At 69.0% G+C, this 50,810-nt stretch carries 49 protein-coding genes; 19 read left to right on the top strand and 30 right to left on the bottom strand.

Translation table 11 applies throughout. The features are described 5' to 3' along the window. Nucleotides 1–22: 22 nt before the first annotated feature. Genes ABD52_RS09645 through ABD52_RS09620 form a run of 6 tightly spaced genes read right to left on the bottom strand, consistent with a single transcriptional unit; the run spans nt 23 to nt 6,606 of the window. Nucleotides 23–901 carry a branched-chain amino acid ABC transporter permease gene (locus tag ABD52_RS09645; RefSeq protein ID WP_047891589.1) on the bottom strand — a complete coding sequence of 293 codons (879 nt, stop codon included), beginning with the start codon at nt 899–901 and terminating at the stop codon, nt 23–25. Nucleotides 902–931: 30 nt separating this feature from the next. Beyond that, nucleotides 932–1,747 (bottom strand): trans-aconitate 2-methyltransferase, encoded by an 816-nt coding sequence (locus ABD52_RS09640; RefSeq protein WP_047891588.1) that lies wholly within the window; start codon nt 1,745–1,747, stop codon nt 932–934. 20 nt (nt 1,748–1,767) lie between these two features. Next, nucleotides 1,768–3,099 (bottom strand): ABC transporter substrate-binding protein, encoded by a 1,332-nt coding sequence (locus ABD52_RS09635; RefSeq protein ID WP_047891587.1) that lies wholly within the window; start codon nt 3,097–3,099, stop codon nt 1,768–1,770. Beyond that, nucleotides 3,096–3,737 (bottom strand): hypothetical protein, encoded by a 642-nt coding sequence (locus ABD52_RS09630; RefSeq protein WP_235437429.1) that lies wholly within the window; start codon nt 3,735–3,737, stop codon nt 3,096–3,098. The genes ABD52_RS09635 and ABD52_RS09630 overlap by 4 nt, the downstream gene beginning before the upstream one ends. A gap of 5 nt (nt 3,738–3,742) precedes the next feature. Beyond that, nucleotides 3,743–4,153, bottom strand: a complete 411-nt coding sequence (locus tag ABD52_RS09625; protein ID WP_047891586.1) for a roadblock/LC7 domain-containing protein — start codon at nt 4,151–4,153, stop codon at nt 3,743–3,745. Next, nucleotides 4,150–6,606, bottom strand: coding sequence for a nitrate- and nitrite sensing domain-containing protein (locus ABD52_RS09620; RefSeq protein ID WP_235437428.1), 2,457 nt, complete (start codon nt 6,604–6,606; stop codon nt 4,150–4,152). The genes ABD52_RS09625 and ABD52_RS09620 overlap by 4 nt, the downstream gene beginning before the upstream one ends. A gap of 581 nt (nt 6,607–7,187) precedes the next feature. Here ABD52_RS09620 and ABD52_RS09615 point away from each other — a divergent pair. The 4 genes from ABD52_RS09615 to ABD52_RS09605 all read left to right on the top strand — a co-directional run bounded on the left by ABD52_RS09615 (nt 7,188) and on the right by ABD52_RS09605 (nt 10,683). Further along, nucleotides 7,188–8,069 carry a helix-turn-helix transcriptional regulator gene (locus tag ABD52_RS09615; RefSeq protein WP_047891584.1) on the top strand — a complete coding sequence of 294 codons (882 nt, stop codon included), beginning with the start codon at nt 7,188–7,190 and terminating at the stop codon, nt 8,067–8,069. Further along, nucleotides 8,066–8,266, top strand: coding sequence for a DUF397 domain-containing protein (locus ABD52_RS38200; RefSeq protein ID WP_082171258.1), 201 nt, complete (start codon nt 8,066–8,068; stop codon nt 8,264–8,266). Before ABD52_RS09615 ends, ABD52_RS38200 begins: the two co-directional genes overlap by 4 nt. Before the next feature lie 282 nt (nt 8,267–8,548). Further along, nucleotides 8,549–9,811, top strand: a complete 1,263-nt coding sequence (locus ABD52_RS09610; protein ID WP_053065348.1) for a hypothetical protein — start codon at nt 8,549–8,551, stop codon at nt 9,809–9,811. Then, the gene (locus ABD52_RS09605) at nt 9,808–10,683 is read left to right on the top strand and encodes an aminoglycoside phosphotransferase family protein (RefSeq protein WP_047891583.1); all 876 of its coding nucleotides are present in this window, start codon (nt 9,808–9,810) and stop codon (nt 10,681–10,683) included. The genes ABD52_RS09610 and ABD52_RS09605 overlap by 4 nt, the downstream gene beginning before the upstream one ends. A 153-nt stretch (nt 10,684–10,836) precedes the next feature. Here ABD52_RS09605 and ABD52_RS09600 read toward each other — a convergent pair whose 3' ends face one another. Further along, nucleotides 10,837–11,223 carry a hypothetical protein gene (locus tag ABD52_RS09600; protein ID WP_047891582.1) on the bottom strand — a complete coding sequence of 129 codons (387 nt, stop codon included), beginning with the start codon at nt 11,221–11,223 and terminating at the stop codon, nt 10,837–10,839. 302 nt (nt 11,224–11,525) lie between these two features. Here ABD52_RS09600 and ABD52_RS09595 point away from each other — a divergent pair, with 302 nt between their 5' ends. Beyond that, nucleotides 11,526–12,659: a DMT family transporter gene (locus ABD52_RS09595; RefSeq protein ID WP_047891581.1), complete on the top strand. Its 1,134-nt coding sequence runs from the start codon at nt 11,526–11,528 to the stop codon at nt 12,657–12,659. On the opposite strand, the gene ABD52_RS09590 is transcribed toward ABD52_RS09595, so the two are convergent. The 8 genes from ABD52_RS09590 to ABD52_RS09555 all read right to left on the bottom strand — a co-directional run bounded on the left by ABD52_RS09590 (nt 12,643) and on the right by ABD52_RS09555 (nt 20,513). Next, nucleotides 12,643–13,374: a hypothetical protein gene (locus ABD52_RS09590; protein WP_053065347.1), complete on the bottom strand. Its 732-nt coding sequence runs from the start codon at nt 13,372–13,374 to the stop codon at nt 12,643–12,645. The two genes, ABD52_RS09595 and ABD52_RS09590, sit on opposite strands and share 17 nt — an antisense overlap. Before the next feature lie 209 nt (nt 13,375–13,583). Continuing rightward, complete coding sequence (locus ABD52_RS09585) at nt 13,584–14,657, bottom strand: oxidoreductase (RefSeq protein WP_255352841.1); 1,074 nt, start codon at nt 14,655–14,657, stop codon at nt 13,584–13,586. A 161-nt stretch (nt 14,658–14,818) separates the two neighbouring features. Then, nucleotides 14,819–15,454: a hypothetical protein gene (locus ABD52_RS09580; RefSeq protein WP_152748225.1), complete on the bottom strand. Its 636-nt coding sequence runs from the start codon at nt 15,452–15,454 to the stop codon at nt 14,819–14,821. Further along, complete coding sequence (locus ABD52_RS09575) at nt 15,451–16,854, bottom strand: MFS transporter (protein ID WP_152748224.1); 1,404 nt, start codon at nt 16,852–16,854, stop codon at nt 15,451–15,453. The genes ABD52_RS09580 and ABD52_RS09575 overlap by 4 nt, the downstream gene beginning before the upstream one ends. Beyond that, on the bottom strand, nt 16,841–18,091 hold the full coding sequence (locus ABD52_RS09570; RefSeq protein WP_047891578.1) for a tryptophan 2,3-dioxygenase family protein: 1,251 nt from the start codon (nt 18,089–18,091) through the stop codon (nt 16,841–16,843). The genes ABD52_RS09575 and ABD52_RS09570 overlap by 14 nt, the downstream gene beginning before the upstream one ends. Beyond that, entirely contained in the window at nt 18,088–19,137 is a 1,050-nt protein-coding gene (locus ABD52_RS09565) for an aminotransferase class V-fold PLP-dependent enzyme (RefSeq protein ID WP_047891577.1), read from the bottom strand. The genes ABD52_RS09570 and ABD52_RS09565 overlap by 4 nt, the downstream gene beginning before the upstream one ends. A 125-nt stretch (nt 19,138–19,262) precedes the next feature. Beyond that, a complete protein-coding gene (locus ABD52_RS09560) occupies nt 19,263–20,024 on the bottom strand; it encodes a tryptophan 2,3-dioxygenase family protein (RefSeq protein WP_235437427.1) in 762 nt (253 codons plus the stop codon). An 87-nt stretch (nt 20,025–20,111) separates the two neighbouring features. Continuing rightward, the gene (locus ABD52_RS09555; RefSeq protein WP_152748223.1) at nt 20,112–20,513 is read right to left on the bottom strand and encodes a hypothetical protein; all 402 of its coding nucleotides are present in this window, start codon (nt 20,511–20,513) and stop codon (nt 20,112–20,114) included. A 410-nt stretch (nt 20,514–20,923) separates the two neighbouring features. Here ABD52_RS09555 and ABD52_RS09550 point away from each other — a divergent pair, with 410 nt between their 5' ends. Both ABD52_RS09550 and ABD52_RS09545 read left to right on the top strand, forming a co-directional pair. Then, nucleotides 20,924–21,427, top strand: coding sequence for a GNAT family N-acetyltransferase (locus tag ABD52_RS09550; RefSeq protein ID WP_235437426.1), 504 nt, complete (start codon nt 20,924–20,926; stop codon nt 21,425–21,427). Between the two features lie 88 nt (nt 21,428–21,515). Beyond that, complete coding sequence (locus tag ABD52_RS09545; RefSeq protein ID WP_082171255.1) at nt 21,516–22,748, top strand: nitric oxide synthase oxygenase; 1,233 nt, start codon at nt 21,516–21,518, stop codon at nt 22,746–22,748. Here ABD52_RS09545 and ABD52_RS09540 read toward each other — a convergent pair. Further along, nucleotides 22,687–23,931, bottom strand: coding sequence for an IS256 family transposase (locus ABD52_RS09540; RefSeq protein WP_047891573.1), 1,245 nt, complete (start codon nt 23,929–23,931; stop codon nt 22,687–22,689). The two genes, ABD52_RS09545 and ABD52_RS09540, sit on opposite strands and share 62 nt — an antisense overlap. A gap of 332 nt (nt 23,932–24,263) precedes the next feature. On the opposite strand from ABD52_RS09540, the gene ABD52_RS09535 reads away from it, so the two are divergent. Next, a complete protein-coding gene (locus tag ABD52_RS09535) occupies nt 24,264–25,184 on the top strand; it encodes a phosphoadenosine phosphosulfate reductase family protein (RefSeq protein ID WP_082171254.1) in 921 nt (306 codons plus the stop codon). A gap of 69 nt (nt 25,185–25,253) precedes the next feature. Here ABD52_RS09535 and ABD52_RS09530 read toward each other — a convergent pair whose 3' ends face one another. The 11 genes from ABD52_RS09530 to ABD52_RS09480 all read right to left on the bottom strand — a co-directional run bounded on the left by ABD52_RS09530 (nt 25,254) and on the right by ABD52_RS09480 (nt 37,140). Then, the gene (locus ABD52_RS09530; RefSeq protein ID WP_235437425.1) at nt 25,254–26,375 is read right to left on the bottom strand and encodes an IS630 family transposase; all 1,122 of its coding nucleotides are present in this window, start codon (nt 26,373–26,375) and stop codon (nt 25,254–25,256) included. 85 nt (nt 26,376–26,460) lie between these two features. Beyond that, nucleotides 26,461–27,090: a hypothetical protein gene (locus ABD52_RS09525; RefSeq protein WP_047891570.1), complete on the bottom strand. Its 630-nt coding sequence runs from the start codon at nt 27,088–27,090 to the stop codon at nt 26,461–26,463. Further along, the gene (locus tag ABD52_RS09520) at nt 27,087–27,722 is read right to left on the bottom strand and encodes a hypothetical protein (protein WP_053065342.1); all 636 of its coding nucleotides are present in this window, start codon (nt 27,720–27,722) and stop codon (nt 27,087–27,089) included. The genes ABD52_RS09525 and ABD52_RS09520 overlap by 4 nt, the downstream gene beginning before the upstream one ends. After that, nucleotides 27,719–29,413, bottom strand: a complete 1,695-nt coding sequence (locus tag ABD52_RS09515; RefSeq protein ID WP_047891569.1) for a type IV secretory system conjugative DNA transfer family protein — start codon at nt 29,411–29,413, stop codon at nt 27,719–27,721. The genes ABD52_RS09520 and ABD52_RS09515 overlap by 4 nt, the downstream gene beginning before the upstream one ends. 50 nt (nt 29,414–29,463) lie before the next feature. Further along, a complete protein-coding gene (locus ABD52_RS09510; protein WP_235437424.1) occupies nt 29,464–30,732 on the bottom strand; it encodes an ATP-binding protein in 1,269 nt (422 codons plus the stop codon). 302 nt (nt 30,733–31,034) lie between these two features. Next, on the bottom strand, nt 31,035–32,573 hold the full coding sequence (locus ABD52_RS09505; protein WP_047891568.1) for an SCO6880 family protein: 1,539 nt from the start codon (nt 32,571–32,573) through the stop codon (nt 31,035–31,037). Between the two features lie 3 nt (nt 32,574–32,576). Continuing rightward, the gene (locus ABD52_RS39750; protein ID WP_161801617.1) at nt 32,577–34,358 is read right to left on the bottom strand and encodes a hypothetical protein; all 1,782 of its coding nucleotides are present in this window, start codon (nt 34,356–34,358) and stop codon (nt 32,577–32,579) included. Then, nucleotides 34,345–35,094: a hypothetical protein gene (locus ABD52_RS09495; RefSeq protein WP_053065340.1), complete on the bottom strand. Its 750-nt coding sequence runs from the start codon at nt 35,092–35,094 to the stop codon at nt 34,345–34,347. Before ABD52_RS09495 ends, ABD52_RS39750 begins: the two co-directional genes overlap by 14 nt. A gap of 10 nt (nt 35,095–35,104) precedes the next feature. Continuing rightward, entirely contained in the window at nt 35,105–35,704 is a 600-nt protein-coding gene (locus ABD52_RS09490) for a hypothetical protein (protein WP_152748222.1), read from the bottom strand. A gap of 146 nt (nt 35,705–35,850) precedes the next feature. After that, complete coding sequence (locus ABD52_RS09485; protein ID WP_235437423.1) at nt 35,851–36,207, bottom strand: hypothetical protein; 357 nt, start codon at nt 36,205–36,207, stop codon at nt 35,851–35,853. Between the two features lie 3 nt (nt 36,208–36,210). Next, nucleotides 36,211–37,140: a hypothetical protein gene (locus ABD52_RS09480; RefSeq protein WP_235437422.1), complete on the bottom strand. Its 930-nt coding sequence runs from the start codon at nt 37,138–37,140 to the stop codon at nt 36,211–36,213. Nucleotides 37,141–37,562: 422 nt separating this feature from the next. Here ABD52_RS09480 and ABD52_RS09475 point away from each other — a divergent pair, with 422 nt between their 5' ends. The 5 genes from ABD52_RS09475 to ABD52_RS39000 all read left to right on the top strand — a co-directional run bounded on the left by ABD52_RS09475 (nt 37,563) and on the right by ABD52_RS39000 (nt 43,370). Next, nucleotides 37,563–38,552: a hypothetical protein gene (locus ABD52_RS09475; RefSeq protein ID WP_235437421.1), complete on the top strand. Its 990-nt coding sequence runs from the start codon at nt 37,563–37,565 to the stop codon at nt 38,550–38,552. Nucleotides 38,553–38,674: 122 nt separating this feature from the next. Continuing rightward, nucleotides 38,675–38,962, top strand: a complete 288-nt coding sequence (locus ABD52_RS09470) for a hypothetical protein (protein WP_047891565.1) — start codon at nt 38,675–38,677, stop codon at nt 38,960–38,962. Nucleotides 38,963–39,431: 469 nt separating this feature from the next. Next, nucleotides 39,432–41,228 carry a hypothetical protein gene (locus ABD52_RS09465; RefSeq protein ID WP_152748221.1) on the top strand — a complete coding sequence of 599 codons (1,797 nt, stop codon included), beginning with the start codon at nt 39,432–39,434 and terminating at the stop codon, nt 41,226–41,228. Nucleotides 41,229–41,481: 253 nt separating this feature from the next. Continuing rightward, entirely contained in the window at nt 41,482–42,864 is a 1,383-nt protein-coding gene (locus ABD52_RS09460) for a hypothetical protein (protein WP_047891564.1), read from the top strand. 119 nt (nt 42,865–42,983) lie between these two features. After that, complete coding sequence (locus tag ABD52_RS39000) at nt 42,984–43,370, top strand: hypothetical protein (RefSeq protein ID WP_152748220.1); 387 nt, start codon at nt 42,984–42,986, stop codon at nt 43,368–43,370. A gap of 94 nt (nt 43,371–43,464) precedes the next feature. Here the strand turns inward: ABD52_RS39000 and ABD52_RS09450 are convergent, their stop codons facing one another. Both ABD52_RS09450 and ABD52_RS37420 read right to left on the bottom strand, forming a co-directional pair. Then, complete coding sequence (locus ABD52_RS09450) at nt 43,465–44,709, bottom strand: MAB_1171c family putative transporter (protein WP_047891562.1); 1,245 nt, start codon at nt 44,707–44,709, stop codon at nt 43,465–43,467. Nucleotides 44,710–44,722: 13 nt separating this feature from the next. Continuing rightward, the gene (locus tag ABD52_RS37420; protein WP_161801616.1) at nt 44,723–45,154 is read right to left on the bottom strand and encodes an ImmA/IrrE family metallo-endopeptidase; all 432 of its coding nucleotides are present in this window, start codon (nt 45,152–45,154) and stop codon (nt 44,723–44,725) included. Nucleotides 45,155–45,609: 455 nt separating this feature from the next. Here ABD52_RS37420 and ABD52_RS09440 point away from each other — a divergent pair, with 455 nt between their 5' ends. Then, nucleotides 45,610–46,221 (top strand): phosphoesterase PA-phosphatase, encoded by a 612-nt coding sequence (locus ABD52_RS09440; protein ID WP_047891561.1) that lies wholly within the window; start codon nt 45,610–45,612, stop codon nt 46,219–46,221. Nucleotides 46,222–46,225: 4 nt separating this feature from the next. Here ABD52_RS09440 and ABD52_RS09435 read toward each other — a convergent pair whose 3' ends face one another. Beyond that, the gene (locus tag ABD52_RS09435) at nt 46,226–46,654 is read right to left on the bottom strand and encodes a helix-turn-helix domain-containing protein (protein ID WP_047891591.1); all 429 of its coding nucleotides are present in this window, start codon (nt 46,652–46,654) and stop codon (nt 46,226–46,228) included. Nucleotides 46,655–47,115: 461 nt separating this feature from the next. Between ABD52_RS09435 and ABD52_RS09430 the strand changes: the two genes are divergently transcribed. The 5 genes from ABD52_RS09430 to ABD52_RS09405 form a co-directional block, all read left to right on the top strand. Beyond that, nucleotides 47,116–47,604: a hypothetical protein gene (locus ABD52_RS09430; protein WP_047891560.1), complete on the top strand. Its 489-nt coding sequence runs from the start codon at nt 47,116–47,118 to the stop codon at nt 47,602–47,604. Between the two features lie 416 nt (nt 47,605–48,020). Next, nucleotides 48,021–48,689 carry a PP2C family protein-serine/threonine phosphatase gene (locus tag ABD52_RS09420; RefSeq protein ID WP_082171253.1) on the top strand — a complete coding sequence of 223 codons (669 nt, stop codon included), beginning with the start codon at nt 48,021–48,023 and terminating at the stop codon, nt 48,687–48,689. Nucleotides 48,690–49,221: 532 nt separating this feature from the next. Then, nucleotides 49,222–49,686 carry a hypothetical protein gene (locus tag ABD52_RS09415; protein ID WP_147427345.1) on the top strand — a complete coding sequence of 155 codons (465 nt, stop codon included), beginning with the start codon at nt 49,222–49,224 and terminating at the stop codon, nt 49,684–49,686. 389 nt (nt 49,687–50,075) lie between these two features. Further along, entirely contained in the window at nt 50,076–50,360 is a 285-nt protein-coding gene (locus ABD52_RS09410; RefSeq protein WP_047891557.1) for a hypothetical protein, read from the top strand. Next, the coding region (locus ABD52_RS09405) for a recombinase family protein (RefSeq protein WP_047891556.1) at nt 50,357–50,810 on the top strand (454 nt) is incomplete at its 3' end. The genes ABD52_RS09410 and ABD52_RS09405, both read left to right, overlap by 4 nt.

Here is a 50,810-nt window from a genome sequence, read left to right as displayed (position 1 = left end):
GGGGTGGGGGTGAGAGTGGTGGTCATGCGGGCCGTCCCGGCAGTTCGGTGCGCTGGCGGATGGTCAGCGCGGCGAGCATCGCGGCGGCGAGCAGGAATGCGGCAGCGCCGGGAGCGAGGGCGACGCCGAGGGTGAGGATCTGCCCGACGCCGAGCGCGGCGAGCAGCGCGCCGCGAATGCTGCCGAGGCCACCGACGACGCAGACGATCAGCGAATAGACCAGGATGGTGGTGTCCACTCCCGGAGCGGGGCCGATGACCGGTGCGCCGAGCGCCCCGCCGGTCACGGCGAGGACTGCCCCACCGACCAACACCCCGGTCCGGACGATGCCGGTGCGCAGGCCGGTGGCGGCGGCCATGCCCGGGTCGGCGACCACCGCGCGCACCACCGCCCCGATGCGCGACCGCTCGACGAGCCAGAACAGGGCCACGACCAGCGCGAGGCCGACAGCGATGAACAGCAGCCGGTAGATCGGGTACTGGTAGTCGCCCAGGCTGACCGACCCGGCGACCGCCCGGGGCGGGTCAACCGAGCGCGGCTCCGCACCGATGATCGTGCTGAACTGGTCGGCGGCGATGTAGGCGATGCCGAGGGTGGCCAGCACCTGATCCAGCGGACGGCTGGTCAGCGGGCGCACCGCGGCGGCCAGACCCGCTCCCCCGAGCCCGCCGACCACCACTGCGGCGGCCAAGGCGAGGGCGAGGCCGGCCCAGCCGCCGTCGGCGAAGTGCCAGGCGAGGTAGGCGCCGGCGAGGTAGAGGGTGCCGTGGGCCATCGAGAACACCCCGGCCACGCCGACGATCAACGTCAGCCCGGCGGCGATGGTGAACAGCAGCAGCCCGTACGCGACACCGTCCAGCGCGGTGACCGTGTAGGGGTTGACGAGCCCGTTCAGGCCCACGGCACTCCTCCCTTCCGGGTGCGGTGGTGGTCAGGCCGTGGTGGGGCGGCGGCCGACGGTGGTGTGCATCAGGTAGCCCGACAACACCAGCTCCGGGTCCATCAGCACCTCCCGCAGCTCGGCCAGCTCGTCGCGGGTCATCCCGGCGTCGAGCAACGCCGCCTCGCGCTGGATCGAGTTGGAGCGGTGCAGCAGGCAGATGCCGGTGCCACCGCGCCACGACCGGGACTCGATGCGGCTGTCGACGTCGACCAGACCGGCGCGCAGCATCACCTCCGGTGCCCGCTTGGCCCAGCCCATGTCCGCCCCCCTCGACTCCCCGAAGGCGAGCAGCGCGTCATGGAAGCGCTCGATCAGCTCGGTGGCGCGAGGGCTGGGGCTGCGGCGGATCATGTCCCGCCACGTGCAGTCCCAGTCCGCCACCACGAGCACCCCACCCGGAGCGAGAGCCCCCACCAGCTCGGCGAGGACCTGCTCCCGCTCGGGCAGGTGCATCAGCACCAGCCGCGCCACGACCGCCTGCTGCGACCCCTCCAGCTCCATCTGACGGATGTCGCCGGCCCGCACGATCATGTTGGGCCCGGACGGGATGTGGCGGGGGTCGAGATCCACGGCGGTGACACGTCCGCCCGGGGCGACCTGCTCGGACAGCCAGGCGGTCAGCGTGCCCGCCCCGGCGCCGACGTCGGTGACGTTCCAGCCCGGCTTCAGCCCGACCTCGGTCAGGATCCGACGGGTGCCAGGGTCGAGGATCTCACCGAGGAACCGCAGCTGGTTGGTGGCCTCGTCGGTGGCGTTGTCGAACATGTACCCGGCGGTCTGATCGCCAGCGGTTCTCGTCGTCATCGTGTCTGTCCCTTCCGGGGTCAGGAGCCGAGAGTGGTCAGGGTTTGCACGGTGCGGTTGACCCACACCTGCCCGTCCTGGGCGACCTCGCGCAGGTAGTACGCCTGCACCGGGGTGTGGTTCTTGGGCCCGAACTGCCAGGCACCCCGGGGCGAGTCGATCGACCCGACCCGCGACAGCGCCGCCGTCAGCGAGCGCCCGGTCAGCTCACCACTCCCCCCGCCCACCGCAGCGGACGAGGCGGCCGGACTGACCGCCGTGGAGCTGCCAGGCACCGGCGACGCCGTGGGTGCTGGTGTGGCCGCCGTGGCGTCGGGGCGGGCGAGGGCTTCGGCGATGGCCTTGTCCAGCACGAGCGCCGCGTCCCACGCGCACACGTGGTAGAGATTCGGCAGCTTTCCATCGTTGGCCGCCGTGAAGCGGCGCACGAAGTCCCTGTTCGCCGCGTTGTCCAGGGTGGTGGAGTAATTCAGGGCCGTGTAGATCCCCTTCGCCGCCGGGCCCAGCGCCGCCAGCGACGGGCCTTCGGTGAGGAACCCCGAGGCGTACAGCGGCGTGGTGATGCCGTACTGCCGGTACTGCTTGACGAACTCCACCGCAGAGGCGCCGGCGTAGAAGGTGTAGACCGCAGCCGCATCGGATTCCTTGATCTTCGTCAGGTACGGGGAGAACTCGGTGGTCGGGGCCGGTGCCCACGGCGTCCACGTCGGCTCTCCACCCGGGTTGGCCAGCTTCCCGCCGGCCTTGCGGAACGGGTCGACGAACCCGTTGATCTGGTCGTGGCCACCGATGTAGTCCGGGCCGATCACCCACACTCGGCCCTCGCCGACCTTCTGGCGCAGGTAGCCGGCGATCGACGCGCCGGTCTCCTGGCTCAACCACGACGTCGACCACAGGTAGGTGGGATCCTCTACCGTCGAGGGGCGTCCGCCGGTGCCGATCAGCGGCACCCCGGACTCCTTCAGCAGCGGGTACAGGGTCTGCACCGTGTCCGCGGTCCCGCCGCCGACCAAGGCGAGGACCTTGTCCTGCTCGATCAGCTTGCGCGCCGACGCGAGCGCGACCGCCTTGCCGTCACCCTCGTCGGCCTCGATCACCTTCACGGGTCGACCGCCGAGCTTGCCGCCCAACTTGTCCAGGGCCAGCCGCCACCCGGCGGCCTGGTCGTCGCCAATCGCCTTGTAGGGGCCGGACTTCGGCACGATCAGGCCGATGCGGATCTCCTCGCCGCTGGCGTCCGAGCCGCCGAGGCTGGACCCGGAGCATCCGGAGACAGCGAGAAGCAAGGCGGCGACGGCGGTGGCGATCGCTAGCCGCCACCGAGATCGGCCGGTGGTCTGTTGAGGGGTCACAGGAATCCTTTCGTCAACGGGTTCGCGTCAGGGATGCGCCGGTACTGGCCGTGTTCAGGGGCGATGAGGTTGCTTCTCGCGGCCAGGGGTGATGCCGGCGGCATCACGGATGGGTGGCTGCCGGTGCGCTCGGCGGTGAGAAGGTGGTCCAGGACGGCAAGGACGGAGGCCGGCTCGGTGGCGTCGCAGGTCAGAACCGGGACGTGCGACGCGACCCGCAACGCCTCGCGGATCTCACGACGGTTGCGGGTGCCGCCAAGCGGCCGGTTGATCGCGACTACATACGGCAGGCGGCGGGCGTCGAGCCAGTCCAGTGCCGGATACGAAGCGGGCAGCCGTGTGGTGTCGACCAACACCACGGCGCCGAAGGCACCGGCGCTCAGCTGGCCCCACATCCACCACCAGCGCCGCTGATCGGGGGTCGTGCGCAGCGCGATGGTGGCGCCGTTAGGCAGCGCGGCGTAGCCGATCTCCCACACGCTGCCCGGCTGGCCGGCCAGCACCGCGTGGCCATGACTGGCGGCCCGCAGGAAGCAGGTCTTGCCCACTTCTGGGCCGCCCGCCACCAGGACTGTGACCACCGAGGCCCGGCCGTCTGTCACGCTGGTGTCCCTGTCCACGCTCATCACCGCCCGCACGCGAGTCAGCCGGCGGTGCGGGGTCCCGGCTTGGCCTGCTCGCCGATCCGGGCCGCGAGGGCCGCCAGTTCGTAGGCGACCAGGGACGGGTCGCAGTCGGTGCGGGCCAAGGCCGCCAGCGAGGTTCCGTCGGGCACCTGCTGCACCACGAGGATGCCGTCGTTCATCATCAGCATCTGGAACTGCACACCGCCGGTCTCCAGCAGGTCGGTGGCACCGCGGGCCAGGCTGACCAGACCGGACACGATCGCGGCGAGCTGGTCACCCCGGTCGCTGTCCAAACCGGCGGTGCTGGCCAGCAGCAGCCCGTCACCGGACACCGCGACGACATGGGCCACGGCCGGAATTTGCCGGGCCAAGCCGTCCAGCACGATCGAGAGCTGGGGATTGCGGGGTGTGGCAGTGGTGACGCTCATCGGCGTTCTCCTGTCGAGAGGGGAGGGGTGAGAGACGCGGCCCGCAGACCGCGTAACGTGCCGGCGACCTGCGCCCGGATCGCCGCAGGATCGATCGGCGCGGAAGGCTCGGAGTGGGTGCGCTGTGTCGGTATCCCGCCCGGCACCACGTGCGCTTGGGGACGACGCCGTGGCAGACCGGACGTGGTACGCCCATCGGTAGCCGGCTCAGCGGTGGTCGCCGCGGCCTGCCAGCCCGCGTCGGCCGCGGTTCGAAACCCACCGTGCCCGTCGCCGTTCTGCGGCCACAGCCACGGCGACCGGGCCGCCATCTCCCGAAACATCGGGGTATCCGCCGGCCGGGCAGTGCCCGCCGGTAACGGAAGCGGACCTCGCTCGCGGCGCACCAGCGGCAATTCCATCGTCGCGTCCGACGGCGGCACCGTCGGGGACGACTGGGTGGGCCCGGTCCAGCCGCTACCGGTTCGCGGAATGGGCGGCACCGGCGCGGAACCCGCATTGACCGGCGGCGCAAACGTTTGCTGAGGCCGTCGCTGGATCTGGCTGGGAACGACAATCTCCCGTACGTGCACCCGGGTCACGTACTCGGCCGGTACGGTCACCTCGGCCGTGATACCGGTCGGCCGGCTCGGGTTGAGCCGCACCTTCACGCCGAACTCGCGGGCAAGGCGGGAAACCACGACCAGACCCATCTGGTCGGTGACCGCGACCTCCACCTCCGGGCTCGCCAACAGCGCGTTGGCACGCTCCAACTGCTCGGGGACCAACCCGAGACCAGAGTCGACGATGAGGATCTGCACGTCGCGCCCGGCCCACACCGCGAACACCCGCACCTGGTCGGCGGAGAACCGGGTAGCGTTGTCCAGCAGCTCCGCGAGGATGGACTTGACCGCGTCGACCGCGCGGGCGTCCATCTCGACCTCGACCAGCCGCTCCACACTGATCCGGGCGAAGCCCTCGGTTTCCGACAACGCCGCGTTGATGAGGTCGCCGAGCTCCACCGGCTGTCGCTGCACCTGGCCCGGGCCACCACCGGCGACGATCAGCAGGTTCGCGCCGTAGCGGCGCAGACGAGTTGCCTGCTGGTCAGCGTCGAACACCCTGGCCAGCCGGTCCGGATCCTCCTCGTCCCGTTCGAGGGTGTCGATGCTGCCCAGCAGCTGCTCCGTCAGCGCCTGCACCCGCCGCCCGATCGACGTGATCATCGCGCTTACCAGAGCCCGGCCTCGCGCCTGATCCACCGTCGCGTCCACCGCCGAGCGCAGAACCCCGTTGAAGGCGTCTGCGACCCGGCCCACCTCGTCCCGGCCGACCACCGGCACCGCCACCCCGCCAGCACCCTCGGCCAACCGCTGAGCCTCCGCAGGGTCCGAGGTCGCCCGCAGCCGTCCGACCAGGCCCGGCAGCTCGACGTCCGCGACCCGCCGCGCACCCTGCTCCAACATCGACAGCTGGCCAACCAACGACCGCGCCACCCGCAACGCGGTGAGCACGGCAACGGCCAACATCACCGTCAGCACACTGGCCTGCACCACCGCTGCGCGAACCTGCTCCATCCACAGGTCATCGGCGGCAGCCCCAATGTCGCCGTTTACCGTCGACTGCACCTGGGCCAGGAGGTCCGCCCGGGTGGTCATCACCCGGCTCCACTGCTCAGCACCGCCCGGCAGCCGTACCGGCTCGTACACGCCGGTGCCCGACACCGCCCCGTCCAGCCGTACAGCCGCCAGCACGTCCGGGCCGGTCAACGTCCGACCCACCAATGCCTGCCACGACGGCCGCGCCAACGCGTCGAACTCACGCAGCGCCTCGTCCTGTGCAGAGCGAGCGGCCACAACCTCGGCATGTAGCGCCGGGGTCAACCGCCGCGCCGCCAACGCCTGCAACACCGCCACCTGCTGCTGGCCCACCGACTCCCGAGCACGCGACAACGCCGCCGACGCTCGTATCTCATCCGCGAGCTGAGGAGTCACCCCGCTCTGCGCTACTGCGGGCAGCAGGTCGTCAAGATCAGCGATTACCCCTCGGTAACCGAAGGCCACCGCCGACAACGATGCCAACCCATCACCGCGCACCCGCTGCCGCTGCGCTCCCACGTCTCTTAAGCCGGCGTCCACCCTGGCCAACGCCGCTCGCACGGACTCCGGGATGTCATCAAGCCGGTTGCTCTGCTCGTCGAACCGGGATACCGCTCGATCCGTGTCCTGGACCGCGCGCTCGAAAGCGGCTGGCGTGACAGTCGAGCCAGGCAGCAGCAAACCCACCGCGGCGATCCGCTCGACCTGTAACCGCTGTGTCACCTCTGCGCCGGCTGCGCTAGCAGCGAACATGTCTCCCGCGCGTCGCGCAGCTCCAGCCTCCTCCACCGAGGACCAAAGCCCGAACCCTGTCGAGAGCACCGCAGCCAGTGCGGTCGGCACCACAATCAGGGCCGCCTTGACCCGGACAGGCATGTCGGCCAACCGCCTTGTTCTCACGGCGGAGCCCTGCCTCGCAGTCCTGTCCAACCCCACTCCTGTAGTCGTGCCGCTGACGTCGGACCGCCAGCTGCTGGGGAAACGGCTCACGCCGACCGCCGCTCAATAGCCGTGCTGGAGGGTGAGATCGGCCCTCCGCACGAGCGGCACCAGCCGCTGGATCTCTTCCTCACGAGCCAGCCGGCGGCGCCACCGAGGACCATCCCGACCAGGAAGACGGCGAGCAGCACTGCCTCTCCCATGAAGTGCTCCTCTCGACACCGCAACCTGGACGATCGGATCCGGTCAGCTCACGGGGCGGGAAACCAACGCGTCACGGTCCGCTATCGCCCTGGTGGCGAACGTCACCTGCCGACCAACGGTGGCCTACCGGCTGATGGCGAGGGAAGACGTTCAGGTAGGGAGGGATGGGGATGGTTGGGGATGGAGGGATGCTCAGCGCATCCCACACCATCCCGATCGCACAGGGTTACGGCACGGACAGTTCAGATGTACGCTCGGGCCGGCGACGTCCGCGTCTCTGCACAGTTCACTTTGGGCGTCAGTCGGAGGTGCTGGTGATCAGTACGTACGTCCGGCGGCTGCGGCTGGCGGCTGAGCTGGCTGCGCTACGCCAGGAGCGGCGGATGTCATCCGAGGCGTTGGCCCGGGCGGCCGGTCTACCGCGGACTACCGTGTCGCGGCTGGAGAACGGCCGAATGAGGCCGAACCCCAACGACGTGATGAAGATTCTGGAGCATCTCAAGGTCACCGGAGAGGCATGGACCACCTTGCTGACCATCGCTCGACAGGCCAGCGAGCGAGGATGGTGGGAGTCGGCGGCCAGTGAGATGGGAGCCCGCCAGGCGCTGTACGCGAACCTTGAGGCAGGCGCATCAACCATCCGTGAATACCAGATGACACTGCTGCCTGGGCTGCTGCAAACCGGCGAGTTCACGCGGGCCCGAGCGGGCGTCGACAAGGCCGACTGGTCGGCGCATTTTGATCCCGATCAGGCGGTCGAGGCGCGTATCGGACGGCAGCGAGTGCTTCATCGCCCGGACGGCCCTACCTACGAGGTGGTCATCGATGAGCTGGCGGTCCGCCGTCCTGCTACTGCCCTTCCGGTTCTGCGGGATCAGCTGATCCACATCGCTAATCAGGCCACCACGGACGCCAAGATCAGTGTGCGGATCCTGCCCGTCGACGGCCAGATCACCGGCCACATGGTGCCGCGCTCAGGGTTTTCGATCTACACCTACCCGGACCCGCAGGACCCAGTCGTCGTCGCCGTCGACACGGTCACCGACGACCTCGTGCTGACCAGCCCTGATGCCGTGAACCACTACCTTGACCTGTACGAGCGGCTGAGCGATGCCGCGCTTGCACCACAACAGAGCGTGCGGTTTCTACAGGAGACCGCCGAGAAGATCACTGAGCCGACAGGAAGAGCAGCGTGAGAGACCCGAACTTCACCAACTGGCGGAAGTCCACCAGAAGTAGCGGCGGCGCCAACTGCGTCGAGGTTGCCCATGACGCGGCCACGGTCGGCGTCCGGGACACCAAGGATCGCACCGGAGGGACCCTCCTCTTCCCGACCGATGGATGGCGTGCCTTCCTCGGCGACGTACGCGAAGGCGTGTTCGACCCTTCCTGATCTATAGCTTTCGAAGCTCTTCCTGCTAGTTGGGCCGGCCGCACCAAGGCCGGCCCAACTGTCTTGTTCGGAGAGCCAAGACAGCGATCAGGCTCGACCTCACGCAGGGCTTGAGAAAGTGTGACGCACAGTGCCATGCTGTCCCAATCACGGCAACTGAACTGTTCAAGGGCTGCGCGGTTCGAAGCAGCCTGACGCTGACCCCGGGGCCGCATAGTGAAGAACCAGCTACTCCGCTCGGCACGTGAGCGCATTCCCTCTCGCCGGCATCCCGGAGAGCCCATGTCTCGATCCGAGCTGGCAGCGCTGGTCAACGAGGTGCTGTACCCGGATCCGCATCGGCGCAGCCGTAGCGCCTTCAACGCCAACTACTTGGGCAAGCTCGAAGACGGACTAATTCATTGGCCCAAGGCGGAGTACCGAGCCGCCCTGCGGGCCGCCCTCGGCGCGCAGCGCGACGAGGAGCTCGGCCTCTATAATCCGCGCGCTGCGAACTCGGCTAACGTCGATAGCGTGGACCGACGAGACATGCTGGGCATGCTGGGGGTGCTGGTGGGAGCTGGCGTCGTCAGCTCTCCCGCGATGACGCTGCTGGGAGCCGAGCCATCACACGAACTACCGCAACGGATTGGCCGCGAGCACATCAACCAGGTCGTCGAAGCGGCGGACATCTTCGAGCACTGGGATAACAGTCACGGTGGCGCCCTCGCCCGTGAGATCGCCGACGACAAGCTGCGTCGGCTCGCGCAGCTCCTCCAACGCTCGTGCCCGCCGAAGCTCCACGCCGACCTGCACACCGCCATGGCACAGCTAGCCGGTGTGGTCGCGTTCATGCTCTTCGACGCCTACGAACACGATGCCGCGCGGAGGAGATTCGCCTTCGCGCTGCAATGCGCGGAGGTCGGCGGGAACTGGCACCAACGTGGCCTGCTGCTGTCCTACATGGCTCGCCAGGCTATCTGGTGTGGGCAGCCCGACGAGGGCCTCACCTACGTCGAGATGGGGCTCGTGCGAGCCGAACGGCTGACCGCGACAGAACGCGCCATGCTTCATACCGTCCGCGCTCGCGCCCTGGCCAAGCTTGGTCCGGCTCGTGCCCAGGATGCGCTAGCGGCAGTAGGAGCGGCAGACGAGGCATTTGCTCACTCGGAGCCGGTCGACGACCCGCCCTGGATGCGCTTCTACGACGAGGCCCAGCACCACGGCGACACCGCTCACGCGCTGTACGACGTTGCCATGAACACCAAGCTTCCAACCGAGGCCACGAGCCGATTCCGGTACTCGGTCGAGCATCACCAGCCAGAGTTCGCACGCTCCAGAGCGATCTCCCGCACCAAACTTGCCGCCCTCACCATGGCCCAAGATGATCCTCACGAAGCCGCGCACATCGGTCAGCTCGCGCTCAATGACGCTGGCACCGTTCGCTCTCTCCGCGCCGCTGAGGATCTTCGCGAACTGCATCGCCTGGCCGGGCCTCACACGGGCATCCCCGAGGTTCACGCGCTGCGCACGCAGATTCAATCAACGGTCAGGGCGGTTGCATGACCGAGGCCATCGCAGCGCTCACCAGAGCCTGCCAGCAGGTCGGGCTCGACGCCACCGGCGCTGAGCTGGTCCGGGCAGGGGAAAACGTCCTGTACCGGCTTCCCGGTGCCGTCGTCGCCCGCGTTGCGCGACCCGGACAAACAGACGCAGCAGCCAAGGAGGTCCGGGTCTCTCGGTGGCTGCAAGAGTCTGGCATCCCTGTCGTCCGAGTCGTGCCCGGCATTGCCCAGCCAGTACAGGTCGACGGTCGAGCCGTGACATTCTGGCGGGAACTGCCCGACCACCGCGAGGGAAGCGTCGACCAGGTCGCGGACATCCTTCGGCAGATCCACCGACTCCAGCCACCACCGGATCTCGCCTTGCCGGCGTTGGCGCCGTTCGTACGGCTCAAAGAACGCATCGCCGAGACCACGGTCTTCAACACCGACGAGCGCGAATGGCTCCTTGCTCACCTTCAGCGCCTGACCGAGCAGTATGAGAACCTGCCCGTTGGTCTTCCACCTGCGGCGGTGCACGGCGACGCCTGGGGCGGCAACATCGTCGCCACCGCAACCGGTCCGGTCGTGCTCGATCTGGAACGGTTCGCCTACGGGCCTCCTGAATGGGATCTTGCATCCATTGCCGTTGACCACTTCACGTTCGGTTCCCTGTCGGCAGAAGAGTGGGCGCAATTCTGCACACGCTACGGCCACGACGTCACAGAGTGGGAGGGCTACACAGTCCTGCGCGACACGCGGGAGCTGCGAAAGGTCACGTTCGCCGCGCAAATGGCCGCCCAGCATCGCCACCTGACCGGACAAGCACGTTACCGGCTGACCTGCATACGCGGCGAAAAGGGGCCCCGCCCTTGGCATTGGACGCCGGTTGCCTGATAGGCCAGCCAGCCCTCAGTGAATGCGGCCGACCGCGCGGCGCGGTGATGCCGACGGCATCACCGCACCGAACGAGAGCCGCATGTGACACGGTGCTGCACCGGTCCGCCGCCTTCTACGACGAGGGCACCGCGCTCCGCGGCCCGGCACGCCCTAGCGATAGTTGTCGATGCTGATCCTGTCGCGCCAGCAGGCATCCGTGAGCTTGGCCTTGTAGGAGTTCCCGTAGAGGCCATAGACCCGGCGGTTGGCGTCGTCCCTTCCGCTGGCCACCGTCACGCCGGTGACGGTGTCCCAGACCTTCCAAGGCGACCCCTGGCAGGCGGGGCCGACATGGACGTCGATGAAGTGCCCCGAGGAGTTGGCCGGGATGGACCCGGTGGTGCACGTCCGGTACCAGCCCCCGTAGAAGTAGGGCGCGGTGCAGCTCGCCGAGGCGGCGTGCGCGGGCGTTGCGGCGACGCCGAGGGTCGCGGTGACGGCGGCCCCGGTGAGCAGTGCGGCCTGTAATGGGCGGGACTTGCGGATGACGCTGCGCATCGATACCTCTTTTCCCCCGAATGGAGGGCCCGTCCGTAAGCGCAGGAGTGGAGGGCAGCTCGGGCCCGAATTCGTTGTGCTCGCTGCCGAAGCGCGCTTACGGCGGATTCAGCCTCGCCGGGGTGATCGCTCGCTCACTAGCCCTCGTTGCTAGAGCTCGGGGCAGTTGAGCTACCCGGCCGAGGCCAACTGTCAGTAGCCCTATTGCGCGTCGCTAGCGACGCGGTCACGCGTCTCGGAGCCTGAGCTCAGCAGCGATGCCAGCTTGGCCCGCTCGCAGGAGGAAGGACGCGCATGCGTGCATGCACCGGTTCGCCGAAGTCACGATCCACCCGCTGATGCCGGCTTTGATGAGATCGTCTGTCCTCGCTGGCATGGCGCTATGTGCGGTCGCTCAGCTCATGCTGGGAGCGTCGATCGTTTCGACTCGGCTGCTGCTGGACTACCCGGTGTTCGCCGGTCAGGCGATCCGGTACGCCATCGCCGCAGTCGCCCTAGCCGCAGCCATGCTCGTCTCCGTGGCGTTGCCCGGCACCATGCGGTCAGCGACCAACGTCTGTCTCACACGCGGCGAGTGGGGCTGGTTGGCCATCTTGTCCGCCGCAGGATTGGCCGGTTACAACACCTGCCTCGTGGTGGCGCTGCGCCACGCGGACGCGGCGACCGTATCGACCGTGGTCGGCGCGGTGCCAGTGGCGGTTGCCATCCTGGCACCGCTCATTCGTCGACACGCTCCGAGCGCGCGTCTGCTCGTGGCCGCAGGAATCGTCGTCGCGGGAACCACACTGGTCCACGGCACCGGGCACGCCAGTCCGCTCGGCCTAGCAGCGGCCGTCGGAGCGCTCCTCGGCGATGTCTCCTTCGCGCTCGTCGCCGCCAAACTGCTCCCCCGGATCGGCCCGGTGCGGCTGTCAGCGTACAGCTGCGCCCTCGCGGTGCCGTTGCTGACAGCGGCGTCACTGGCCGCTGGCGAACCGCCGTCCTGGCGACTGCCCACCCTCACGGAATGGCTCGTGCTGCTCTCCCTCGGAGTCGCCTTGACCAGCGTCGGCTTCTGGTGCTGGTTCCGAGGGATCCAGCTAGCGACCGTCGAGCATGGCGCGCTGACCGTGGGCCTAGTGCCGCTAGCCGCCATTACCACGATGACGATCCAGGATCACGCCATGCCGCCGGTGACGCAGGTTGGCGGGATCTGCGTCGTCGTGGTGGGGTTGCTCATCGGTGTGTCCGCGCGCTCGGGTTTCTCCGCCCGCAACCGCCCACGCCGAATCGTCACCACGGCGCGCGGCCCGGCCCACGGTGATGCCGCCGGCATCACCCCCCTCGCCCTGCCCCGTCAGCTATCCCCCGCCTACGTGCCGGATCACGCCTCGCACGCAGGCGTGGCAGCCAGTCCAGCCGGCACCACAGACGCCCCAGCTACCGCCTTACGTTAGCCGGTTCGATGGGCACCATCGTCAGCATGCGAACGCCGGAACATCCTTCAGGGGAGCAGTAGAGGATCCCCACCTTGACCGGTGCGCCGGCCATGACCCTGACACCTCGCACCGGCGTCCCGTCGTCCTCGACGCTGGGGAGGTTGTCCCAACGCCACCGCACAAGATCATTTACCGCCATGATGTCCCGGATGACCTCGGCCAGCGCCGTGTTCTCAGGGTCGCGTATGTAAGCGAGGCGTAGCTGAGCCAGGAGCGCCGGCACCCACTCCTCTTCCCACCGGTCGAGCTGCTGCCGCGCGGACGGGTCCGTGAACGCCCACCGCATCAGGTTAGGCGCATCGCTCCTCAACCACGGAAACCAGCTCGCCGATCGAGCGTTGTGCGCCCGAACGGTGAAGGCGTTGTCGACGACCATGCACGGGTACGGCTGACTGCGCACGAATCTGCCCATCGCCGAGCTGATCCGCGGCGGGTCGGCGGGCTTCTGCTCTCCAGCCGGCACACGCCCGACGGCTAGGCGGTACAGGACCTCCCGCTCGCGGTCGCTGAGCCGCAGAACGGCGGCAACCCTGTCGAGATAATCGTCGGTGTGCCTACCGCGCCCACGCCCTCGTTCCAGTTCTCCGTACCAGTAGGGTGTGCTTCCCAGCGCATAGGCGATGTCGTACTGGCTTACGACCTGCTTCCGTCGACGTGGGTACGGGTCGACCACCGGCAGGTCAGCCGGGGTCAGTCGTCTACGCCACGTCCTCAACAGCGCGGACAGCTCTGCCTGCGGATCGCGCAGCCGCGCAGGCGGGCCAGGAGCTTCTATGGTCCGGCCTTCGGATCGTGCCTCACTCCTGCTGATGCGTCGACGGCCGATCCCTGGGTTCGCCCCGTACCGCCGCGCCACACTTTCCCGTGACAGCGTGCTGGTTGTCATCGCACCGACCAGCCCTCGTCAACTGGCCGCTCCGCCGGATCGGGGCCGGCGGAGCCGGGCCGGGGCGGTCTCAACGCGTTGGACGGGTCGATCCCCGACAGCTCAGCCGAGATGTCCCACAGCAGCCGTGCGGCCCTCTCATCGCGTGAGGCGTCACTCGGCTGCTCCACACCGACGGGTCCTCGGGTGCGCAACCAGCGGCGGGGGCCGAGGTACGCGCCAGATGGCACGTCGGCGAGGCTAGCCGTGAGCGTCGGCTGAGCTCCCTGCGCCGCAGGCTGCGCCACCACCATCGCCAGGATCTGCAACCCCTGCGCCACCGAAGGACGGCCACCTCGCCGACGTGCCGAGTCCAGCAGCTGTGTGTCGGACCACCCGGGGTGGCACGCGATGCTCCGCGCAGAGCAACCGCTGGCCAGCAGCAGCCGGTGCAGCTCGTACGAGAACAGGAGGTTCGCCAGCTTGCTTGCCGCGTACGCCTGGTACGGGCGGTACACCTTTGGGTCGGGCCAGTCGTGCGGATCCAGCCGGGCAACGCGGTGCGCGGTGCTGCTGACGGTGACGATCCGGGGGTCCGGCGCCGTCAGCAACGCGGGCAGAAGAAGTCCGGTGAGCGCGAAGTGCGCGAGATGGTTCACCCCGAAGTGCATCTCGACGCCGTCGAAGGTGTCCCACCGCGGAACGCCCATCAGGCCGGCGTTGTTCACGAGGACATCGATCCGTCCGTGATCGTCCAGAACTTGGCCTGCCGCAGCGCGAACGGATTCTAGGTTTCCCAGATCCACTCGCAGTTGCCGAATGATCGCGTCGGGCTGTGTCGCCTTGATGGCCGACGCCGCTGCGCTCATTCGTCCTGAGTGCCGGCAAGCCATGATCACGGTCATGCCGGCGGCGGCAAGCAGGCGAGCGGTGTGGTACCCCACGCCGGCGTTGGCGCCGGTGATGACGGCCACCTTGCCCCGCTGGTCCGGTGCTGGCGATGGGAGGCGAGCCGGGCCGTGGGCTGCTCTGCTGGCCCTGCGTGTGTTCGCCGCCCTGTCGTTCGGGGGTCGGCGGGAGGTCGTTGTCATGGTCATGACATCTCTTGGATCGGCCAGGTTGAGCATCGCAGTTGTCCCCCGATTCGTGTCGCCTCTCGTGGTGGAGGTGGCCCGGCCTCTGGGGCGGTTCAGAGGCCGGGCCCGCCGGCGAGTGACCTCCACGTACGCCGGCGCGGTGAAAGCTGCTGGGGCTACGGCTTGCGCAGGTTGGCGAGCGTCTCGTGAGTCATGCGGCCAAGCGCTTCCATGACGGCCTGGTCGTCGCTGCCGGACGGCAGAGCGTCCTGCGTCCAGCCCACCGTCAGGTACAAGTTGCCGTCGAGACAGGCAAGGCGCGGGCCGAGCAGACTATCCACATAGACGTAGCTGTCCTGGCATCCACTCGGTACCTGACGCAGCGCTTCTTCCTCCTGCGCCACCGCCTTCAACCCGTTGAACCGCACCTCCGCGTGGTCATTCACCTCAACCATCAGGTTGGCCACGCCCCTGGGGCCGAAACCGACAACGCATCCCTTCAGCGGGCCGTCCGTGGCGTCGCGGCGAGGGTCGGCAACGACACCGAGCAGCTCCTCCAGCGGAGCCACCACGAAGGCGTCGCACGGGCGCAGCTGCGAGCCGTACCGCCACGGAGTCACGCTCGGCCCGGGCGACGCAGTCGCCTCAGCGGCCGAGGTCAACCGCGCGGACGCTCCGCCCTCGGAATCCCGATTTCTACCGCAGCCGGTGGCCGCCAGAATGATCACCGCGACCACCATCAGGACCGTCGCGGTGACGACACCGAACGCGCGTCGCGTACCGGCCGGGGCTGGCGATTCGCCATGGCTCAACGGACAGCCTCCTTGCGCTCTAGGGTGATGCCGGCGGCATCACTGGAAGGGCTGGTAGCGGCACCCCGCTCATCGCGAACACGGACGTGGGACACAGCCAGGACTGCGCCAGCCAGGCAGGCCAGCGCCACCACGGCGATCGCGACGCTCGCGCCCAGCGGGGGCATGAGCACCGACACGACTGCGGTTCCACCGGCTCCACCAGCGAATCCCGAGAAGTAGGTCAGTCCGACAGCCGTTCCCCGCCGATCCGTACGCAAGGCGGCCAGCGCGACGGTCAGCATCGGTTGCCCCAGCGCGAAAACCGCTGACGAGATGACCGTCGACGTGATCACCAATGGGCCGACCGAGTCTGATGGCACTAACCCCACGATCACCAGCGCTCCAGCAGCCAGCAGCAGCGCCTTGGCCGACGACCGCTGCCGGAGGGCCAGGCCGTGGGACACGGCCACCCCCGCTACCGCACACAGCACCAGCACCACGCCGCTGTTCAGCGGCGTCCATCCGGCGTCGGCGAGCAGGTGTCCGTCGGCGAGCACCACGGCAAACCGCGCCCCGTAGATGCAGCCAGCCAGCAGGCACACCCGCCTGAACTGGGCCTCGCGCACCAGTGCGGCAGGCACGAACGCGTCGGGCCGGCGCCGCGCTCGAACCCACAGGGCGAGCCCGCTGGCGGCCGCACCTGCGGCCAGCGCCGATGCAGTCGTCAGCGTCAGCACCGCGATCTGCGTCAGCCCGACCGTGCACGTCGCGAACACCGTCAACAGTCCTGCTCCGACAGCGTCGAAGGCAGCCGACGGCCTCCCCCGCCGATGGTGGTGTCGCGTTATCCACGGGACCGCCAGCACCGACAGGACGGGCAAGACCACGGCCGCGCGCCACCCGATCACCTCCGTGGCGGCTCCACCCGCGAGCGTCGCCCCGGCCAGGAACGTCGCCATCACCGCGCCCAACGCCCTCGCCACCGCGCCGCGATGCTCGGCATCGACGTGAGCTGCGATGGTGAGCACCACGGTCACGACGGCAGACGATCCGACAGCCAGCACCACCCGGCCGGACACCACCGCCTCCGGTGTCGGTGCCAGCAGACACACCACCGTGCCGGCGAGCAACAGCACCGCGCCGATACGGAGACAGGCCCGTGTTCCCCAGCGTTCGGTCAACGGCCCGAACACCGCAGTACCGACGCCGAGAGCGATGGCGTACCCAGACAACAGCCACACCGTGCTGACCGAGCCAGAGACGTCCGGAATGTAGGGCACCGCGACCGCCGCCGCCATGATGCCGAACGTCACCGGCCCGTAGAGCGTCCCCAGCAGCACGCCTAGCCGGGCGGGACGAGCACCGGAACCACCGGGTGCACGGTTGGCGGTGATGCCGCCGGCATCACCGCCGGTCACGCCGTGCCCCAGACGGAGTTGAGGGCGCCCGGTTGAAAACAGGGATGTCCTTGACTTCTTTGAGGTAGGCGGTTCCCGAGGTGTAGCCGGTGCCCGCCTCGTTGCCCAGCATCCGCACCGCGAGCGAGTAGTGGGTGCGACGCCACCCTGTCAGCGCGGCCGCGAAGGACGCCATGCTCTCGACGAGTTGGTCCTCGACGACCGCTGCGAATCCAGCCCGCTCCAGCTTCCCCACCTGGGACTGCACCGTGGCCTGCCCGGACAGCGCCCGCATCCGCGCCTGCGGCGCGGACTGGAAGGCGACCGAGTGTAGCCGGGCCAGTTCCGGGCGGCGGCACAGCGACTCCACCAGCTTGTAGCTGTAGCTCTGGATGGCACTGGCGCCCTCGGTCCACCGACGGAAGTCGCGGAACGCCGCGACCTGCATGGTGGCCAGCAGCGAGAACAGGGGTGAGGCTTCCCGCAGGATCCCGGTCGCCGCATCCAGCCGCGCCCCGCCGTGCACAGCATGCCCGTCGCCGAGGAGTTGAATAACGCTGCACAGGTCCACCGCCACCAGCGCGAACGTCGCCTCCCACGACTGGAGGACTCGGAGGAACAGGTACTCGTCGTGCACCCGGGAGACGGGCAACATCGACAGGGCGACCGCCTGGCGTTCGTCCCGGTTGAGGAATTCCTCGACGGCCCGCCACAGACGATCCGGGCGAACATCGTCCACGGCACCCGCCTGTTCAAGGCCGAGGCGGGCAAGCGCGGGTTGAAGCACGCGCATGCCGAGCCTGAGCCGCTTACGTGTCAGGCCAGATGCCGGCCGGAACTCCGGCAGCGGCTGTCGCTGGTCCTCTGCGGCGGCGTGCTCGAACCTCAACACGTCTGCGATCAACGCCACGACCAGCCGGTCCCGGCATCGCAACGCCGCCGCCGCGTCCACGACGATGTCGCCGCGGTCGGCGTCCGGCAGGGGAAGCAGCTCCAGCGCCAGATACGTGCGGTAGTCGTAGCGGCCGTCGGCCTTGTCGAGCAGCACGTTCAAGAACGAGCGCAGGAGACGGCCGCCAGCGTCGGGCCCGGCGACGGAGTTGGTCACCTCCCTGGCCTGTCCCAGCACCTCCAGCATCTGCGGCGGTACGAAGTGCTTCCCGTGCTCCCGCACGCTGGCGACGACGTCTCGATACGGAAAGTCGTCGCTGCACCGCTGACCCGTCAGCCACCGCTGCACCGCGTCGACGCCGTTCATGCCACCACTCCCTGTCGATGAGACCGGCGGCGCTCTGCCGCCCGGGCGTCGGGGAACTCCCCCAACAGTCGGCATGCCGTCTCGACGTCCTCTGCGGTGGTGAAGGCGTGCATCGCGAGCCTGACCACCCGGCCTCGCGGTGCGACCGCGACGTGCCGGTCTGCCAGCCACCGCGTGATGGCCTCCGGTGCGGGGTGCAGGACCGCCAGATGGGCGCCGTGCTCCTCGGGAGTCGTCACGAACAGGCCTTGCCGCGTCACCAGCTCGCGGGCGAGCCGCGCCATCTGCGCCACGTGACGTCGAACCTGCCCCAAGTCCAGGTCGGCGATCAGCGACAGGGCCGCGTTGGCGGCGTACACCGCTGGCACCGCTGGCGTCCCGACCTGGAACCGGCGCGCGTCGTCCGGCCAGTCCACCAGGTGAGGATCGAACCGGTGAGGATCGCGACGACCCTGCCAGCCGGTCAGACCCGGTACGCGTCCACCACTGGCAGCGGCCTCATACAGAGCGACGACCCCCGGCAGCCCGAGGGCGTACTTGCCGAAGCCGGCCACGAGGTAGTCACAGTTCCACTGCCGCACATCAAGCGGCTCCACCCCGAACGCCTGGTAGGCGTCGACGAAGACCTCCGCACCGGCATGATGCGCCGCCTCGACGATGTCGCGCACCGGCAGGCGCTGACCGCTGCTGTAGGTGACCGCGGGCACCGACACCAGGGCTGTGCGGCCGTCGATCGCCCGCAGGTAGTCGGTGAGGCACACCCGGCCGTCTCGGTCGCCGACGAAGACCACCTCGGCCCCTCGCCGGCGCTGCGTCAGCCAGGCGTGGGCGACCCCGGGGAACTCGGCGCTGCACGTCACGATCCGAGACCGCGTCGTCCATCCCCGCGCAGAGCCCACCTGGTGCGCGGCCGTTGACGCGTCGGCCAGCAATCCGATCTGGTGCTCCTGGGCCCCGAGCAACGCCGCGACTCGATAGCGCAACTGCGTCACCTGATGCTCCCACGCCTGCCACGTCACCGCGGGGCTCTCCATCGCGGTGAGCATGGCCAGCAGGGACGACTCGACAACCGGTGACCGGGGCGCGTGACTGCAACTGGCCAAATGGACGCGTCCGGCCAACGACGGCAGTTCACGCCGCACCGCAGAGCAATCCATCGGTGTCCGGGCCATCACGCCATCTCCCGCAGCGACGTGGCGCTGGTTACGACGGCGGTACGGACCGCCCACAGGTCGGGGAAGTACCTGTGGGCGGTCAGCTTCGCCAGGGTCCCGACCGGCGTGCCCTGGGTGCCGAACCCGCCGTCGCCGACGAGCCGGGCCGCAAGGAGGTAGTGCCGCATCCGCCACAGCGCCACAGCCTCGTCCCAATCCACCATCCGCTCCGCCAGCCGGTAGATCGGCTGGTCGGCCCGCCACCGGCACAGCTGCTCCAGGGAGACTCCGCAGTGTTCGCAGAGATGCTCGAATGCCTTTGCCAGCTCTCGCCCGGCCCGCCCGATTCCCACCCAGCCCGGCGACTGCGCACCTGACCCCGTGCCCAGCCGAGGTCGCATGACGGCGAACGCCATCGGCGAGAGGTGCTCGAACATGTCGAGCTGGCCGGTCACTGTCCGGATCGCGTCGGCCGCTTGGTGAACGAGCAACTCCCCCGCGCCCACATCGCCCGAACGCAGGTGCCACGCCGCCTCCTGCGACGCCTCCACCGCCACGCGTAACCACAGCTCGGTGCTCTGGTGCGCCACCTGGAACAGCAACTCGTCACGATGAGCACGCTCGGGTGCCGGCACCTGAAGCCGCAGCAGCTCATCCACGCGCATGTACCGGCTGTAGGCGTTCACGTCCGTCGTTCCCACGTAGCCATCTGGCGGCGCGCTGGCAGGACCGCCGTCCTCGTCGTCCAGGCCGTCGGGCGGGCGAGGTGTCGTGTGCACGCCTCCGCTGTGCGAACTCTGAGGTGCCATCTTCAGTGCCCCCGTTGTCTTCGTGGTCGGCGTCAGGCTGATTGACGGACCAGCTGGTCAAAACCATGGAGCGTGAGCCAGGTTCCGCAGCTCCTGACCAGCACGAGCCGCGGCGTCCGCCCTGCGCCGGGCAAGCCACCGCGGAGCTTGTCCGCGACCGGGCAGCCACAGCAGCAGAACGCCGTGGGCCAAGACGGCGGCACCCACCACTGCGCGCGGTCCCGCCGCCATTCGGTCAGCCATGAGGAAAGGAAGTGCCACCGCCGTCACGACCGATCCGCCGGCCGCAGCACGTAGTCCGGCGAGGCTGCCCGACATGGGGAGGGACAGGCCCGCGACGACCGAGACGAGCGCCAGAGCGAGCAGGACGATGAGCACGCCGGCATCCAGTGCCATCGCGCCGAACGGCGTGTTCGCGTCCCAGCCAGCAGCCAGGTACACGGCCGCGTCGGCGAACACCGTGGAGCCGGCGCAACACACAACCGTGGCCAGGCGGACCGCTCTCGGTGCCGATTCGTGGGGGCGCATCGTCCTGTTGACGACGGGGCCTTGGTGCTCCGGCAAGGTTGCGCTCCCTCAAGGCTGGCATTCGGGCTCAAATTCGGTACGGTAATCACGCCTGAAACATGAATACGGTACCGGGACGGGAGATGTCAACACGATGAGGAGTGAGCACGTAGTGATGCCGCCGGCATCACCGGGCTCCGAGCGGCCAGGCAAGACGGCGAGCGCGCCGTGCGCTGGCGGTCGTCTCACGCCGTTCACCACCCTGCTGAGGGCCGCCCGGCACCGCCGACGAGCCGGCCCCATGGCTGGGCTTTCTGCCGACGGCCGCCGTGGGTAGCCGAACTGACCGCGACCGCAGCACGGTGACCCTGCCCGGAGGCCCGGAGCTGACGGTGTATGCGGCTTGTGCCGACGATCTGCCGGCCGTGATGGAACTGCATCAAACCTGCTCAGCGCGCAGCCGGCACTGGCGCTATCTGTCGGGTGCGGTGCCATCACCCGCCCGCCTGCGTCGGCTGCTGGAGCCGGCTCGCGGAGTGACCCTGCTTGCCGCTGCGGGCGACGGCGCGATGGCAGCTGTGGTGGCGATGGCGAACCTGATCGCCGAGGGAGACCAAGCTGAGGCAGCGCTGCTCGTTCGGGACGACTGGCAGCGGCACGGACTCGGTTCGACCCTGCTGGTCTGGTTGCTCGGGCTCGCCAGCAGTAGCGGCTACGCCGCGCTCGTGCTGCACATGCACGCGGAGAACACCCCGATGCTGCGCACGGTCAGGCGGCTCGATCGCGCGGCCCTGACCGAAAGGGACGGCGCCTTTCTCACCTTCACCGTGCCAGTGGTCGCCACCAGCCGAAGGCCGCCCTGGTGAGGCGGCGACCAACGCCCGTGCGGCTCTCCCGCCAAGCGGAGCCGACACAGCGACAGCCAGCATCAGGACCAGCAGGAACGGGCACGACGTGACCGAAGGCAGCCTGCCGGTGATGCCGCCGGCATCACGGCTTGATGATGAAGCGGCCTTCCGCACCCGTGCCGCGTCGCGGTCGCCCACGCCAGTGACGGCGGCCAGCAGCTGCCCAGCGCACGCGCCCGGCGGTCCCACCGACGGCCCGGCTCGGGTTCTCAGCGACGCCCACGCCTTTCTCACGCGCTACTTCCACGAGACAGGACGCGACGGCTTGCGGACTCGCCTGGCGCAGATGCGACGCGAGGTTGAGACCAGCGGCACGTGGTGGCAGACCACCGACGAGTTGGTGTTCGGGGCGAAGCTGGCGTGGCGTAACGCGGAACGGTGCATCGGACGCGCCCGTTGGAGCGCCCTGCGCGTGCGTGATCTCAGAGGGATCAACCGGGCCGATCAGATCCGCGGCGAGTTGGAGAACCACCTGGACCTGTCCACCAACGGCGGTGCCATCGTCCCGATGATGTCGGTCTTCTCCCCAGCGTCAGCCGACATGCCTGCCGTGCGGATCCGCAACTCGCAGCTGATCCGGTACGCAGGATGGACCACCGCAGCCGGCGAGGTGACCGGAGATCCCGCTCAGGCGCGATTCACCGATCAAGCCATACAACTGGGTTGGCGAGGACCGTCGAACCGGACCCGGTTCGACGTGCTGCCCTGGATCATCGACGGCATTGACGTCGGCCGGGCGCTGTTCGCCGTCCCTGCCTCCTGCGTCTTGGAGGTGGAACTGCGCCACCCGCAGCATCCCTGGTTCGCGCTGTTGGGACTGCGCTGGCCGGCGCTGCCCGCGATCAGCGACATGACCTTAAGGGTGGGCGGGGTCATCTATCCCTGCGCGCCGTTCAGCGGCAGTTACATGGCCTCCGAGATCGCCAGTCGCAACCTCGCCGACCCGGCGCGCTACCACCAGCTGCCCGCAGTGGCGCGCGGGCTGGGCCTTGACACGCGACGAGACCGGCTGTGGCGGGACAAGGCGCTCCTCATGCTCAACGAGGCGGTCCTGCACAGCTTCCTCGCCGCCGGGGTCCGCATCACCGATCACCATCGGGAAAGCATCTCCTTCGCGCGGTTCACCGACCGGGAAGAAGCCGCAGGGCGGCCGGTCTACGGGGGTCGCGTCCGCGCTGGTGGTGTAGGAGACGGCCATCGCGGAATCCGGTTTGATGTTATGCGGCGATCGGGGTGGGGTCGGTCTGGTCGGTGTCGTGTTGGCTGGTGTCGATCGTGACCATGCGGGCTTTGGCGAGGAGTTCCAGGCCCATGTAGCGGCGGCCTTCGGTCCATTCGTCGGTCTGCTCGGCCAGGACGGCGCCGACGAGTCGGATGATCGACGGCCGGTTGGGGAAGATTCCGACGACGTCGGTGCGACGGCGGATCTCCTTGTTCAACCGTTCCTGGGGGTTGTTCGACCAGATCTGGCGCCAGATCTCGCGGGGAAAGCCGGTGAACGCCAAAAGATCGTCACGGGCGGCGTCGAGGTGTTCGGCGGCGGCCGGGAACTTCGCCTCGATCGTGGCCACGACCCGGTCGAACTGGGCGCGGACGGCGTCGGCGTCGGGCTGGTCGAAGATCGTGCGGACGAGTGTGGCGATCCACGGCTGCGCCGATTTGGGCACCTTCGTCAGCAGGTTGCGCAGGTAGTGGGTCCGGCACCGCTGCCACGATGCCCCGGGCAGAGCCGCGCCGATGGCGGCCACGAGACCGGCGTGGGCGTCGGAGATGACCAGACGCACCCCGGTCAGACCACGGGCGGTCAGGCTGCGCAGGAACGCCAGCCAGCCGGCGCCGTCCTCATCCGAGGCCACGTCCAGGCCCAACACCTCACGCTGGCCGTCGGCGTTGACGCCCACGGCGATCAGCGCGTGGACGTTGACGGTGCGGCCGTGCTCTCGGACCTTCATCGTGAGCGCGTCCATCCACACGAACGTGTAGTGGGCGGCGTCGAGGGGCCGGTTGCGGAACGCCTCAACCTGGACGTCCAGGTGCGCTGCCATCTCCGAGACCTGCGACTTCGACAACTGCCGGATGCCGAGCTGCTCGACCAGCTTCTCCACCCGCCGCGTCGACACCCCGAGCAGGTAGGAAGTGGCCACGACCGACACCAACGCCTGTTCGGCTCGCCGCCGGTGAGTCAGCAACCAGTCCGGGAAGTACGAGCCGGACCGCAGCTTCGGGATCGCCAGGTCGATCGTGCCGGCCCTGGTGTCCCACTCCCGAGGCCGGTAGCCGTTGCGGGAGTTGACCCGCTCCTCGCTGCGCTGCCCATACCCAGCGCCGCAGATGGCGTCCGCCTCGGCGGACATCACCGCCTGCGCGAACGTCTTGATCATCGCCTGCAACAGATCCGGCGACGCGCCCGCGATCTGCTCGCACAGCAGCTCAACAGGGTTCACACTCTCAGATGCGGCCATCGCGCATCACTCTCCTTCACTGGGCTTAGCCGTCTCGAAGGATCGCGCGGTGGCCGTCTCCTATCTACCCAACACGCCCATCACGGGCAAGTCGTACACCACTTCCGTGGACGCAACCTCTACGGGGACTGGTCGTGGCTCAACAGCTACCCCATGACTCCGCAGGACCCGAGCTGGGGCCGCTACTACGCATCACCCTCGCCGCAAGATCCCGGGCTGCACCCCTCTCCACCGGTGAAGCCGTGATCGGACCATGACCTGCCCACAGTGCCGAAGCTCCGAGGACGGCTGCTGTCTTAGGTCAGAGCGCTGGTGACGAAAGGATTCAGACCGTGCGTAGCGCGACCGAACTGCCCGGCATGGTTGAACTGAGTATGCCAGCGCGCAATGCTCGCCTCGATGCGCTCATCAAGGCGGCCCACGACCTGCTTGACCGGGCCGTTCGGGAGGAGATCGTCGAGCACCACGACGGCCACGGCCGTAACCGCAAGCATGTGGCGACTGCGGTGCTGTTCTCCGGCGGCCACGACTCCACAGTGCTGGCCCACCTGTTCCGCCGGCGAGCGACTCATGCGATTCACGCGAACACCGGGATCGGCGTTGAGGCCACCCGCCAGTTTGTACGTGACACCTGCGCGAGCTGGGGACTACCGCTCATCGAGAAGCACCCGCCGGTGGGTTCAACGTACCGCGAGCTGGTGCTGACCGACGGATTCCCTGGTCCGGCGAAGCACTGGAAAATGTACCAACGGCTCAAGGAACGCGCCTTGGAAGCGGCCAAGAACGAGCTGGTGAGGATGCCGTCGCGCGAGCGGATGGTCTTCCTGGCTGGCCGGCGCAGCGGTGAGTCGAAGCGGCGCGCCAGAATCCCAGAGGTTGAGCGCCGGAAGTCGATCGTCTGGGTATCTCCGCTGCGGAACTGGACGGCACTGGACTTGAACACCTACCGGCGTCGGTTCCTCGACTGCCCCCGCAACGAGGTCGCCGACATGCTCCACATGTCCGGGGAGTGTCTGTGCGGGGCGTTCGCCGAGCCCGGCGAACTGGACGAACTGGCGATGTGGCCGGTTGCGGCCGACGCCGTGGCCCAGATCCGCAGCCTGGAGACGGAAGCCGTTCAAGCGGGCATTCCCGAGCCCCGGTGCCGCTGGGGGTGGGGCGCCGACCAGGGCCGGGCCAAGGCTCGTGGTGGCCCGTTGTGTTCGTCGTGCGAGATAGCCGGCCAGCTTGAGCTGTTTGCTGCCAAGCCTTGACTTCCGTGCATCGGACGGCATTGCCGCGCTCCGCTAGTGCCCTGACCACGAACGTTCACGGTGTCGGGGTCAGGCTGCTGCGCGTGCGGCGGGTTGGCCCCAGCGTCGTTGTCGTTGGCTGCGGATGCGGGCGCGTTCGCGGCGTTGGGCGGCCAGGACGTCGGGGTGGCGGGCGTTGGCGTTGCGCCAGCGCAGGTAGGTCTGCAGCCGCCGGGTCAGGGAGGGGTGGTTGGGGTGGTTCGAGCCGGCGATGACGAAGGTGCGTAGCGGCCCGAACTGGGCCTCGATCGGGTTGGCCCAGGAGGCGTAGGTCGGGGTGAAGCAGAGCTCGACCTTGTTCCGGGCCGCCCACCTGCGGATCTTGAGGCCTTTGTGCGCGGACAGGTTGTCCAGGATGACGTAGATCGGCGCCCCGTCCGGGCGGGCGGCGCGGATCGACTTGAGCGCGGCGAGGGTGTTCGCGGCGCTCTTGCGGCGCCGGACAACGCCCCAGAGTTGGTCGTCGCCGATGGAGTAGCAGCCGTGGAACTGCCGGACTCCGTGCAGCTTGTGGTAGTTCGCGGGCAGCCGGTGCGGATGGCCGGCGGGCGCCCACCCGGCGCCGGCCTGAGGGCGGATCACCAGGGGCCCGAACTCGTCGAAGGCGAACGTCCGCTGCGGGAAGTGGCTGCTCACGTACTCGATCCGGGCGAGCTTGACGTCCCGGTCAGGGTCGGTGGACTCCTTCCACGTCTTGGTCCGTTGGAAGGTGATCTGGTGCCGGTGCAGGATCTGCCGCAGCCGTTCCCGCCCGATACGGATCCGGCGGGTGGAGTGAACGCGCAGGTGGTCGGCGAGCTTGCGGATGCTCCACCGGATGAACGGCCGCCCCAGCTTCTCAGGGCGGGTGTTGGCCGTCTCGACGATGAACTGTTCCTCGTCGCTACTGATCTGGCGGGGACGGCCACCCGCCCACTGAGGGTCCAGGCTGGCCATCCCCATCTCATTGAACCGGTGGATGACCTGCCGGATCGTGTCCTCATCAGCCTGCACGAGACGGGCGATCGCCGGCACCGTGTTCCCACCGGCCGAGGCGAGCACGACCATGGCCCGCCGTAACCGGATCGGCGAGCCGGTACCTCTACGAGTAATCCTCAGCAGCTGCTGACCCTCCTGGTCACTGAGCCGCCGAACGCGAACGGGTTCTGCCACCAACACAGCCTGAACCACCCACGCCGCGCTTCCGGCACGCCGGACGGCGTGTCATCCAACACCGTGAACGTTGTTGGTCAGGGCACTAGCAGTCTTCGTGCCACCGCAGGATGTCTACCGCGAGCAGTTCCACCACCGGCCGGTTCGTCAGACCCCGACGGCCGTGGGATCGACGCCCCTGCCGAGCGGGCCGGTAAGTGACCACCACGGCGTGGAAGCCGTCGACGTCGCACACCGCGTACCGGATCCCGTCACCGGCGGCAGAGGACTGATTGGGGGCACGGTCGAGCACGATGTCGCCGATGTGACGCAACGCCGCCGCCGCAGTGGCTTCGCCCTGTTCGGCGAGGGCCTTGACGTCGGCCAGGGCCGGCGTCCACACGGCAAGGTCGGCGCTGCCGCGCGGCAAGCCGCGGCTCTGGAGCACCTGCACGGGAAGCTCAGCGACCCTCGTCAGCCGCGCCAGTTCCAGGATCGTGGTGGGCTGAGGACCTGCGCCGTGATTCAGGCGCTCACGAACCTTCGCCACTGCTTGCTTGTCCATCTCTCGCGCCAGCCGCTGGATCAGCCCGTTCCACACCGGCAGCGGTGCCAGCACCGCCTCGTTGGTGCCGTACAGGCCGAGGTACACCACGTCTACGGCCTCACCCGACCGCCAGGATTCGAGGTACCTGTGCAGGCCAGCCCTGACGACCCCTACCGTCGCGGTGATCATGTGTCCCTTCCCTGTAACCGTTCGATCTCGTCCGCGAAGCCATGATCTGTGGCCAAGGCGGCGCCTACGACGCGGGCGGTGTGCCCGGCGGAGGCGATGCACTCTCGCAGGCCGTGTTCCTCCCGCAGCCTGCGCAGCGTCGGCCACAGGAGGCGATCATGCCAGTATGCGGGTCCGTCCCGGCTTCGGTGGGGCGACATCCGTTCAGCCCCAAAGTCGTGCTGGTACGACCCGAGCAACGCCCACAGCTCACGAACGACCCCGGGGTGGCGATACCAGCACGACGCGATGCCGTAGGTCGACGCCGTCAACTCGTAGGCCTCGTTGAGCCAGTCGACGAAGTCCCGCACCCGGGTCAGCGCGACCACCTGGTCGGCGGTGCAGAGGTGATCGAACGACCAGACCGAGAAGGTGATGCCGGCGGCATCACGGCGCATCGCCGTCCTGCCCCGCCGCAACGTCGGCGCCCACACGGTCGGTGGCCGCGACGCGGCTAGCCGTCGGGACCGTCGGCCCGGCGTGGCCAGCACAGCGTTCTCCACCGCGACGAGACGGTTGTCCACCGCCGCGACGGCCTGGCCGATCTCCAGCAGCAGGTCGCCGTCATCGGGCAGGATCTCAGCGCCGCTCATGCCAGCCGTCCGGTCAACCGTGCCACGGCTTCCGCACTCTGGGCGGCTTCCTTCGCCCACGGACCCTCCCAGTACGGCTGGAACTCCACGACCACCGGCGGGGCTTGCCGGTAGATCAGCAGGCCCTGCGACGGTGACAGCTCCCGAATCTGGTGCGGGTGCAGGATCGGCCGCTCACGGTCGCTGGCGGTCGTGGACACCTCTCCCCGCGCCACCGTGGTGGAGTTGACCGGCACCTCCATCACACCGGCCAGTGAACTCATCATGCTCAGCAGGTCCGGTTCGCTGGTGCCACCCATGACGATCTTCGCCGTGGCGGACCCGAACACCTCAGCCGCTCCGGCCTCACCCCACCGGTCCCGCGCCTGCCCGAGTCCCTGTCCGCCGATCGCGAGGGTGGTGCCCTGGCCCCCGAGGCGGGACATGAGGCTACCCAAACGAGGCAGCGGGGCGACGTTGCCGACCTCGTCGATGACGCACCGCAGCGGTGGATCGAGGCGGGCGGGCCACCGCCGCTCGGCGGCTGCTCTCGCCTGTCGCAGGATCTCGTTGACGAACGCGGTGACCAACGGAGCGACGGTGTCGTTGTCCCCGCTCATCACGTACACCGTGTCGGTGGACTCCAGGAACCGGCTGATGTCGAACGCCTCCTGCTCCGACGGGCGGCACGCCTGGAGAACCGCGGGGTCGGCGAACATGCTGAGCATGTCCGCCAAGGTCTTCTTCGTCGACTCCAGCGGCCCGTTGCCGCGGTCGCCCGAGGTGGCCTCCTCCAGCGCCGTCGCCCATCCAGGGGCGGCGTCGAGGTGGCTGCGCAGAATCTCCCGGGCCGGCAGGCTGGGGCTGTCCATCCGCAGCGCCCATTCCACCACACTGCCCATGTCGCGGCCGTCCAGGGCAGCGGCGTGCAGCAGGCACCTCAAGACGTCTCGGGCCTGCTTGATGAAGAACTTCGAGTTGGTGGTGTGCGTGTCGTCGGGCGTCGCGGCGGCGAACGCCTCCGCGGTTGAGATAGCGACTCGTGGCTGCTCACAGCCTCGCACCGGCGACCACCGCAGAGGCGTCGGCCAGCCGATCACGTCTCCCGGGTCGAACACGTACACCGTTCCCCGAGCCTTGCGGGACAGGTAGGTGATCGACAGCAAGTCGCCCTTGCTGGACCCGGCTACGCAGGGGCCCGGCGCGGTCCGCACGAGATCCGCCAGCACCCCGGCGGTTTTAAAAGCACGCGGCGGTGCCATCACCGCGATCGAATCCTCGTGGCGCACGTACAACCGGCGTCCATCCCCCACGGAACGAGCCAACGGAACGGCCACCTCTTCCATGGGGGCATTGCGCCGATCGGACAGGCCAGGGCGGGTCTGCGCGGCGGATCGACGCGCGGCCCGCTTGCCCAGGAACGGCGCCCATTGCCGGTGCCCGGCCAGCCCGTCGCGTTGGCGGCGGCTGCGTCGCGTCTTCCACCCCACCGCGACGGCGGCGACCGCCGTGAGTTCCGCGACGAACAGCGCCCAGATCAGCGCGGCCGGCGCGACCTGCGCCCCTGCGTACCCGGAGGCCGGGTTCGCCGGCGATCGCATGAACGCCTCCATCGTGTCGCCGAGGTTCGGACGCGCCGGTGCGCCGGTGAGCAGCCCCGACAGCCAGACCGCGCTGTGCCAGGCGGCGAGCGCACCGGCGAGTGACGTCATCACCCCGAACCACGCCCCGGGTCCGGATCCGGACGGTGATGCCGCCGGCATCAGCGGGCACCCCCCTCACCGGCGCCGGTCATCGCCGCATCGGTGTCCGTCAACGCGGCCTCCGCCGACGAGCGTAGGTGCTGCATCAGCAGTGGGGCGCCGGACCCGATCCGCAGAAGACACACCCCCTGCTGAAGGGTCATCAGATCGCCCAGCAGGTGCGGCGGCAGGGAGTACAGGCGTACACACCGCGACGCGTCGTCCTCGCGGGCCTGGGCATACATGTACACCGTCTCCGCTTCCTTGAGCATGGCGACCGCGGGTGAATCCTCCGGAATATCGGCCAGGTGGTGCAGTGCCACGACGTTGGCCAAGCCGATGCCCCGGGCCAGCTTGCTGTTGCGCTGGAACAGCCGAGCGCCGACTCCTTCGGCCAGGTGCCAGCCCTCCTCGGCGACGAACGTCGTCTGCCAGCCTCGCCGACGTCGCAACAGGTTGGTCAACCATGTGTTGAGCACGGTCATGACCAGCGGGATCGCGGGGCCCTCCGTGGGCAGTTGCGACAGGTCGAAGCTGGTCAGGCGATCGGCGAGGCGCACGTCCGTGCTCGTGGGGCCGTCGAACAGGCCGGCGAGGTCGTCACCGCAGACCCTTTCCAGATCGAACGCGAGGCTCAGTGCCGCCTCCGCGAACCGATCGCGGGCAGTGCTCGTGGCCACGTCTCCGAACATCTCCACGGGAGGGGCGAGCCTCAACGCGGCGATGACGTCGTCGACGACCGCGGTTCGGCCGGCCGACTCCGCCTCGGCCAGGGCTCGAAGGTGAGCGGTGCGCAGCGCCGCGCCCTGCCACGAGTCCGGTTCGGCTCCTGACGCGGCGTGGACCACCGCACGGAGCAGTTGCAGCTGCCCGGCGACTTGGGTGGCGCTTTCCGCCGACACTCCGATCACCGGGTCTAGGAGGTTGATCCTGCTGCCACCCTCGCCCACCTGGAACCGGATGGGCTGGCCGCCCAGCTGCCGGCACAGCTCGCTGTACTCGCCCTCCCCACCTTGGTCCTTCCGGTCTGCTACGACGGTGCGCCGATTCCGGAACGCCAGGGGCCGGTAGACGTACACGGTCTTGATGAGCGCGGACTTGCCCTTGCCGACGTCGCCGAGCACCACCACGTTGGGCGAGCTCACGGTTTTGCGTTGGTAGGCCGTGAACGGGTCGTGGTGGATGGGTTGGCCGGTCACCAGGTCGATGCCATTGAGGATGCCGTCGGTGTGGGTGGGGGGCGCAGAGATGGCGGTGCAGAGCACCTCGCTCTGCCGGGTGGTGCTCAAGATTCCTGGGACGCGGGGTGCGTAGATCCCGAACCTGCCGAGCAGGGGGGAGCGGCGCCACCGCCACGTAGCCGGAACCAGCACTTCCGGGGCGGGCGTGGGGCTGGTGCCGGTGTCCGGCATCTGCGGGCGCGGAGGTGATGCCGCCAGCATCACTCTGGCCGCAGCCGGCAGCGGTGGTGGGGCGGGTAACGGCGGAGCTGGCGGCGCGGAGGACACCGGCTGGGGGTTGGGAGGTGATGCCGGCGGCATCACCGGCGGTCGGCGCGGGATTCCGGCGTTCGAGGGCTGAGCGGATCGGGTCACGGTTGTGCCTCCATGCCTCGCCAAACCGGCCAGGTCGTCGGCATGGCCGTGTCGTGGCGTGTGTCGAGCCAGTCGAGGTGGCTGATCCCGCATTCCCCGGCGGCGTCGGCGAGCGCGGTTGAGGCGCGCATCACCTGGTCCTCGTCGGCGGCGGTGACGCACAGGTATCCGGCCCACCGGGCGCCGTGGATGCCCGAGCCGGGTTGCAGATCGGCTAGGCGTTGCGCCGACGCGGACAGCTGCACGACCTGGGTACCGTCGTCGACCGAGCCCCGGCGCAGCGCGGCGTCGCGGATGCCGCGGTCAACGGTGACGTCCTCGCGGGCCCGGCGACGTGCTTTCGCCGCTGGCTGCACCTCCACGTGCAGGCTGATCGTGCGGATGACCGGGTGAGTGATGCCGTGCAGCAGGGGGGCGATCCACCGGGTATGTACCGGCTCGGGAGTCACCGCAGAGGAGGGGATGACCGCGACGCGGTGCCACCAGGACTCGTCCACCACTGCGGCGTGCCGCAGTGTGCGGCGCGAGCGGAGCCAGGTGTCGGAGGTGACGTCGACGGTCTGATCGAGGGGGAACTGCGGGTTTTGCAGATGGCGCAGCAGCGCCGCGAGCCGGTGGGTGCTCACCAGCCGGGGGTTGCGTAGGTCCGCTCGGCGAGCCAGCGTCGCCACCCACTGCGCCTGCTCGACCGCCAGACGCGCCCACCCGGTTTCCCCTTCGCCGTGGGCGGCGGCGGCCCGGGCGAACACCGTGGTGACTGGTAGCCGAAGCACGAGGTAGTGGCGCATCATCTCGGTCGCGCCGGCGGTCATCCGTACCAGCTCGGCGTAGGACTGGGTCAATGCCGTCGGCGCCTGCGGGTCCACGTGGTCCGCCGCCCACCGTTCGTGCACGGCGGAGTCGGTGGGCATGATCCGGGTGACGGACTGGATGCCCGAGATCAGACCCTCGTCGCGTGCCAACCGGGCCAGCAGGTGTCCGTACGCCGCTGCGGCTCGGTCGTAGTCGCTTTGGGCGCGTAGTCCCGCCGGTTGGCCGTCGACCTCGATGGCCACCGACAGGTAGGACTGCTCGCCGGGGCACCGATGCAGGAGCACCGCAGTATCGTCCGGCCCGGACAACCATTGGATACCTTCCAGTCCGGGCGCCTCGTCTCGGACCCGCCGCGCCCATCGGCCGGCCGCCCGTCGGTCAGCCTTCGTCGTCGGCACCGGGATCGGCTCGGCCAGGTGCACAGGAATCAGCTCTGTCTCACCCCGTCGGCACCGCAGTGCCCACCACCCCCGCAGGATCAGTTCGGTGCCCGGCGACCGGCCGGTGAGGGGATTCTGTCGGGTCAGCAGGTACCCGGAGCCGAAGATGGCCGCGCCGGCCGCCAAGCCGCCGAGGCCGCCGGCGGTGACCGCGATGAGGAGACCGGCACCGAGGCAGACGCTGACCACGATGTTGCCGGTGCGGCTCCGGGCGCCGCCGAGGAACCCTCGCGCCCGGATCTCTCCGCCGAGCCGAGCCGTACGGACCGGTGCGTCACTCACTGGCTAGTCTCCCGCCACGTCGCCTGCGCGGTGCGCAGCGTCGTCGATCTTCTGCTTGGTGGCCGCAGCGGCCTGCGCAGCGAGCAACACCCCTGCGGCGACCCCGCCGGTGGCCACGGTCGCACCGGCACCGGCCGCCACGCCTGCGCCCCCGGCCGCGCCCGCGCCCGCGCCGGCCCCGGCACTCGCGCCACCGCCGGCTCCTGCCGAAGGACCGGCCGCAGGCGGAGCTGCCGTACCCGACAACGGCGCGGTTCCGGAATTTGGCCGTGACGATGCGGACTCGCCCTGGCCGCCCCGACCGCCGCCGTCGCTGGCGTCCTGGCCCGATCCGCTGGACGTCGAAGGCGGCTGCGCAGACGACTGCTCAGAGGCGCCCTGGCGTTGAGGCGAACGTGGCCCGGGCTCGCTGTGGCCCTCAGCGGGACGAGGACTGCCTCCGCTGCCGCCAGAATCGGAGGAGGGGCCGGAGGACATCCGCCGATACGCCAGCTGCATCATCGCCGAGCTGGCGACGCCGCTGAACGCGCTGTTCGACGATCGTTTGGAACGGGCTATCCGCTCTGCGCCGCCGCCGGGCAAGACTGGGGCGAACTTGACCACCGCCCACGGCGCGAACCCGACAAACAGCAGCATCAAGGCGGCGACCAGAGCGGACACCAGCGCCCGCATCCCGTCGTCCTGAATGGCTGCCACGCTGAACGAGCTGTCACCGTACTTGGCGACTACACCGAGCAGGAAGAAGACCAGGGGCCGGCCGGCCAGCAACCACAACCACAACGTCGGCAACTTCTGCGCCTGGGGCCGCGTCGCGGGATCGATCGCCAGGACGAACGCGATCGCCATCACCGCGCCCGTGAGGTAGAGGGTCAGCAACTGCACGAGCAGACCCACCAGCAACGCGAACGCTCCTACCAGCGCGGCCACGACGATGAGAATCCCGATCAGCGGGCCGCCCGGTATCAGCCCCATGTTCGCCGGCACCGCCATCGCATTGAGCTTCGCCGCCAGCGATGCCACGTCCGTGGCGAAGTACGCCATGATGCTGGCCGTCGCGCCGTTGGACAGCTGCACCAGCAGGTAACCCAGGCCAGGCCCGAACAGCACCAGGACCATCGCCCACGGCAGGCGCCGCCACACCGAATCGGCCAGTTCCTCGCCTGTCATCTCGCCCGAGCCGGCCTTGTAGAACACCCGCGCGAGCATCGCCACGAGCACGAACATGGCGATCCCCGAGCCCGCCGCGTACGACTGGACGAACGCCGTCGACCGCACGTCCGGCGCGCTCAGATGGGCCAGGTTCGTCACCACCCGGGTCAGCAGGTCGCTCAGCGACGTCGCCAGGTGATCCGCCACCCGGTTCATGGTCTGGCCCCACGGATCCTTGGCGAAGTCCACCCCCGCCCGCAGCGCCGCGAGTCGCTGCTGGTACTCCTCCGCGATGCCCGCCATGAGCTGCTTCACCCGGCCGCAGACGTCCCCCACCAGCGGCAAATCAGGCAGCCACTCGCAGACGCGCTCGACCGCGTCTCCGGTCGCCACCGCGCCCTGCTTGAGGGCGTCGACCAGGCGGGATTCGCAGACCTGCACGAACGGCCGGGGGATTCTCAGATCCTCGCGCGCCTTCGCGCACCGCGCCGCCGCGACCTCCGTCGCGGCCTGGTCCTCGGCTGGGTCCGCCGACGCTGGTGATGCCGCCGGCATCACCGCCAGGCAGGCCACCGCGATCAGCAGGCACCGGGCCGCCCACCGGCCGGCCCGCCTCATGCTGTCAGCAGTTACCATCGGCGTACCTACGGAATCCGTTGGCGCTCAGCGCCGAACCGTAGCGGGACCAGTCCCGATCGGTCACTGTCGCACCCTGCAAGGGTTTCACCCCGTCGGGAAGTTCACTGCTGGCCGCCGACACCACCGCCCAGCGATCGTTGAGCCGATCCAGGCGCACGTCGACAGCCCGCCAGTCGTCGTGCACCGCTGCGCCGGTCGACCACCGCACCGGCAGCAGCACCGTCACCGTGGCGCTGGTCCCGTCCCCTGTCACCCGGAACGCGCCGCGTGACGGCTGCGGTTGACTGACCGTCATCCGCGACAGGTAAGGGGCCTGCCCCTGGTGAAGGGCCACCAGATCCGGAGAACCGAAGTCGTTGCCCACCTGACGCACCACGTCCACCGCCCCCGGTTGGGCGAACGCGGTGCTCTCCGTCCACCGCACCACCGCCGCAGCCGTCTCTGCCGCACCCTCCGGAGTCGCCGCGGTGGTGAGGGTCGCCACGACCGCCTGCGCCGGGTCAGGTCCGCCCGAGCACGCGGACACGTCGGAGCGTCCCACAGCCTCCTCGACCGGCGGTGTGGCGCTGGCAGCCGGGGACGGTCTCTCCTCCCCGCCGCGGGTGAGCGCCACGACGACAACGGCAACGGCCAGCGCCGAGACCACCGCCACCAAGAGCAGGGCTCGTCGGTGCTGGCCCGCGCTCTCCGACGATTCCCCTGCCGTTCCTCGGGTCTGGTCGTCCTCGCTCACGTCAGTCTCCTCAGTCCAGTGACGTCGCATACAGCGTCCATCCCCCACCGGCACCGGCGAGGGCATCGGCCTTGTCCACCGCGGACGGCTCCGGCACACCCGGATCCGGCCCATCCCGGATCGTCAGGTCCGACACCAGCCGCCAATCCCCCTCCGCGGCGGCCCACCGCAACTGCGCTCTCGCCCGATGCCACCGCAGCGGCACCTCCGGATCGCCGGCCACCCGCACGCCGAGTGTGTACGCGTACCAGATGTCGACCTCCGCCGATCCGTTCGAGAACCGCACCACCCGATACGCACCGCGGTCGAGCCACACCACCGCCATCACCGGCCCCCGGGCGGACAGTCCCCGGCCATCCAGACCGAGCACCAGAGACCGCGCGGCCAGCCGCGTCTGCGCCGCCTGAACGAACTGGCCGTCGCCGATCGCGGACAGCAACGCCTCGCGTCGAGAGGCGTCCAGTCCCGCCGCGCCTTCGACCAAGGCCAGCCACGCTGTCGCCGCCTGCACCGCTCCCTGCCCGGTGCGGGCATACCCGACCGGCACACCCTCGCTGACTCTTGCAGCACCATCCCCCGGTGTCACCTCGGATCGGGGCAGCCCGGCCACCGGCGGGTGCTCTACGCTCCATCCCGTTGGCGGAGCCGGGGGTGATGCCGGCGGCATCACCGCCCGGCCACCCGGCACGAGCCATACCACCGCCCCTGCGGCGATGACGGCCACCACGACCGCCGCAGCACCTCGACGCGTCACGACTACCCCACCGCGGCGATCACAGCGCCGATGATCAACGGCAGCAGCACCACGCCGCCCAGGGCCGCCAGACGCAGCTTCACGCTGCTGGTCGCCTCACTCATCATGTGCGAGTTGTTCAGCTGGCGAGCCTGCGCCATGGACACGAACCCGGCTCCGACATACAGGGCCACCACCGCGATCATCAGCGCCCAGATGGCGCCGGCGACACGTACCCACGTCGCGGTGAACGGGCCACCGAGCACTCCCATGTCCGGGGTCACACCGTCCAGCGGGTTCTTGACTCCCCCTCCGCCCGGTGCCGGCGTCGGCGTCGGCACCGCCGCCCACCACTCGACGACCGTCCGCAGTGCGCTCATCCCTCATGCCCCCTTCGTTGCTGACGCTGCCGACAGCGCGTCAACGACTGCCACGGCTGCCATCAGGAGCGACCGGCGAAGCGGCGCTCCCAGGTCCCGGTATGTCACCCGGTCGCCAGCGCTCAGCCGAGCGTCGAACGGCAATACCACCACCTCGCGCACCACCTCGCGGTAGCGCTCGACGATGGCCGTCAGTAGTCCGTGATCCACCTTCGGATCCGCACACGACACCACCGCCACCGCGCCGCGAGCCAGATCAGTACGGCCCAGACGCGCCAGATGGTGCAGCATCCACAAACCGGTTTCCGCGACATCCGCCCGCACCGTCGTCGGCACCACAACGCAGTCCGCAGATGATGTCGCGGCCCACCAATTCGCCGACCTCACATTGTTGCCAGTATCGATAACCATGAACCGATAGAACCGACCGAGAACATCGGCGAGTTGATGAAAACCGGCAGCGTCGATGACGTCCATCCGCCCGGGCACGTCATCGCTGGCGAGAACATCGAAATGCGCGCTCTGCGGACGAATGAAACCGCCGAGGTGCCCAACGCTGGCACGAGCGTTCAGGAAGCCGTCGATCGCCTGGAGCAGGTCCACAACGTTTCGGTCGTGCACCGCCTCCTCCGCCCGCAGGCCGAGGGTGCCCCGGGTCTCGTTGTTGTCCCACGCCAAGGTGTAGCCGCCCCGGAACCATCCCAACGTGGCAGCCAAGCCCAAGGTGACAGGTGTCTTGCCCGCACCCCCCTTGGGGTTGGCGACCACGACCCGTTGCGGCGCCGCGAACGCCCGGAGCACACGCACCCGGCCCACCCGGTAGGCCTGCTCCTGCGGACCGGCAGGAACCCTGGCCGCGCCGAACGTCCACCTATTCAGCCGCCCCCGCCATCCCCATTCCGCTGCCGCGACCGCGCCCGCCGGGGCGTCCACCAGCCGTCCGCCGCGCTCACCGTCTCGATCCGTGCCACCCTCCGACCGGTGCCCCCTGCGGACTGCTGGCCGGACGACCGCCTGGTCAGGGGCAGGTACGACGGGTGCCGGCGGTATCTTCGCCCGCTCAGCCGGTGCCGCGTCTGGCGCGCTCGGCGGTTCCGGCGGCGCTCCGTATGCCCGGGCTCGTTCCGCTCCCGGAAACAGCACCTCGCGGCTTTGATCATCGCTCAAGGTATCTACTCCCCCGTTCAACATGGAGTACGGTACCAACTTATGCGGCGAGTTACACGACCTGACGGTTGCGCCCCCGGCAGTCCGCCCCCCCGGCGCAGGAACACCGTCGACCCGGAGGCACGCGAGAGCCGGATGCGTCCTATTGACAGAACAGCGAACTTGTGCTATAGCGGCATGCAGCCCTCATGGCTGGCGATGCGCCGATGAGCCGGCTCGCCGCCGCCGGTGCCGCCGTCGTACTCCTGCTCGGCGGCATCATCGTCACCACAACAGCAGCCACTCCCCAGCAGGCCGCCGCCAGCGCCACGGACTGCCTGACCTCCACCGGCACCGCATGGCGACTCGACCCCGAGCAGCAACGCCACGCCCGGACCATCCTCGCCATCGGCCAACAGCGACAGCTCCCGCCACGAGCCTGGGCCATCGCCATCGCCACGGCCGCACAGGAGTCCAGCCTGCGCAACGACCTCACGCCGGACCGCCACGGATCCAGCGGGCTGTTCCAGCAAACTCCGCCCGGATGGGGCAGCCGTCAGCAGGTCAACGACCCCACCTACGCCGCCACCGCCTTCTACACCGCCCTGTCCAAAGTGCCGGACTGGAAGAGGCTGCCACTAACCGTGGCAGCACAAACCGTCCAGCGCAGCGCCTATCCCGACGCGTACGCCAAGCACACCGCCACCGCCCTAGCCGCCCTGCGCGATCTCGCCGACACCGAACTCGACTGCGACCGCATCACCCCGGCCTCAGCGGAACCCGCACCCCGCAACCCCGACGGCACCTGGCCGAAGGAGGGCTGCGTCGTGCGCCCCGACCCCACCACCAACCGAGGCTGCCTGACCCCGCGCACCGCGCACCTCATCGCCCAAGCCAAAGCCGCCAGTTACGACAACCCCCGCTGCTTCAGACCGTCCGGCCCGGGCGAGCACCCCAAGGGGCGCGCCTGTGACTGGATGATGACCTCCGGAGGTGTCGCCACCGGAGCCCAACGCGCACGCGGCGACGCCATGGCCGCGTGGGCCGTCGCCAACGCCGACCGGCTCGGAATCATGTACGTCATCTGGTACCGGCAGGTGTGGTCCCCCGCCAAGGGATGGCACTCCTACCGCAATCCCTTCGGCGGCACCGGACCCAGCGGAGAACACACCAACCACGTCCACATATCCGTCTACTAACGACTGTCCCCGCGCCCCACCTAGACAGCCCTAGAAAGCCGACGAAAAACGCTTCCACACAAGCCGAAAACACGCCGGAGGAATTGTGGTACGTACCGGGTCCGGCATGGTTGGATCATCACATGCCACAGCGCAGAGGAGCACGCCTCGGAGCCCCCCAGCGGGGCAATCCACCCCAGTACGACGCCGCGTCCGGCGGCACCTGGCGGCCGAACCCGACGCTCGAACCGGCCAACGCCGTCAAGCTCGACCGGGCCATGAAGGCGATGGGCACCAGCGCCTCGGCAGTGATCAACGAACTGCTCGCCCGGATGCCGGTCGACGACGACGGCCTACCCGTCTGGGCCACCAAGCCCACCGAGCAGGCACCCCTGGTCGACCTGCCCCGCAGCGCGTCCTACGCCGCCTGACAGATGCCCAGCTCACCACGGAAAGGATCTCGCCAGACGCTGACATGACGAACGCCCCGGTACGAAACCGGGGCGCACCAGCGAGGTAAGGCCGAGGGTCGCAGCTCGGCCACCTCACAACTGAAGACCAGCACTCAGTCCGAGATCCCTTGTGGTTGCCTGCCGCCGGAGGTCCCGAACCGAGTTGCGCTATGCCTGTGGAGGCGTCGCTGCCATGACGGTAGCACCTGCCCCGCCGGCACGCATCAGCCTGTCCGAAATCGGCCCGGCGTGTCACCGCGTGCCCGCGGTCCAGACCTCTCTCCCCGGCCTCACGCCGGCGGGAGCCGACCACCCGGCGATGCCCTCGGCATCACCGCCCCAGACCATTCCTCCTAGCAACCTAGGAAGCCCGCCGGGAAGTGACCCGCGTCAAATCGCGGAGCACACCTGGCGAGCCCTCACACCCCACCTCACCCGCAGCCCCTACATGCGGCTGCGCCGCTACTCGCGCACCCAACGCCGCCACATCTACCCACACGACCAGCGGCTCACCACCGAGCTGCCCGACCGGCCCGCCGCCCTGCGGCTCTACACCGGGGGAGTGGCCTGGGTCCTCGGCCTCGACTTCGACGCCAAGGGCCACCAGCACGACGCCGCCACCGTCGCCGCCCACGCCGCCGACGCCGCCCAGTTCTTCCGGCAGCTCGGCGGCCGGCCCATCTGCGATGTCGCCGCCAGCGGCGGCCGCCATGTCTGGATCCCCCTCGCAGTCCCCGTCACTCTCGCCCAAGCCCGCCAGCTCGCCCACGCCTGCCGCCGCCTCTGGCCCACCCTCGACATCAGCTCCACCGTCAACCCCGACGACGGTTGCCTCACCGCTCCCGGATCTCCATGCAAGGACGGAGGGTTCCGCCGCCTGACCACCCCTCTGCCCGAGGCGTACCAGGCGGTGACCACACGATCAGCGGCCGATCTCGTCACCCGCGCCCTGGCCCTCCTCAGCGACCTAGCACCCGACGACCAGCCCACCGCCGCGACGGCACACGTTCTGCAGGCCGGCCGACCTCGGCCGCTCAGCCCCCTGCACACCCAGATCGCCGAGCACGGCGTGTGGCCCGCCGACCACACCACCCACGACGGCCGCCCATGGACCCGCTCAGAGGCCTGCTACGCCGTCCTCTGCGCCGCCGCCGCACGGGGCCACTCCCACGCTGATGTCCTCCACAACCTGGACACCGGGCGGTGGTCCGGCCTGCTCACCCTCTACACCGGACGCTACGGGACGCGCTGGCGCCGCCGTCTGGCCGCAGAGTGGCACAAGGCGCAACGGGCCGCCATCAGCGCGTCCACACAAGCCCCACAAGCAACCCACTACACCGGGGGGGCAGGGGGAGAGGTCACTGATTGTGATTTCGTTCGTCGCTGGCTCGCGGTCGTGCTTGTGAGCCTCGACCATCTGGTCACCGGGAAACAAAGGCACAACGCCCGCGTGCTGCTGTCGGGGATGGCCTGGCTCGGGTGGCGCGTGGGCCGGCGCTACGTCGAGGCGGGAACCCGGTCCTACTCCCGGGCCTGTGCCGGCATCATCGACCACACCACCGCGGCGGCCATCCTGCGCGAGCTGCGTGACCTCCCAGCAGAACAGAGGGTCGTGCGGCGCGTCTCGGCCGGACGCGGAACGCACGGCGACCTCTACGAACTCGTCATCCCGACCGCCTTTCGCCACCTCGCCGCAGACCCCGATACGTGGCCCGACCCCCGACCGATCCCGGCCGTCTTCGGCGTGCGCGACCGAGCCCGGCGATCGCGACCGCTGCTCGGCGCGACCGGTTGGCGCATCCACCAGGCGCTCATTGCCGGAGCGAGCGGCACGGCCCCGCAGATCGCCGTGGCGGCCGGCGTCAGCCGCTCTGAGACCTACAACCTGCTGCCCGAACTCGTTCGACTCGGACTCGCTCGGGCACTTCCGAGAACCGCTAGCTCTGGAACGGAGTGGGGAGAGGGAAGGGCGAGCACCCGGGCGGCCGGGGAAACCCTCGACGCTGGGGCGCATCTAGCGCGAATCGACGCCAGGCACCGCCGGGAACGACGGTTGTGGCGGGCGGCGCTGGACCGCTTCGCCGAGCGCCGCCGCGCCACGAACCCGGAACCGACCGAACCTCTCTGGTGGCCACCGGACTGGGCGGAAGAGCCCTCGCCTGGAACAGCCGGCGACATCGACACACACGCCGAAGCGCACGCACTAGCGGTTCTCGCCACCGCCTTCGACATACAAATCATCTAACGCTGTAACGTTTAAACGTTTGGTCGTTTGCGCGTTAAAACGTCAGAACGTTTGATATGATGGAATCGTGAGTGACGAAACATTGCCGTCAGCCCCGGCCCGCACGTGCCGGCACCCCGAGTGCGCTGATGAAGCCCAAGATGACGGGTGGTGCACCGACCCGGACCACGCGGCGTGCCTCTTCCCGAACTGCGGAGATCCGGTTAAGCCACGGGAACCAGGGCAGTCGAGGCCGAACAGCTACTGCTTCAAGGTGAAGACCGACAGTAGGGGGGAGGAGGTACAGCACAACCGCAACACCGCTTATGCCGAACGCAACAGGCTTGCCAGGCGCGGCGATGCCGCCGGCATCACCCCAGACTCCTTATCCCGGCCGTTCAGCATGGCCACTGACCGAGCCGACATCGTGCGGGAGCAGATCACCAAGACGATGGCTGACCTGCAATCCCAGGTCACCCGAGCAGTCGCGGAACTCTCCACCCTCGCCAGCCCCAGCACCGCGGCCGAAGAGATCGCGGCTGTCCGCACCGAGGCTGCGGAACTCATTGCCAGCGCCGAGCGCAGAGCCGTCGACGCCGAACGCCGTGCCCGTAGGGCCGAGGACCTCCGTCAGGAGGCCGACGGGGTCGCGGCTGATCTCCAAATCGAGCGCGACGACGCGTTGCGTCAGGCCGAGGAGCACCGGGTCACCGCCCAAGAGGCAACCGAGCATGCAGTGCAGCAGGTCGCGGCGGCCGAGGAACAGAGCAAAGCGGCGCTGCGCCGAGCCGACGACAGCGACCAGCGCGCCGAACGGGAGGAAGTAGCGCGCAAGGCCGCCGAGGCTGAACGCGATACAGCCATCGCCGACGCGGACAAGGCCCGGGCCGCGCGAGACGAGGCCCTGGAAACGAAGCGTGCCGCCGAGACTGGCCGCCAGAAGGCGGAGCGCGCGGCCGAGGACGCCAACCGACGTGCCGAGGCTGCGACCTCCGCGAAGACCGCTGCCGAAGCCGCCAGAGACGCGGCGCTCGCGGCTCAGCGCGAGGCAGACACCACCGCCGCCCGAGCCACGGAACGAGCCGAACGGGCCCTGGCCGACCTCGCAGTTGTGGAACAGGCCCGAGACGAACGAATCGCCGAGGCGACCCAACTCCGCGACCAGGTGGACGCTCTGCGTCGTGACCTCGCCGCCATGACAGCGACGAGGGACGCCGCCGTCGAAGCGCGGGACACCGCCCACCAGCGGGCAAACGATCTCGCCGGCCGACTCACTACGACCGAGGCGCGCCTCGCGACCGCCGGAGCCGATCGGTCCGCTGCCGACCACGCCCGCACCTCAGCAGAGCAGGCACTGGCCAACCTGCGCGGCGAGTACGACCAGGTCTCCCGGCAGCACAACACCACGATGCAGCAGCTCGCTACCGCCAACGCCAACCTTGCTGCCGCCCAAGACCAACTCATCGCCGAACGAGCCCACGGCGAACAGCGCATCCGGGACCTGCGTGAACTGTACGAACAACAGATCGCCGAGCTGAGAGCTGCCCAGCAGCAGTCCGACGACACCGGCCCGCAGCCCCGCGACCGAACCGAGCCGCCCCGAGGCCAACGGGCTCGACGAAAAGCAGCCGGCACGGGAGCAGAACCCACGACATAGAAACAGGCGCTGCCCGCACGGGGGAACGGGCAGCGCCTTCCTCGCTGACGATAAACCACGACGCGCCCCAATGCGCCCCCCACCAAGGCTTATCTTCACCACGCGATTGGAAGACCTCCGTGCCGCAACCGGCGCCGGTCAAGCTGACCGTGCAGCTCGACCGACAGACGCTTGCTCAGATTCTGTTCATCACCGACACCTTCGACCGGGCAACCACCTACCAGGTGCGCTTGGCCGTACGCGAAGCATTGGCCGAACACGGCGTCCGAGGCTGTAGACGCCGATACCAACTCGCCGAGCGCGACGCCCGCCAGCTCGATGAGATCGAACCCGAAGCACGGCATCGCCAGCACCACAGCCAGCGGCTGCTCTGGTGTCTTGACCAGGTTGAGCGAGCCTTTCGCCCCCGCGCACCACGACGCCGTCGCACAGTCGAGGGGAGACCGCTGATCGAAGTCCTTCAGGGAGAACCGCTGATCAACACATTGTTCACCGCCCCGAACTGACGTGAAAAATTCTCACTGACGCCCTCCGGGGTTACCAGGGCAGGGGAGAGGGGAGTGGGTTGGAGGTGATGCCGGCGGCATCACCCCCAACCTGTCACCCGCCGCCGCCAGCCGCTGAGCTAAGGCTTCCTGGTGGGCAGAACTCCGCTGCCGTGTCAGTCACCAGTTCTTCCGACAGTGCCATCGAGATCAACGCGAGGCGCCGTGCGTCGGCATCCACATCAGCGTCGGTGGCCTTCGCCGGCTGGGGCTCCAGCCCCGGGTCCACCTCCTGCGGCGTGACACGGCCAGCTTCGAGCCGTCCCACGGCGACCAGGATCGCTGCGGCCTCGCCGGCGGCGCAGGCTCGGACGCTGTCCCAACCCGCCTCTACCGCCCGGCGGTGCGCAGCCGCTGCCACCTCCTCGTCCAGCGGGCCCACGGCCTGCAAACCATCGCCGATCTCCACACACCGCCGGTACAGTTGCTGCCCGGCACCCCACACCCACCACGAGTCGCGGTGCGGTCGGCGGGGCGGATGCAACACGATGTCCGGCACCGCCTGATAGAGCAGGTACCACAGCCGGTGAAGATCACGGAACATCGTGCTCTTGCGGGGCCAGGCGCGCACCCCGTCGACCGTCTTCCAGAACGTCGCCAACACGAAACTGGAACAGATCAGCGCTACCGACATCGTGATCAGCGTCTGCGTCACGATGGGCTCAGGCCACGGAGGCGATACACCAGCCAGCTTCAGCCCGATGAACAGCGCCTTGTGCGCCACGAACCCCGCCCCGAACAACGCTCCGGCGCTGAGCAGTCGCATGATCGTTCGCAGACGCATGCCGGCGTACTTCGCGTAACCATGCGACATGCGCAGGATGTCCACGACGGACACCCCGAGATAGGCCAGGAACGCGAGCATGTACACGGAGACCTGCGGCAGGTTCCCGTAGCGCTCTGCGAAGTGCAGCGGCTCCGACGCCGGAAAGTCGGCAAGCCAGAACATCGCCACCATCACCGAGAGCACCACGGCGAAGAACGCCAGGCGCCGCCGCATCAACCGCAGCGCCCGCTGCGGCCCACCCAAATGCAGAAACAGGAACTGGATTGCGGTAGCCGTCACCAGCGCGGATCCGTGCTCGACAAGCTTGGCCAGGTTCGGCACACCCGTCGACCTGTCGATGAAGCTATGCACGGGGGCCCAGCCTGCGGTGACGGCGATCCCGCATCCCAGGCAGATCCCCACACTGGCGAGGATCTTCGGGTTGGTTGGGTCACGGCGCAGCGCCCCGAGCTTCATCACGAGCGCCACCGCGGCGATCAGCGCCGCCACGATATGGCCAGCCGCCACCACCATGCGAATCCCCCGTCTAGTCGGTCAGCGTCGCCGCGATCCGATACATCACCGCCGCTGTGTCGTCCCCCAACTGGTCGAAGGAGCCAACCTGCTCGCCTCCGTTCAACCGCGCGCCCAGATAGGTGGCCAGCAGCTCCGCGTCATGCTCCTGTTGGTGCTCGAACGTCGCCGCCGACCGCGCCAGGACCACCCGAGCCCCCGCCGCACCGAAAGCATCCACGAGGCGGCCGTCGATGGGCACCACCCCCTCCCCGGTGTGCCGCAGGGCGATGTGCATCAGCTCGTGCAGGATCGTGTGACGCTGAAGCACCGGTGAGGCGCCACGGTCGTAGAGCACGTAGTCGGTCTCGGCAGTGGCTACCCACAGGCCGCACGGCGTCTGGTCGTCGATCGTCATGGCGGCGAGCTGGATCCGACGTCCGCGCGCCCTCTCCAGCGCCGACATCAACCCATGCACAGTCAACGGTGCCGGCAGGGTCACATCGAGCCCTCGGACCAGACGCTGTATCCGACGTTGTCGACCCCACATCGATTTCCACCACTCCCCCGTGTGGATCTTCAACTCACAGACCCCTTCGTGCCACCCGCCCAACCTGTCCTGATCGGACACTCAGTCGCTCGGCCCAGCCGGAGAACCACAATAGTGGCAAGCGCAAGCAGGCAGCATAACCAGGCGCGTCCCCCCGCGTCACCACCGCAAAGCCCAAGTTCGTGGAAGTTTCACGGTGTGCGTAGGGCCAGATCCGATCAAACCCTGTCAGATCGATTCGCGTCACCGTCGGACGTCGGTGCTGCCACTCCCCCGGCGAGAGCTGCACCACAGATCAACAGGCAGCTACCCGCACGCAGCCCGCCCGGACCCGCGCCGGACGCGTCAGCCGGGACAGGCACAATGCGGGGGTGCACGACGTCATCGACAACCCCGTACGGCAACCCGCGAGCCTGGCGGCGCGCGTCGTGACCGAGGTCTTCGCCCCTGCTCTACTGGCGGCGGCCATGCCGGTCATCGTGGGTGTCCACAGCACCTCACCGGTCAGCCTCGGTCTCGGCTGGGCTCTCGTCGGCGCCGTGTTCTGCTCCGTCATCCCCAACACCCTGATCTGGTGGCGAGTGCGTCGAGGCAGTCTCACCGACCATCACATCCGAGTACGCGAACAGCGAAAAACACCGCTGATCTACGGGCTGCTCTCTGTCCTCGTCGGCCTGACCCTGATGGTGACCCTCGACGCTCCTCGACCCGTCACCGCCATGGTCGTCGTCATGTTCGCCATCGGCCTGGCCGTCACCGCGGCCAACCTCGTGTGGAAACTCAGCATCCACGCAGCGGTCGCCGCCGGCTCCGCCGCCGTCCTCGTGATCGAATTCGGTCCCGCGCTTCTCGCGTCACTGCCCGTGGTGGTGCTCGTCGGATGGTCGCGGGTCCGCCTGCGCGAGCACACCCTGGCTCAAGTGACAGCCGGCGTCGGCGTCGGCGCGATGGTCGCGATCCCCGCCTACCTCGTCCTCAGCTAACCGCCTACGCCTTGGCGTCCGGACGACCCCGCCGCCCTGCTTTGCCCTGCGCCTCCAACGCGGCCACCTGCTCGACAATCGCACGCAGACCCGCCCTGGAGGGACCAGCGGGCATCCGCCGCGCAAGCACCGTGATCGTCTCCAGATCAGGGTCGACATCCAGATCGCCGACCTCGCTCTTCGCAACGGAGTCGAAGAAGTAGTTCGGTTCCACCCGGAAGAAGTTCGCCAGACTCTGGATCGCTGACCGGGAAGGATTGTCCCGCTCGCCACTGAGCAGGTAGTTCAGGTAGCTGGTCGACAATCCGGTCGCCTTGGCCACCTCATCCGGAGTGTAGGAGCGGTCCGCGCCGGGTTTTAGATGGGTCTCGAACAACCGCCGCAGCCGGGCCGCGAAGGACGTCGAACCACTGGCCCTCCCAGGGTCCGCCATGACCACCCCTCCCGACCAACCCAGGACACCACAACAGTGGCGATATTGACTCTCGGTGCCACAATAGTTGCAGAGATCGGATGATCGTGCTTGACTGACTACGCCCGACCACTCTTGTGGCAGTGACACCGTAGCGGACAACCATAGTGAAACAACAGCAGCACTCGACATCAACATGTGTCGAAACCCGAATCGGTGCGTCGGGCACCGGAGTGCCAGTCGCGACAAGGGAGGGCGGATCGGGGGATGCGCAAACCCGCCTCAGCCCGTTCCACACGAGCTAAGGCGGCCGGCGGGAGGGGGTACGACGAAGCCGGCACGGTCACAGCGCATCAAGGGGGTCCCGTCAACCCACGCAACTCGGCACACGTGGTGGGCCTCGGGCTCACACCCTAGGCCCACCACACCCGCTCTCCAACCCTGCACAAACCGCAACAACAGACACGGGGAGAGAAACGGAGATGCCCACCAGCACAGCGACACACGCGCCAACCGTCCCAGGCCGCTACACCTACACCTGCCTGGACTGCTCCCACAGCGCCGGCGACCAGCGATGGGACACCCTCAACGCCGCCTCCCGCGCCGCCTACCGCGCCGGACCCGACCACGCCATCGAATGCCCCGGCCACGCACGACTTCTGGCCGTCAGCCTGCCCCCGAAGCGGCACCACGCGACCGACACCGTCGCTCCGTACGACCCCAACCAGCTCGTCGCGGTACCGGCGTGGACCCTGCTCATCGCCCGCAGCCTTGCCGCCACCCTGGCCCACCGCGCCCAACACCACGGCAGCCTCGACTTCGGACTGCACGACCATGCCGCCCTCGTAGCCGAAGCCGCACTCGCCTTCGACCCCCTCCCCGGCGAGGCCGTGCCCGACACCGCCGATCAGCTCGCGGCGCTCCTCCACGAAACTGCCGACGTCCTCACCTCGTCACTGCATACCGCCTGAACGACCCGATGCCGGCGGCATCACTCCCCCGCTGCCGATCCCGCCGGCATCGGGTTCCCGGCCACCGGCGCAGCGGTGGCGACCTGCCGGGCGCCGTCGTCGTTCACGCCCGGGGTCCCGATCATGACGAGGGTATGGCGTTGGGTGCGAGCGGCGGCATGCCACCCGGCAGCCAACAGGCCCGCCCGTAGTTTCCAGACCAAAAACAACGCTAAGAACTGAGGGTTGATCAAGCTCTCCACCCAGCCGTAGCGTCCCGTCCCGTTCGGTGACGGTCGATGCTCGGGTGGTGGGTTTGTGGCGACTCAGGATGTGTTCTCGGCGGAGGAAGGCCCGCGACTAACGATCTTGCGAAAACTGGCGTTAAGAACTTGGGTTGAGGTCAGGTCCGGCGGAGGGGGTATTGGACGTGGTGGATGTCGCGTAGTTTGATCGTCCATGTTTGGTGTGGGCGAGCAGGTCGGAGATGGGAACGAGAGGTCGTTCCTGTCGGCGCGGCAGGTCGCGGCGTACGGGTGTTTCGAGGGTCCGCCGTCGGTGGAGGATCTGGAGCGGTTCGCAACCTGCTCCGCGGTGTCGCCGTCACACTGCGCAAACCACCCAGCGCTGTGCTGGGTGAACTGGACACCGCTATGCGTACCCTGGCGGTCACCGCGTTCGCGACCGCAGTGCTGGCCCGCCTCGATCACACGGGCGGGCCTCAGACGTTGCGATGGTCCAACGCCGGGCATCCACCACCGGTGTTGATCGTCCCCGACGGCACCGCCAAGCTCCTGCGCACCCGGCCAGAGGTGATGCTCGGCGTCAGCCCCGACGCCACGCGAACCGATCACGCCATCACGCTGGCGCCCGGCTCGACGGTGGTCCTCTACACCGATGGACTCATCGACCGCCGCGGGGAGCTGCTCGACGCCGGGTTGGCCGACCTCACCACCGCCCTCACCGGTACGCAGAACCTGACGGCAGAGCAAGTGTGCGAGCACCTGCTCGACCGGTACGCCGCCAGCAGCGACGACGACATCGCTCTACTCGTGCTCCACGTGCCCGACGCCGACGCCACCGCACTGCCCGCGGCGTCTACCTGAGCCACGTTGATCGTCAGCTACAAGGAGGTGCCGGTGATGGCTTTGCACGCCGCCGGCGCAGCGACTGCACGTGCCGCCAGCGTTGACGACCTGCCTCTCTCCCGCAAGGGCCGCACCAGGCGGTGGTCGTGATCCGCGAGCACGGGCTTCCTAGTCGCCGATGTCGCAGGGTGCCGGCGTCACGGGCCGCGGGGGTCGACGAGGGGTCGCGGTGTGCTGGTCGCACGGTGATCTCTCGTAGGTCTTCCAGTCCCACGCCGGCTTCGCCGTAGGCATCCCCCAGCGTCCCCGCCGCCTCAAACACATCATCCACAAGCGCAACTGAAGCCAGCACCCGGCAGGGGCAAAGTACGCCGGTGACCGGTCAGCTCCCCCAGCCAGCAGCTTCGTTTGACAGGCCAGCGGGAGGGAAGACGCATCTGCCGCCCGCCTATCCCGCGCGTGACTACCATCCGTCGCAGCGGGACGGGATCCGCCGCGCGATCGTGGCGAGAGGGCATCCAGGGGATCGGGGGAACCAGTGATCGGGCCCGTGCAGATGCTGATGATCGGATTCAAGAGTGACCAGATTCCCCCCGAGGTGCGCAAGGAACTGAAGGACCTGCTCGCCAATGATCAGATACGGGTGCTCGACGTGCTCACCATCCTTAAGCACCGCAACCGCACGATCGAACAGCAGCCGAGCCCTGACCTGCTTCCCCTTAACTCAACGCACTCCGGTGACCTGCTGGGCAGGCTGCTCCGTGAATCCGGCTCATCAGCAGTGATGGGAGAGAGCACCTCAGGGGGGCGAGGCTACCTCTTCAAAGGCGACGACATCCCACAGCTACGCGACTCCATGCCAGCAGGGACCGGAGCGGTCGTGCTTCTCCTCGAACATAGCTGGGCCAAACCTCTGCGAGACGCCGTCGTGAGCTCCGGGGCGTTTCCCGTCCGCGACGCGTGGGTCGGCCGGACCGCCCTGCAACAACTCGACCTCATCGACTCGACACGCTAGAACGTCACGTCGACATCGCCGATCGGTCGAGCCCGGGGTGCAGCGCGATAGCCGGGGAGACCGAAACAGCGTGTGGCCGGCACCCACCCCCCGGATGCCGGCCGCGCTGCGCGTCGTCGCGGTGCGGCGCGGCAGAGGCGGCATCGCACCGTCAACAACACGACCCCCGGCAATGCGCATCGATCGGGCCCTGCTGCCGGTGACGGGGCACGTCGCGACGAATGTCAAGTGTACCCAGGTCTGGAGCGGGAAACTGTCTGGGAATCGGTCGTTTCCCGAACAAGATCGAAAACGGGCGCCTCGGCCGATCAAGGGCGTTCGGAAAACCTGTCCGGAAACCTCGGCGTGTCCAACAAGGCGACGGGGGTTTCTCGGTCACCCTGAACGCCATGACCTACGGCACCGAGTACGTGGCCACCGTCGGGCCCGAGCAGGCCGCGTGGCTCACCGACCCGGAGCACTTCGATGGTGCCACCGCCGGCACGGACAACGGCGACGGGACCGTCACCCTCACCGAGGAACAGGTCGACGTGCTGCGCGAGCGGGACACCGGCGAAGGGCGGCCCGGGGATCTGGAGTGGGACGACGAACACGGCCTGCTCGTCTACCTGCCCGACGGCGGCGACTGCCGGGGTTTCTGGCTGGTCGAGCGTCTCCAGGCTGGCCACCGGTGACCGCCGCCCTCCCGCCCGAAGGCGGCGATCTGCTGGCGCCCACTCCACTGGCGGGTGTGCTCGTCGGCTATGGCCGGGTCTCTACCCGGGAGCAGAACCTCGCCCGGCAGCAGGCCGCGCTGAGCGCGGCCGGGTGCGCGAAGTGCTTCTTCGACAAGGCATCCGGGAAGAACGCCGACCGGCCGGGCCTGCACGACGCGTTCGAGTACCTGCGTCCCGGCGACGCGCTCACCGTCGTGTCGCTGGATCGGCTCGGCCGCTCGCTGGAGGACCTCATCACGATCGTGGGCCGGCTCAAGCGCCACAGGGTCGGGTTCCAGTCACTGCACGAGAAGCTGGACACCACCACCGCCGGGGGCATGTTCGTCTTCCACGTCTTCGCCGCCCTGGCCGAGTTCATCCGCACGATCATCGTGGCCAACACCAACGAGGGCCTGGCCGCCGCCCGCG

The sequence above is a fragment of the Micromonospora sp. RV43 genome (assembly GCF_001029515.1).
GTDB classification, from domain to species: domain Bacteria; phylum Actinomycetota; class Actinomycetes; order Mycobacteriales; family Micromonosporaceae; genus Micromonospora; species Micromonospora aurantiaca.
The sequence above is the reverse complement of the archived record's forward strand: the minus strand, read 5'-3'. Positions and strand labels throughout refer to the sequence as shown.

What these genes read in the sequence shown, in the direction of transcription:
- ABD52_RS09465 (WP_152748221.1), top strand. Translation starts at nt 39,432, where the DNA reads ATGCGGCTGCGCCGCTACTCGCGCACCCAACGCCGCCACATCTACCCA.
- ABD52_RS09515 (WP_047891569.1), bottom strand. Translation starts at nt 29,413, where the DNA reads ATGACGTCACTCGCCGGTGCGCTCGCCGCCTGGCACAGCGCGGTCTGG.
- ABD52_RS09485 (WP_235437423.1), bottom strand. Translation starts at nt 36,207, where the DNA reads ATGAGCGCACTGCGGACGGTCGTCGAGTGGTGGGCGGCGGTGCCGACG.
- ABD52_RS09595 (WP_047891581.1), top strand. Translation starts at nt 11,526, where the DNA reads ATGCACCGGTTCGCCGAAGTCACGATCCACCCGCTGATGCCGGCTTTG.
- ABD52_RS09435 (WP_047891591.1), bottom strand. Translation starts at nt 46,654, where the DNA reads ATGGCGGACCCTGGGAGGGCCAGTGGTTCGACGTCCTTCGCGGCCCGG.
- ABD52_RS09540 (WP_047891573.1), bottom strand. Translation starts at nt 23,931, where the DNA reads ATGGCCGCATCTGAGAGTGTGAACCCTGTTGAGCTGCTGTGCGAGCAG.
- ABD52_RS09640 (WP_047891588.1), bottom strand. Translation starts at nt 1,747, where the DNA reads ATGACGACGAGAACCGCTGGCGATCAGACCGCCGGGTACATGTTCGAC.
- ABD52_RS09565 (WP_047891577.1), bottom strand. Translation starts at nt 19,137, where the DNA reads ATGCTCACCGCGATGGAGAGCCCCGCGGTGACGTGGCAGGCGTGGGAG.
- ABD52_RS09625 (WP_047891586.1), bottom strand. Translation starts at nt 4,153, where the DNA reads ATGAGCGTCACCACTGCCACACCCCGCAATCCCCAGCTCTCGATCGTG.
- ABD52_RS09600 (WP_047891582.1), bottom strand. Translation starts at nt 11,223, where the DNA reads ATGCGCAGCGTCATCCGCAAGTCCCGCCCATTACAGGCCGCACTGCTC.
- ABD52_RS09605 (WP_047891583.1), top strand. Translation starts at nt 9,808, where the DNA reads ATGACCGAGGCCATCGCAGCGCTCACCAGAGCCTGCCAGCAGGTCGGG.
- ABD52_RS09475 (WP_235437421.1), top strand. Translation starts at nt 37,563, where the DNA reads ATGGCTGGCGATGCGCCGATGAGCCGGCTCGCCGCCGCCGGTGCCGCC.
- ABD52_RS37420 (WP_161801616.1), bottom strand. Translation starts at nt 45,154, where the DNA reads ATGTCGGCGCTGGAGAGGGCGCGCGGACGTCGGATCCAGCTCGCCGCC.
- ABD52_RS09430 (WP_047891560.1), top strand. Translation starts at nt 47,116, where the DNA reads ATGCCCACCAGCACAGCGACACACGCGCCAACCGTCCCAGGCCGCTAC.
- ABD52_RS09470 (WP_047891565.1), top strand. Translation starts at nt 38,675, where the DNA reads ATGCCACAGCGCAGAGGAGCACGCCTCGGAGCCCCCCAGCGGGGCAAT.
- ABD52_RS09520 (WP_053065342.1), bottom strand. Translation starts at nt 27,722, where the DNA reads ATGAGCGGCGCTGAGATCCTGCCCGATGACGGCGACCTGCTGCTGGAG.
- ABD52_RS09620 (WP_235437428.1), bottom strand. Translation starts at nt 6,606, where the DNA reads ATGCCTGTCCGGGTCAAGGCGGCCCTGATTGTGGTGCCGACCGCACTG.
- ABD52_RS09410 (WP_047891557.1), top strand. Translation starts at nt 50,076, where the DNA reads ATGACCTACGGCACCGAGTACGTGGCCACCGTCGGGCCCGAGCAGGCC.
- ABD52_RS09525 (WP_047891570.1), bottom strand. Translation starts at nt 27,090, where the DNA reads ATGATCACCGCGACGGTAGGGGTCGTCAGGGCTGGCCTGCACAGGTAC.
- ABD52_RS09420 (WP_082171253.1), top strand. Translation starts at nt 48,021, where the DNA reads ATGTCGCGTAGTTTGATCGTCCATGTTTGGTGTGGGCGAGCAGGTCGG.
- ABD52_RS09585 (WP_255352841.1), bottom strand. Translation starts at nt 14,657, where the DNA reads ATGACAACGACCTCCCGCCGACCCCCGAACGACAGGGCGGCGAACACA.
- ABD52_RS09610 (WP_053065348.1), top strand. Translation starts at nt 8,549, where the DNA reads ATGTCTCGATCCGAGCTGGCAGCGCTGGTCAACGAGGTGCTGTACCCG.
- ABD52_RS39750 (WP_161801617.1), bottom strand. Translation starts at nt 34,358, where the DNA reads ATGGTAACTGCTGACAGCATGAGGCGGGCCGGCCGGTGGGCGGCCCGG.
- ABD52_RS09570 (WP_047891578.1), bottom strand. Translation starts at nt 18,091, where the DNA reads ATGAACGGCGTCGACGCGGTGCAGCGGTGGCTGACGGGTCAGCGGTGC.
- ABD52_RS09450 (WP_047891562.1), bottom strand. Translation starts at nt 44,709, where the DNA reads ATGGTGGTGGCGGCTGGCCATATCGTGGCGGCGCTGATCGCCGCGGTG.